This is a genomic window from Hymenobacter elongatus (assembly GCF_004745955.1).
In the GTDB taxonomy this organism is placed as follows: domain Bacteria; phylum Bacteroidota; class Bacteroidia; order Cytophagales; family Hymenobacteraceae; genus Hymenobacter; species Hymenobacter elongatus.
In genome coordinates, this window is record NZ_SRLD01000007.1 from 57,672 (window position 1) to 115,342 (window position 57,671).

The 57,671-nt window shown below is 61.1% G+C and carries 48 protein-coding genes and 1 tRNA gene (1 of these 49 only partly in view); 19 read left to right on the forward strand and 30 right to left on the reverse strand.

The window, feature by feature from the left end:
• From E5J99_RS05285 to E5J99_RS05300, 3 genes are all read left to right on the forward strand, one after another.
• A protein-coding gene (locus E5J99_RS05285; RefSeq protein ID WP_135496681.1) for an AMP nucleosidase crosses the window boundary here: on the forward strand, window positions 1–347 show its 3' portion. Its footprint begins 427 nt before the window's first position; only the last 347 of its 774 coding nucleotides appear in the window; its start codon lies beyond the left edge, outside the window; it ends in the stop codon at window positions 345–347.
• Between the two features lie 143 nt (window positions 348–490).
• Entirely contained in the window at window positions 491–922 is a 432-nt protein-coding gene (locus tag E5J99_RS21775) for a hypothetical protein (RefSeq protein WP_245318718.1), read from the forward strand.
• Window positions 923–964: 42 nt separating this feature from the next.
• Window positions 965–2,611 (forward strand): amidohydrolase, encoded by a 1,647-nt coding sequence (locus E5J99_RS05300; protein ID WP_135496684.1) that lies wholly within the window; start codon window positions 965–967, stop codon window positions 2,609–2,611.
• A 158-nt stretch (window positions 2,612–2,769) separates the two neighbouring features.
• Here E5J99_RS05300 and E5J99_RS05305 read toward each other — a convergent pair whose 3' ends face one another.
• The 7 genes from E5J99_RS05305 to E5J99_RS05335 all read right to left on the reverse strand — a co-directional run bounded on the left by E5J99_RS05305 (window position 2,770) and on the right by E5J99_RS05335 (window position 11,107).
• Window positions 2,770–3,288, reverse strand: a complete 519-nt coding sequence (locus E5J99_RS05305; RefSeq protein ID WP_135496685.1) for a DinB family protein — start codon at window positions 3,286–3,288, stop codon at window positions 2,770–2,772.
• Window positions 3,289–3,396: 108 nt separating this feature from the next.
• Window positions 3,397–4,809 (reverse strand): MFS transporter, encoded by a 1,413-nt coding sequence (locus tag E5J99_RS05310; RefSeq protein WP_135496686.1) that lies wholly within the window; start codon window positions 4,807–4,809, stop codon window positions 3,397–3,399.
• Between the two features lie 200 nt (window positions 4,810–5,009).
• Entirely contained in the window at window positions 5,010–5,642 is a 633-nt protein-coding gene (locus E5J99_RS05315) for a nucleotidyltransferase family protein (protein WP_135496687.1), read from the reverse strand.
• A gap of 19 nt (window positions 5,643–5,661) precedes the next feature.
• Complete coding sequence (locus E5J99_RS05320; protein WP_135496688.1) at window positions 5,662–6,849, reverse strand: XdhC family protein; 1,188 nt, start codon at window positions 6,847–6,849, stop codon at window positions 5,662–5,664.
• A 138-nt stretch (window positions 6,850–6,987) separates the two neighbouring features.
• Window positions 6,988–9,324: a xanthine dehydrogenase family protein molybdopterin-binding subunit gene (locus E5J99_RS05325; protein WP_135496689.1), complete on the reverse strand. Its 2,337-nt coding sequence runs from the start codon at window positions 9,322–9,324 to the stop codon at window positions 6,988–6,990.
• A gap of 46 nt (window positions 9,325–9,370) precedes the next feature.
• Entirely contained in the window at window positions 9,371–10,351 is a 981-nt protein-coding gene (locus E5J99_RS05330) for an FAD binding domain-containing protein (protein WP_135496690.1), read from the reverse strand.
• 120 nt (window positions 10,352–10,471) lie between these two features.
• Complete coding sequence (locus E5J99_RS05335) at window positions 10,472–11,107, reverse strand: (2Fe-2S)-binding protein (protein WP_135496691.1); 636 nt, start codon at window positions 11,105–11,107, stop codon at window positions 10,472–10,474.
• A gap of 550 nt (window positions 11,108–11,657) precedes the next feature.
• Between E5J99_RS05335 and E5J99_RS05340 the strand changes: the two genes are divergently transcribed.
• Window positions 11,658–12,095, forward strand: coding sequence for a hypothetical protein (locus E5J99_RS05340; protein ID WP_135496692.1), 438 nt, complete (start codon window positions 11,658–11,660; stop codon window positions 12,093–12,095).
• 330 nt (window positions 12,096–12,425) lie between these two features.
• A complete protein-coding gene (locus E5J99_RS05345) occupies window positions 12,426–12,665 on the forward strand; it encodes a DUF551 domain-containing protein (protein WP_167852000.1) in 240 nt (79 codons plus the stop codon).
• Between the two features lie 1,043 nt (window positions 12,666–13,708).
• Here the strand turns inward: E5J99_RS05345 and E5J99_RS05350 are convergent.
• The 8 genes from E5J99_RS05350 to E5J99_RS05385 all read right to left on the reverse strand — a co-directional run bounded on the left by E5J99_RS05350 (window position 13,709) and on the right by E5J99_RS05385 (window position 22,168).
• Window positions 13,709–15,250, reverse strand: a complete 1,542-nt coding sequence (locus tag E5J99_RS05350) for an NCS1 family nucleobase:cation symporter-1 (RefSeq protein WP_135496694.1) — start codon at window positions 15,248–15,250, stop codon at window positions 13,709–13,711.
• 387 nt (window positions 15,251–15,637) lie between these two features.
• Window positions 15,638–15,725: transfer RNA gene (locus E5J99_RS05355), tRNA-Ser, on the reverse strand.
• Between the two features lie 65 nt (window positions 15,726–15,790).
• Window positions 15,791–16,882 carry an asparaginase gene (locus E5J99_RS05360; protein WP_245318720.1) on the reverse strand — a complete coding sequence of 364 codons (1,092 nt, stop codon included), beginning with the start codon at window positions 16,880–16,882 and terminating at the stop codon, window positions 15,791–15,793.
• A 40-nt stretch (window positions 16,883–16,922) separates the two neighbouring features.
• A complete protein-coding gene (locus tag E5J99_RS05365) occupies window positions 16,923–17,690 on the reverse strand; it encodes a TatD family hydrolase (protein WP_135496695.1) in 768 nt (255 codons plus the stop codon).
• A 99-nt stretch (window positions 17,691–17,789) separates the two neighbouring features.
• Complete coding sequence (locus tag E5J99_RS05370) at window positions 17,790–18,893, reverse strand: glycosyltransferase (protein ID WP_167852001.1); 1,104 nt, start codon at window positions 18,891–18,893, stop codon at window positions 17,790–17,792.
• A gap of 7 nt (window positions 18,894–18,900) precedes the next feature.
• Window positions 18,901–19,536 (reverse strand): polysaccharide deacetylase family protein, encoded by a 636-nt coding sequence (locus tag E5J99_RS05375; protein WP_135496697.1) that lies wholly within the window; start codon window positions 19,534–19,536, stop codon window positions 18,901–18,903.
• Window positions 19,537–19,572: 36 nt separating this feature from the next.
• On the reverse strand, window positions 19,573–20,715 hold the full coding sequence (locus E5J99_RS05380; protein WP_135496698.1) for a glycosyltransferase family 4 protein: 1,143 nt from the start codon (window positions 20,713–20,715) through the stop codon (window positions 19,573–19,575).
• 67 nt (window positions 20,716–20,782) lie between these two features.
• Window positions 20,783–22,168 carry an oligosaccharide flippase family protein gene (locus E5J99_RS05385; protein WP_167852002.1) on the reverse strand — a complete coding sequence of 462 codons (1,386 nt, stop codon included), beginning with the start codon at window positions 22,166–22,168 and terminating at the stop codon, window positions 20,783–20,785.
• Between the two features lie 284 nt (window positions 22,169–22,452).
• Between E5J99_RS05385 and E5J99_RS05390 the strand changes: the two genes are divergently transcribed.
• The gene (locus E5J99_RS05390) at window positions 22,453–23,541 is read left to right on the forward strand and encodes a GumC domain-containing protein (protein WP_135496700.1); all 1,089 of its coding nucleotides are present in this window, start codon (window positions 22,453–22,455) and stop codon (window positions 23,539–23,541) included.
• Between the two features lie 7 nt (window positions 23,542–23,548).
• Entirely contained in the window at window positions 23,549–25,030 is a 1,482-nt protein-coding gene (locus E5J99_RS05395) for an O-antigen ligase family protein (protein ID WP_135496701.1), read from the forward strand.
• Between the two features lie 211 nt (window positions 25,031–25,241).
• Here the strand turns inward: E5J99_RS05395 and E5J99_RS05400 are convergent, their stop codons facing one another.
• The 5 genes from E5J99_RS05400 to E5J99_RS05420 all read right to left on the reverse strand — a co-directional run bounded on the left by E5J99_RS05400 (window position 25,242) and on the right by E5J99_RS05420 (window position 29,994).
• Window positions 25,242–26,495, reverse strand: coding sequence for a PP2C family protein-serine/threonine phosphatase (locus E5J99_RS05400; protein WP_135496702.1), 1,254 nt, complete (start codon window positions 26,493–26,495; stop codon window positions 25,242–25,244).
• A complete protein-coding gene (locus E5J99_RS05405; RefSeq protein ID WP_135496703.1) occupies window positions 26,488–27,657 on the reverse strand; it encodes an ABC transporter permease in 1,170 nt (389 codons plus the stop codon). The genes E5J99_RS05400 and E5J99_RS05405 overlap by 8 nt, the downstream gene beginning before the upstream one ends.
• A 16-nt stretch (window positions 27,658–27,673) precedes the next feature.
• Window positions 27,674–28,009, reverse strand: coding sequence for a hypothetical protein (locus tag E5J99_RS05410; protein WP_245318721.1), 336 nt, complete (start codon window positions 28,007–28,009; stop codon window positions 27,674–27,676).
• A 120-nt stretch (window positions 28,010–28,129) separates the two neighbouring features.
• Complete coding sequence (locus E5J99_RS05415) at window positions 28,130–28,597, reverse strand: hypothetical protein (RefSeq protein ID WP_135496704.1); 468 nt, start codon at window positions 28,595–28,597, stop codon at window positions 28,130–28,132.
• Window positions 28,591–29,994, reverse strand: a complete 1,404-nt coding sequence (locus tag E5J99_RS05420) for a serine hydrolase domain-containing protein (protein WP_135496705.1) — start codon at window positions 29,992–29,994, stop codon at window positions 28,591–28,593. Before E5J99_RS05420 ends, E5J99_RS05415 begins: the two co-directional genes overlap by 7 nt.
• Window positions 29,995–30,559: 565 nt before the next feature.
• Between E5J99_RS05420 and E5J99_RS05425 the strand changes: the two genes are divergently transcribed.
• The 4 genes from E5J99_RS05425 to E5J99_RS05440 all read left to right on the forward strand — a co-directional run bounded on the left by E5J99_RS05425 (window position 30,560) and on the right by E5J99_RS05440 (window position 34,301).
• Window positions 30,560–30,862 carry a hypothetical protein gene (locus E5J99_RS05425; protein WP_135496706.1) on the forward strand — a complete coding sequence of 101 codons (303 nt, stop codon included), beginning with the start codon at window positions 30,560–30,562 and terminating at the stop codon, window positions 30,860–30,862.
• A 479-nt stretch (window positions 30,863–31,341) separates the two neighbouring features.
• Window positions 31,342–33,441, forward strand: a complete 2,100-nt coding sequence (locus E5J99_RS05430) for a gliding motility-associated C-terminal domain-containing protein (RefSeq protein WP_167852003.1) — start codon at window positions 31,342–31,344, stop codon at window positions 33,439–33,441.
• Window positions 33,442–33,709: 268 nt separating this feature from the next.
• Complete coding sequence (locus tag E5J99_RS05435) at window positions 33,710–33,985, forward strand: AbrB/MazE/SpoVT family DNA-binding domain-containing protein (protein ID WP_135496708.1); 276 nt, start codon at window positions 33,710–33,712, stop codon at window positions 33,983–33,985.
• Window positions 33,986–34,004: 19 nt separating this feature from the next.
• Window positions 34,005–34,301 carry a type II toxin-antitoxin system PemK/MazF family toxin gene (locus E5J99_RS05440; protein ID WP_245318723.1) on the forward strand — a complete coding sequence of 99 codons (297 nt, stop codon included), beginning with the start codon at window positions 34,005–34,007 and terminating at the stop codon, window positions 34,299–34,301.
• Between the two features lie 829 nt (window positions 34,302–35,130).
• Here E5J99_RS05440 and E5J99_RS05445 read toward each other — a convergent pair.
• Entirely contained in the window at window positions 35,131–36,297 is a 1,167-nt protein-coding gene (locus E5J99_RS05445; protein ID WP_135496709.1) for a glycosyltransferase, read from the reverse strand.
• On the reverse strand, window positions 36,294–37,337 hold the full coding sequence (locus E5J99_RS05450; RefSeq protein WP_135496710.1) for a lysylphosphatidylglycerol synthase transmembrane domain-containing protein: 1,044 nt from the start codon (window positions 37,335–37,337) through the stop codon (window positions 36,294–36,296). Before E5J99_RS05450 ends, E5J99_RS05445 begins: the two co-directional genes overlap by 4 nt.
• 90 nt (window positions 37,338–37,427) lie before the next feature.
• Between E5J99_RS05450 and ruvC the strand changes: the two genes are divergently transcribed.
• Window positions 37,428–38,063, forward strand: a complete 636-nt coding sequence (gene ruvC / locus E5J99_RS05455; protein ID WP_135496711.1) for a crossover junction endodeoxyribonuclease RuvC — start codon at window positions 37,428–37,430, stop codon at window positions 38,061–38,063.
• 26 nt (window positions 38,064–38,089) lie between these two features.
• Entirely contained in the window at window positions 38,090–38,305 is a 216-nt protein-coding gene (locus E5J99_RS05460; RefSeq protein ID WP_135496712.1) for a KTSC domain-containing protein, read from the forward strand.
• A gap of 670 nt (window positions 38,306–38,975) precedes the next feature.
• Here E5J99_RS05460 and E5J99_RS05465 read toward each other — a convergent pair.
• The 3 genes from E5J99_RS05465 to E5J99_RS05475 form a co-directional block, all read right to left on the reverse strand.
• Complete coding sequence (locus tag E5J99_RS05465) at window positions 38,976–39,776, reverse strand: PhzF family phenazine biosynthesis protein (RefSeq protein WP_135496713.1); 801 nt, start codon at window positions 39,774–39,776, stop codon at window positions 38,976–38,978.
• Window positions 39,777–40,038: 262 nt separating this feature from the next.
• On the reverse strand, window positions 40,039–41,469 hold the full coding sequence (hutI, locus tag E5J99_RS05470) for an imidazolonepropionase (RefSeq protein ID WP_135496714.1): 1,431 nt from the start codon (window positions 41,467–41,469) through the stop codon (window positions 40,039–40,041).
• The gene (locus E5J99_RS05475; protein WP_245318725.1) at window positions 41,424–42,545 is read right to left on the reverse strand and encodes a spore photoproduct lyase family protein; all 1,122 of its coding nucleotides are present in this window, start codon (window positions 42,543–42,545) and stop codon (window positions 41,424–41,426) included. Before E5J99_RS05475 ends, hutI begins: the two co-directional genes overlap by 46 nt.
• Window positions 42,546–43,494: 949 nt before the next feature.
• Here E5J99_RS05475 and pncA point away from each other — a divergent pair.
• The 5 genes from pncA (at window position 43,495) to E5J99_RS05500 (ending at window position 51,781) form a co-directional block, all read left to right on the forward strand.
• Window positions 43,495–44,112, forward strand: a complete 618-nt coding sequence (pncA, locus tag E5J99_RS05480; protein ID WP_135496715.1) for a bifunctional nicotinamidase/pyrazinamidase — start codon at window positions 43,495–43,497, stop codon at window positions 44,110–44,112.
• 9 nt (window positions 44,113–44,121) lie between these two features.
• Window positions 44,122–44,646: a 2'-5' RNA ligase family protein gene (locus E5J99_RS05485; protein ID WP_210114406.1), complete on the forward strand. Its 525-nt coding sequence runs from the start codon at window positions 44,122–44,124 to the stop codon at window positions 44,644–44,646.
• Window positions 44,647–44,876: 230 nt separating this feature from the next.
• The gene (locus tag E5J99_RS05490; protein ID WP_135496716.1) at window positions 44,877–47,654 is read left to right on the forward strand and encodes a TonB-dependent receptor; all 2,778 of its coding nucleotides are present in this window, start codon (window positions 44,877–44,879) and stop codon (window positions 47,652–47,654) included.
• Between the two features lie 339 nt (window positions 47,655–47,993).
• Window positions 47,994–49,463: a hypothetical protein gene (locus E5J99_RS05495; protein WP_135496717.1), complete on the forward strand. Its 1,470-nt coding sequence runs from the start codon at window positions 47,994–47,996 to the stop codon at window positions 49,461–49,463.
• Window positions 49,464–50,254: 791 nt separating this feature from the next.
• The gene (locus E5J99_RS05500; RefSeq protein ID WP_135496718.1) at window positions 50,255–51,781 is read left to right on the forward strand and encodes a malate:quinone oxidoreductase; all 1,527 of its coding nucleotides are present in this window, start codon (window positions 50,255–50,257) and stop codon (window positions 51,779–51,781) included.
• Between the two features lie 617 nt (window positions 51,782–52,398).
• Here E5J99_RS05500 and E5J99_RS05505 read toward each other — a convergent pair.
• Window positions 52,399–53,202, reverse strand: a complete 804-nt coding sequence (locus E5J99_RS05505) for a class I SAM-dependent methyltransferase (RefSeq protein ID WP_135496719.1) — start codon at window positions 53,200–53,202, stop codon at window positions 52,399–52,401.
• A 118-nt stretch (window positions 53,203–53,320) separates the two neighbouring features.
• Here E5J99_RS05505 and E5J99_RS05510 point away from each other — a divergent pair, with 118 nt between their 5' ends.
• Window positions 53,321–53,722, forward strand: coding sequence for a hypothetical protein (locus tag E5J99_RS05510; RefSeq protein ID WP_135496720.1), 402 nt, complete (start codon window positions 53,321–53,323; stop codon window positions 53,720–53,722).
• A 151-nt stretch (window positions 53,723–53,873) separates the two neighbouring features.
• On the opposite strand, the gene ctlX is transcribed toward E5J99_RS05510, so the two are convergent.
• From ctlX to E5J99_RS05530, 4 genes are all read right to left on the reverse strand, one after another.
• Window positions 53,874–54,821, reverse strand: coding sequence for a citrulline utilization hydrolase CtlX (ctlX, locus tag E5J99_RS05515; protein WP_135496721.1), 948 nt, complete (start codon window positions 54,819–54,821; stop codon window positions 53,874–53,876).
• Between the two features lie 137 nt (window positions 54,822–54,958).
• Window positions 54,959–55,387 carry a BLUF domain-containing protein gene (locus E5J99_RS05520; RefSeq protein ID WP_135496722.1) on the reverse strand — a complete coding sequence of 143 codons (429 nt, stop codon included), beginning with the start codon at window positions 55,385–55,387 and terminating at the stop codon, window positions 54,959–54,961.
• A gap of 122 nt (window positions 55,388–55,509) precedes the next feature.
• Complete coding sequence (locus tag E5J99_RS05525; RefSeq protein WP_135496723.1) at window positions 55,510–56,178, reverse strand: class I SAM-dependent methyltransferase; 669 nt, start codon at window positions 56,176–56,178, stop codon at window positions 55,510–55,512.
• 527 nt (window positions 56,179–56,705) lie between these two features.
• The gene (locus E5J99_RS05530; protein ID WP_135496724.1) at window positions 56,706–57,509 is read right to left on the reverse strand and encodes a hypothetical protein; all 804 of its coding nucleotides are present in this window, start codon (window positions 57,507–57,509) and stop codon (window positions 56,706–56,708) included.
• Between the last annotated feature and the right edge of the window lie 162 nt (window positions 57,510–57,671).

Genomic DNA, 57,671 nt, shown 5'->3' on the forward strand with positions numbered 1-57,671 from the left:
TGATCAAGAAGCACGAGAAAGACTACTGGACCGGCACGGTATACACTACCAACCGCCGCGTGTGGGAGCACGACGAGAACTTCAAGGATTATCTGCGCCAGATTCGGGCTATGGCCGTGGATATGGAAACGGCCACCATTTTCACGGTCGGCTTCGTCAACGAAATTCCCCACGGCGCGCTGCTGCTGGTGAGCGACAACCCGATGACGCCCGAAGGCGTGAAGACCTCGGAGAGCGACAAAAAAGTCACCACCGACTACGTAACCTCGCACCTGCAGATTGGCATCGACTCGCTTATTGAGCTGCAAAACTCGGGCGAATCGGTGAAGCACATGCGCTTTGAGTAGCCTAAGCACCCCGCCCTCACTGGTTTAAAACCTATGATGAGGCAAATTACTCCCCGGCATCAGCTCAGATGTCGGGGAGTTTTTGTAACCTGCAGCAGTAAGTCGCTTTATCGTTATCCAGCCCATCTCACCCTGTTTCGCTGATGCTTTTGCTTACCACCTCCTATCTGGAACTTACACTCGACGGGGCCGAGCAGATCATCGTTGTCAAATGGTTGCGCGGGGTGATGCCGTTTGAGCTCCACCGGGGCTACGCGGCCCTGCTGGAGCAAGCCGTGGAACACGACTGCCGATCCTGGCTGATTGACATTCGCCGCCGCGTCTGCATCGATTCGGCCGATGTACTTTGGACGCTCAACGAGTTTTTGCCCCAGGTGTCAAAAAAGCTCAAGGGCACCACGCATCTGGCCTTTCTGATGGCCTCGCACCACTTGGCCGGCGACCTGTCGGATAAGAATGTACCCAGCGCCGCTTACTACAGAAAACGGCCGTACCGGGTAGAGCGGTTTACGGAAGAAGCACCCGCGCGGGCGTGGCTGCACCATTGCCAGCAGCCGGCCCTGGTGCTGCACTAACCCGACGGGCTAGAAATAAAGTCCTGGTGCTACCTTCGCTCCATGACTTCATTGCTACGCTCCTGCCTGCTGCTGCCGCTGCTGGGCTTTCTGGCCTGCACCTCCCGCCCCGCCGCCGATCTGCTCGTCTACAATGCCACCGTATACACCGTCGATTCGGCCTTTTCCCAGGCCCAGGCTTTTGCCGTCCGCGACGGCAAGTTTGTGGGCGTAGGCACGGCCGACGAGTTGCGGGCCAAGTTTCAACCCAAGCAGGAAGTCGATGCCCAGGGGCAGTTTATTTACCCCGGCTTTTACGATGCGCACTGCCACTTCTACCGCTATGCCTTGGGCCTGCGCGACGCTGCCCTGGTGGGCACCACTTCCTGGGCCGAGGTAGTGCAGAAGCTGCGCGACCAGCGCCGGCAATACCCGCAGGCCGCCTGGCTCACGGGCCGCGGCTGGGACCAGAACGACTGGGCCAACAAGCAGTTTCCGACCAAGGACACGCTGGATAAGCTCTTTCCGGATGTGCCGGTGTTCATTATCCGCGTCGATGGCCACGCGGCCCTCGTAAACCAGAAAGCCTTGGATCTGGCGGGCATCACGGCTCAAACGCCCATTAGCGGCGGCACCATCACCCGCGACGCGCGGGGCCAGCTAACGGGCCTGCTCGTAGACAACGCCGTGGACTTGGTATCGGCCAAAATTCCGGCGCCTACCGCTGCCGAGGCCGAAGCGCTGCTGGTACAGGCGCAGCAGCTGTGCGTGGCCGTGGGCCTCACCAGCCTGGCCGACGCGGGCCTCGACAAACCCAACATCGACCAGCTGGAGGCGCTGCAAAAGCAGGGCAAGCTGAAGCTGCGCCTGTATGTCATGCTCAACCCAACCGCCGCCAACAAGGACTTCTACTTCAAAAACGGACCGATATTTCACGACCGGCTGACGGTAAATTCCTTCAAGGTGTACGCCGATGGCGCGCTGGGCTCGCGCGGCGCCTGCCTGGTGGAGCCCTATGCTGACAAACCACAGGAAACCGGCTTCCTGCTGTCAACCGAAAAGGAATACCGGGCGCTGGCCAAAGAAATTGCGGCCAGCAAGTTTCAGATGAATACGCACGCCATCGGCGACTCGGCCAACCGTATCATTCTCGACATCTACGGCGCAACCCTGCGCGGCCTGAAAGACCGGCGCTGGCGCATCGAGCACGCCCAGGTGATTACCGCCGCCGATATGGGTAAGTTCGGGCAGTTCGGCATTGTGCCTTCGGTGCAGCCCACGCACGCCACTTCCGATATGTACTGGGCCGGTGAGCGGCTGGGCCAGCAGCGCCTGAAAACGGCTTACGCCTACGAGGAGTTGCGCAAGCAGTATGGCCAAGTGGCCATCGGCTCCGACTTTCCGGTGGAAGATATCAATCCGCTTTTTGGCTTCCATTCGGCCGTGGCCCGGCAGGACGCGAAGAACTACCCGGACGGCGGCTTCCAGCCCGCGAATGCGCTGAGCCGCCCCGACGCGCTACGCGGTATGACTACCTGGGCGGCCCACGCCGCCTTCGAGGAAAAGCAAAAAGGCAGCATCGCGCCCGGCATGGCGGCTGATTTCGTGCTTCTGGACAAAGATCTGCTGAAGGCCCCCAACCCGGAGCTACGCGGCGCGCAGGTGCAGCAGACCTGGATTGCGGGCGAACAGGTATACAAGCGAAAGTAAAGCCCTTGCCAGCGCGAGGAACGACACAATCTGTCCTTCGTGAAGTGAAGTGACCAGCAACCCTGTATCACAAAGCCCCGACGTTGTAGTAACGTCGGGGCTTTGTGCATGTAAGAGGAAGTACTATGTCGGTGCGAGGACCGACATGGGCGTGCGTTTTATTGCACCGGAGCTTCGTCGGCGGAACCGCCGTAGACGGCGGGCACGGGAATATCGAGCAGGCGCAGATACACGCTCATCTGGCCGCGGTGGTGAATGAGGTGGTTCAGGACCAGCACGCGGGCCACGGCGGTGCGGGGCAGCTGCATGAATACCTGCTCGCCCCGGCGCATGGTCCACATGCTGTGGAAAGTGTCGTCGTCCACATCGGCCAGCGCCTGGTGAATGTTCTCGGCGTTGATGTCGAAGCGCCGCAATACTTCGTCGGTATCGGTGGGCGACGGCACCGGCGTGACGGTGGCCATGTCGGTTTCGGGTCCTTGCAGCGACATTTGCAGGAAACCCACCAGGTTGGCCATATGCGAAGCCAACGTGCCCATTTTCATCGATTTGGGGTGGGGCTGCCAGGCAAACTGTTCGGTCGGCACCCGCTCCAGCATTCGGCGGGTCAGCATCAGCTCCCGTTTCAGCTCCTGGCTGAGGGCGGTTTGCAGAGAGGGTTGCGTGGCAGTATTCATGCGAAGATGAAGTAGGTGAACGGAAGTGGATCAGGGGTATGCACACGGCGTATTCCAATGAAGAACTAAGCGGCATCAATACCAACAATTCGTGCGCCGGGGGTGCTGCTACTTCGCGGAGGCGGGCATGCCGATGGCAGGCGTAGCGGCCGTGGTGGGCTCATCGCGCAGTTTCTTGCCCCGCAGGCGAAGCAGGAAAATCAGGCCCAGAATAAAGAACACGATGAGCGACAGAATGCTGTTGCGCATCGACCCCGTAACCTGCGCGATGATACCAAACACGGCCGTACCGATAACGATGCTGAGCTTCTCAGTTACGTCGAAGAAGCTGAAAAACGCAGCCGTATTGGGTGTATTTTCGGGAATAATCTTGGAATAGGTGCTGCGCGAAAGACTCTGCACCGCTCCCATCGTGAGGCCAATGACGGCGGCCAGGGCGTAGAAGCTCCAACCGGCCTGCACAAAGTAGCCCCCGACACAAATCAGCATCCAGATGAGCACGGCCCAGCTCAGGGCCCGCGTGTTACCGATGCGCTCCGAGAGCTTGGCAAACAGGTAGGCCCCCAATATGCCCACGATTTGGAGCAGCAAGATGGTAAGAATCAGAGCGGAGCTTTCAAGCTTCAATTCTTCGTCGCCGAAAATGGTGGCGACGTACATCACTGTTTGCACCCCCATGTTGTAGGTGAAGTAAGCCAGCAGAAAGCGTTTCAGGTTGGGGAGCTGCTGCAACTGCGCCCATACTTTGCCCAGCTCCCGAAAGCCATTGAGCAGCCAACCCGAGTCGGCGGCGGCACTGGCGGGCCGGCCGGGGTCGGCGGGCAAAGTCAGAAAAGGAATTTGGGCGAAGCCCGCCCACCAGATGCCCGTGAGCAGAAACGCCAGCCGGGTGGCAAAGCCTTCCTCCAGCCCCAACTTTTCGTGGCCCATAATCAGGCCCAGGCACACCAGCAGCAGCAGCACCGAGCCAATGTAGCCCATCGAAAACCCCCGCGCCGAGAGCGAATCGTACTTCTCCTCCGACGAAATCAGCGGCAGGTAGGAGTTATAGAATACGATGGAGCCCGAGAAGCCGATGGTGGCCGAAATGAACACGAAGGTGCTGGCCGTGAGCGTATCGGGGGTAAAAAAGAACAGTGCCGCGCAGGAAGCCGCCCCCAGGTAGCAGAAGATCTGCATAAAGAGCTTCTTCCGGCCCGAAAAGTCAGCCAGCGACGTCAGAAACGGGCTGATGATGGCAATGAAGAGAAAGGCCGCCGAAATGGCGTAGGTGAGCAGCGAGGAGCCCGGCACCTGAAACCCAAGGAAGTTGATGGGGCTTTTGCCGCTGTCGGTGCCCGTTACCTGCTTCACCATCGCGCCCCAGTAAATCGGGAAAATGGAGCTGGTAATTACCAATGGGTACACCGAGTTGGCCCAGTCGTAGAAGGTCCAGCCGCGGGTGATGCGCTTATCGTCTTTGGGAATATTGTCGAAGGAAGCATCCGGCGCGGCGGCCGTAGCAGTGGAGGCTGGCGTCATGAGGGCAGAGGTTGGCGGTGTGGTGACGGGCAAGATAACGGGAATTCGCCGTTGCCGTTGCCGCCGGGACGTTAGCATTTGACTGCCAGGTGCCTGTTCGGGAGGCCACTTCGCATCGGAACTGGGCGGCAAAGGCGGCAATTTTCTATCCGCAACGCTTCTCCCCCGCATGCATTAGCAACGGCAGTTGGTGACAAGAGCTACCGGTTGGCGGCACTGGTAGCGGAATGACGCGGTGGTTCCTGAGCCAGCAGGGCCTCGTACTGTGCTGGCGTATCCACGTCCGTCGCGCCGCCCGGGAAGGCCACTGTGGCTACCCATGCCGGGTGTTGCTTCAGGAGCTGCGCGGCCCCGGCCGCATGGGGCATGTGCAGCAGCAACGGCACCATGCGGCTAGCGAAGAACACGGGCACGCCCCGTACCCCGCCGTATTCGGAGGCCACAATTGGCTGGCCGGTAGCACTATGCGTTGCCGAAAGCTGACGCAACAGCGCGGGCGTCACCAGCGGCTGGTCGCAGAGCATCACCGTAATGCCCGCTATAGAATCTGAAGTAACATTTTTCTCCAACGCAGCCAGGCCAGACTTCAGCGAAGCGCCCATGCCCTGCTCCCACTCCGGGCAGCGCACCACGGTCAGGGGCAGCCCAGCCAACTCCGGCAGCAGCTCCTCGTGCAAGGCGCCAGTCACGACGATGACCGGACCGCCGGCGGCGGCTATGGCCGTGGTGGCCGCCCGGCGCAACAACGTCTGGCCCTGGTAGTGTAAGAGTTGCTTGGGCTGGCCAAGGCGGGAGGAAGAGCCGGCAGCAAGCAGCAGAATGGCTGTTAGCATAGTCAAAATGCAGCTTTTGCTACAGCTCACACGTGGCCACCGTGCGGCCGTCGGCAGCTAGCGGCCCAGCGGAGCGCAGCGGCGGATGAATCGGGTGGGGCGAATCGCGCAGGAAGCCCGCAGGTCGTCCGGCCAGCACCGCCTGAATCTCCGCTATGATAGACAAGGCAATTTCCTCGGGCGTTTCTGCCCCCAGGTTCAGGCCGATAGGGCTGTAGAGGCGGCCGTGCAGCTGGGCGGCGGCATTGGGCACGTCTTGGCGCAGGTCATCCAACAGCCGCTCATATTTCTTGCGCGGCCCCAGCAGCCCAATATAGCGCGTGGGGGCGGCCAACAAATGGCGCAGCACGGCCAAATCGTAGTAGTAGTTGTGCGTCATCAGCAGCGCGAAGCTCGCGTCTGCCGGCTCGGCAGCTACTCCGGCCAGCGGCAGTACCCGCACGACATCGGCTTCCGGAAACCGGCTGGTCTGGGCCTGGGCCGGACGACCATCCACTACCTGCACGCGCCACCCCAAACCAGCCGCCAGCCGCACCACGGGCTGCACGTCGTTGCCGGCTCCGTACACCGTCAGCCGCACCGGGGGGCGCAATATTTCGAAGCTCACGCGCACCACGCCCGCTCCCAAAGAGTAGTGGCGGGTGGCGGGCTGCCCGGCCGCTAAAGTCGTGCGGGCATCGTGCAAAATGCCAGCATACAGTGCTGAGCTAACCGGCATGTTTCCGTGCACCTCCCCAGGGGCCGTGAGCAGCAGTCGGTGGCCTATTTGCGCGGTGTCGCCTGCGCCGGCTGTGCCAAATACCGTAGCTACCACGGCCGGCACCTCTACGCCCTCGGCCCAGCGACGCAACAACTCCAACGGATTGTCGGAATCCTGAAAATCCAGGGGTTCGAGTAGAATCTGCACGACGCCCTGGCAGCCCAAAGCGGCCCCGAACTGCAGGTCGTCGTCGGGGTCGGTAGAGTCGTAGGTGACGATGGTGGGCCGGCCCTGCTGAATGGTCTGGCGGGCGCGGCGGCGGGCGTCGCCTTCGAGGCAGCCCCCGCTGATAGCACCGGTCAGCTGGCCCTCTTCCGTTACGAGCATGCGGGCCCCGGGACGGCGATACGCCGAACCCGCCACATCGACCACCGATGCCAAGGCACAGGCACGGCCAGCGGTTCGGTGCGTATCATAAGCACTAAGCAGACGCTGTAATTCGGTCATTGTACTTCCTTAATAAGTCCGCGAATAGAATGCTGAACCCGGCAGAAAGCCTGGCGGGCGTGAGTATCCTCCCGCATCCGTAGACCTTATCTGCCGGACCAAGCTTGTTTACGGCTATTCCCCGTCAGGCAGGCTCGCCTATACCGCCAGCGAGTTCATTACTTTATCCGGGGTGATGGGCAAGCTGCGAATGCGCTTTCCCGTGGCATGGAACACGGCATTGGCCACGGCCGCCGCCACCCCTACCATCGATATTTCCCCGATTCCCTTCACGCCCATGGCGTTGATATACGGGTCGTGCTCGTCGATAAATTCGACCGTCATTTCGGGAATATCGGCATTCACCGGAATGTGGTATTCACCCAGACTGGCGTTGGTATAGCGGGCCAGGTTGGGGTCCCGGAATGTTTCTTCCATCAGCGCGCTGCCGATACCAAAGATGCTGCCGCCGATAATCTGGCTGCGGGCAGTTTTAGCATTCAGAATACGACCCGCACCATGGATGCTGACCCAACGGGTAACCCGTACGGTGCCCAGCTCCGCGTCTACTTTCACCTCGCAGAAGTGCGCCCCGAAGGAGTGCATAGAATGCTCTCCGGCCTCGTCCTTCTTGGTTGGGTCGGCATTAGCGGCGGCTTGGGCGGCCTCGTAGCCGCTCCCGTATTTGCCCGCGCCGCTGCCTTCCATATCGGTTATCTCAGCCCGCTTCATGAGGGCAGCAAAATCCTCGCCCTTGGCTTTGTTGGCCTTCAGTACGAGGCGGCCTTTCTCCACGACTACGTCGGTGGCTTTGGCTTTAAACAAGGGTGATTTTTTATCCTGAATGGCCAGCTTGGTCAGCTTCTGCCACACGTCCTGCGCCGCCATGTATATAGACGACGACACGGTGCCTGCCGCTACCGAGCCCCCGGAATTGGGGGCCGTAGGGAGCTTGGTGTCGCCTAGCTCGAAGCGTACTTTATCGGGCGCGATACCCAAGGCATCGGCCGCCACCTGCGTCATTACGGTGTAGGTGCCCGTGCCCAGGTCGGTAGCGCCGGTTTGCACCACGGCGTGGCCATCGGCATAGAGCCGCACGCGGGCCGTGCCCTGCGAGTTGTGTACCGGATACGAAGCGGTAGCCATACCCATGCCCACGAGGTAGCGCCCCTCACGGGTGACGCCCGCCTTGGGGTTGCGCTTGCTCCAGCCAAATAACTCGGCCCCCCGGGCATAGCACTGTTTCAGGCTCTTGCTCGACCACGGCTTGCCGTTGCTGGGGTCTTTCTCGGCGTAGTTCAGCAGCCGGATCTGTAGCGGATCGATGCCCAGCTGATACGCCAGATCATCCATGGAGCACTCGATGGCAAACGAGCCGGGCGCTTCGCCGGGGGCCCGCATGAACGTGGAGGTCATCACATTGGCCCGGCCCAGTTGGTACGACGACTCGAAGTTAGGGCACTCGTAGAGCAGGTTGATGATCTTGCTGTTGGGCTCGGCGTAGTTGTCCCAAGGCGAGGTAGTCGAGGTTTTCTCGTGAATGAGAGCCGTGAGTTTCCCCTCTTTGGTAGCGCCCAGCTTCAGCGTTTGGGTCTGGTCTTCGCGGTGGCCCATGCTGGTAAACATCTGCGGCCGGGTGAGCGAGAGTTTCACCGGTCGGCCCACGGCCTTGGCGGCCTGCACCGTGAGAATAGTGTGGGGCCACGAAGCGCCTTTGCAGCCAAAGCCGCCCCCGAGGTATTTGGTAATCACCCGCACCTGCTCCTGGGGCAAGCCCAGCATCGTCGCCACTGACTTCTGCGTCCGGGTCACGCCCTGGGTCGATTCGTAGACCGTAACCCGGTCGGGCGCTTCCCATACGGCCGTAGTAGCCCCGGGCTCCATCGGGTTGTGGTGGTTGATGGCATGCACGTAAGTAGCCGTGAGCTGTACCGCCGAGGCTGCCAGGGCATCCTGCGGGTTGCCGCGCCGGGTGTGGCCGGGGGTTTTGCCATCCTGCACCTTCTCGGGGTCAAACACCTGGGCTTTGGGGTCGAGAAACGAGCCGATAGGCTTTTCTTCGGCGTACTGCACCCGTACCAGCGAGGCAGCATGCGTGGCCCGCTCAAAGGTATCGGCCACAATCAGGGCTACGGGCTGGCCGGCGTAGTGAATCTGGTCGGAAGTAAGCGGCAGGAACCCCATTGGGGCACCAATGGCCTTTTTACCCTCGGCGTCGTTGGGCGTCTTAGCCAGCTTGGGCATGTTCAGGTGCGTCAGCACGGCCAGCACACCGGGCTCCTTAGCCGCCGCTGCCGTGTCGATGCTCAGGATTTTACCCTTGGCAATGGCACTAGTTTTAAGTACGCCGTAGGTGAGGCCCGGCAGCCGGTATTCGGCCGAATATTTGGCTTGGCCCGTTACTTTGGCAAAGCCGTCGACCCGGTCGAGAGGGAGTCCGACAACGCCGCCCGTACCGGGGCCGTTGGTTTCGAAGAAGGTTGGTTCGGTATCCATGGGTAAAAATCCGTTGACGGAGAATACGGGAAGTAACAGTGCGGCTTTAGGCCATGAGCTCCTGCAAGGCCCGGACGATGGTTTTCTGGACCATTTCCACCTTGAAGCGGTTATGCTCCCGGGGCTGGGCACCGCGCACGGCAGCAGCAGCGGCGGCCCGGAAATTCTCCTCCGTAGCGGCTTTGCCCACCAATAGCTTTTCTGCTTCTTGGGCCCGCCAGGGCTTGGTGCCCACGCCGCCCAGCGCAATGCGCGCCGCCCGAATCTGGCCGCCCTGCACATCGAGCCCCACGGCCGCCGACACCAGCGCGAAAGCATACGAGGCCCGGTCGCGCACCTTCACGTAGTGCGATTTGCGCGCCTGGGCCGTAGCAGGCACCAGCACGGCCACAATTAGCTCGTCGGCTTCAATAATGGTTTCGCGCTGGGGCGTGGTGCCCGGCAGCACATGAAACTCAAGTAGCGGCACGCGGCGCTGCTTGCCCTTGGCATTTTCGAGCAGCACTACCGCGTCCAGAGCAGCCAGGGCCACGGCTAAGTCGCCGGCATTGGTGGCAATACAGGCCTGGCTGCCGCCCAGAATGGCGAGGTTGCGATTGTCGCCCTGTTGGGCGGGGCAGCCCGAGCCGGGGTTGCGCTTGTTGCAGGGAAAAGCAGTGTCGCGGAAGTAGCCGCAGCGCGTACGCTGCATCAGGTTGCCGCCGATGCTGGCCATGTTGCGCAGCTGCGGCGAGGCGCTTAGCAACAAGGCTTCCGATACAGCCGGAAACTGCTGCAGCACCAGCGCGTTTTCGCCCACGTCGCTCATGCGCTCCATGGCCCCGATGCGCAGACTGCCGTCGTTCAGCTCAATACCTCTGAAAGGCAGCATGTTGATATCCACCAGCTGCGGGTGCTGCTCGATATCGGCTTTCATCAGATCGAGCAGCGTGGTGCCGCCGGCAATGAAGGCGGCGTCTTTGGCATCCTTGCGGATATTGGTAGCCTCTTTGGCCGTCGAGGCCTGGGTATAGCTGAAGTTATTCATCTTCTCAATAGTAGAGTGGTGGAAGAGTGCGCCGGTGAGCCTGCGGAAGCAGTAGCGCTACCCTCGTTGCCTGGGCAATTCGGGCAAGGGCACCTACCAAGTCCGGCTCCCCGTTTCACCTCAGCTTTTGCCGGCTACTTCGCGCACGGCAGCCACGATATTGGGGTAAGCCCCGCAGCGGCACAGATTGCCGCTCATCCATTCCCGCGTCTGGTCATCAGTAGTAGCATGGCCTTCCCGAACGCAGGCTACCCCGGACATAATCTGGCCCGGCGTGCAATAGCCGCACTGGAAACCATCGTGCTTCACGAAGGCGGCCTGCATGGGGTGCAGTTCTTCGCCTTTGGCTAAGCCCTCGATGGTCGTTATTTCCTTGCCCTGATTCATCACGGCCAGCGTCAGGCAGCTATTCACACGCCGGCCATCAACTAGTACCGTACAGGCTCCGCACTGGCCATGGTCGCAGCCTTTTTTGGTGCCCGTCAGGTCCAGGTTTTCGCGTAGCGCGTCGAGCAGTGTTACGCGCGGCTCGGCCCGCAGCGCCCGGGCCGTGCCGTTCACCTTTAGGGTCATCTCCGTAACGCCTTCCACCGTTTTGGAAAATGCGGTGAAGCGCTCGGCCTGACCAATAAGCGGCGGGGCCAGGGCCAGCCCCAGAATGCCGCCGGCCTGCTTCATGAAGGAGCGACGCGAGCCATCGGTGGGCGCGGCGCCGGGGGTGGTAGCTGCTGAATCAGCAGAAGGTTCTTGACTCATGACAGTAGCAAATTCAAATGATCTAACCAATGCTTATGGTGCTCCACTGCGTTGTTCCCGCCAGGCGTATACGTACCACTGGGCGAGCAATGCCACTTAGTGGCGGGTAGTACCTAACCACTCATCAGGCGGCAGGTTATGTCCAGGAGCCAAATTCCGCCCTTGTTCCCCGGCTCATTTCAGCAGCTTAGTGCTTACGACAGGACATTGCTCAGGTTGTCGGAGCACAGTGATAAGGATGTGCCAGTCAACTTCAACACTGCTCTAATGGTAAGATGCAGGCACTTCTGGCCGGGTGCGGAGGCGACAGGCCTTTGCCCATCTTTCGGTGGTTCACGCGTAGCCACTGCCATGGTCAACAATGAGGTATCACCGACAGACGGCATAGCCCACAGCTACTAACGGCGGCAATGCGGCCCGTAGCTGCCAGCGCGGGACTAGCCTACATCTTGGCATCCTAGTTGCAAAGTCAGGGAAAGGAAAGCGAACAAGTCCTCTATTAAGAGAAGCTTTATTTCCTCCTTCCCCTTTTCGCCTCACCTCCCCAACTATGAAAAAGATTCTTGTTCTGCTCGCCGCTTTCTCCCTTTCCGCTGGTGTTGCTTCGGCCCAAACGACGACCATACAGAAAGCCAAGGTTAAGACTGAAGCCCACAAACAAAAGCACGCCGCCAAAACCCCGGAGCAGCAAGCCGACCGCTTCGCCCAGCACCTGACCCAGAAGCTTGCCCTTTCCGCCGACCAGACGCAGCGGGTGCGGCAAATCAGGCTGGCGCAGCAGCAACAGGAGCAGGCGCTAAAAGATAAGTACACTGCCAGCCCTAAAACGCCGGCCAAGCGCCAGGAAATGAAAAGCCTGAAAGACCAGTTCGAAGCTCAGCTCCAGCAGGTCCTGACCACCGACCAGGTTGCGAAGTACGTGCAGCTGCGCGACGATAAGATAGCCAAGCATGGCAAAGGCAAGGATAAATTCAAATCCAAAAGCTAAGCTGCCCCTGCCAGCACACACAAAGTCCCCGCCGGTTGGTGGGGGCTTTTTTGATGCCCAATAGCACCGCGTGTTCACTTATCACATCGTCAGCGCTGACAGCCGTCGAGGACCTTCGGGGCAGCGCTTTTTCGCATCTATCTGTCCACGAAGGCGTTTTGACCAATCACTACCTAGTGGTTTTCTGCTTGCGCCACCAACACAGCATACCCAGCACTGCTCCGGTAGCGCTGACTAAACGTGCTAATTAGACCATACGCCAGCACTCCCATGGTCCGCTGGTTCTGCTGGCGCTTGTGTAGATTTGCCCTTTCACCGTTCCGCAAGCGTATGCCTTCTGCCCCCGACACTGCCTGGATTACCCGGGCGCAACAGTTACCCCAGCCCAATCAGCAGGTGTTGGTGTACGTGCCCTCGTCGTGGCTGGAAATAACCGTGGCTACCTACAAGCCCACTAATGCCGCCAAGTCGGCACACATGTTCGTCACCCCCGATCCGCACGGCATTGACCGCTACGTGAAAGGAGTCACCCACTGGATGCCTCTGCCTGCGCCACCTGATGTAGTTTGACAAACAGCCGGATCAACTTTTCGTCAGTACTGAAGCACGTAGTACAATGGCGTCAGCTATTCCTGAACCTCACCCTTTTCACAACTCTTTATTATTCATTTAGTTAACACCCGACACATGTTATTACTCCATGCTGCGTTAGCTACTTCCGCGGGAAGATGTAGGCAACATGCACAGCCACCTTGCTTGGTGAAGCCTACATTTTGGTCAATACAGCATCATAATTGGCAAAAGCAGTCGTGGAATACAGAACTTTCTGCCTCTACCTTAGCATTATAATAACAGGTCAAAAATCAAACAGACATAACGCTGCTACCTGCTTTTTTCAGGATACCGCAGCTGTACGATAAAGGATCGGACTGACGTTGGGTGGGAATTTTCGTCGGTCATGATTCATTGAAAGGGCGTTCCGGGTGGGGCGCCTTTTTTTGTTTTCGGGTTATCCGGGCATCAGAAGGGGCTCTAGCACTACCTATCATTGCGCGGCGCAGCCAGACTTTATCGGGCAGCATACCATATACTTACACCTACATTCTGAGAACCGTGCACTACACGAGTCCTCCCCACTAAAGTCGCCCTCCTGTTCACGCGTACAGCTCTTATCCAAAATCCAAACTTCCCGGAAACAAACCGGCCGAACCGGCATACTACCGGTTCGGCCGACTATAGATTTTGGAATATCAATACGTCAACGTGCCGAGTGGGAAGCCGGTTGATTTCTTGACAGTTATTTCCAGATGGGGTGGGGTTCATCTGGTAAACAGGGCGCGGGAATTTTCAGTACCAGCCAACGGGGGGGATTCGCTGCCTGATGACTGGCACAATATTAAGAAAACGTTTCTATAGACCCACTATACTACAGTAAAAATTTAGTAAGTACTTACTCACCCAACAAACTAGCACCTTGACTAACAACTAATTACTAGCAGTGGCCGGCAACACAGCGCAAACAGCGCTTGGGTTCATGCCACCAGTACGGCTACGGGCTTTCGACTCAGCAGGTAGCCTACTGAAAAAGCGAAACGCAGCATCCGCTCTCTGGTTTAGATTTCTGTTTTCGCAGCAGCATGGATCGAGGACGCTTTTTCAGTAGGGCGCCACTTATGGGGTGCCAAGTTGGTCTGCTCCTGTCTCATGAGCAGCATGTACACGCCACCTGCCACAAAAAAACCAACGAACCAGGCGTAGTCATACACTGCAACCAGCCCAGCCCAGATCAATTGTTTGTCTAAGGCACCGATGGCGGCGAGAAAGCCCGGGACGTTGGGCAGAATTCCGATGATCAATGCGACCAACGCCCGCATATTATAGCCCTTTTGATAGGTATAGGCGCCTTGGTACTGATAAAGCTGGGGCACGTCGAGGTGTTCTTTGCGCAGCAGGTAATAATCGGCCAGCATAATGCCGCCAATGGGCCCAAGCAAGCCCGAATAGCCCACCAGCCAGGTAAAAATGTAACCGGAAGGATCCGCAATAAGCTTCCAGGGGAAGATCAGGAGCCCCAGTACGCCGGTGATGTAGCCCCCGGTCTTGAACGTAATATGGGCGGGCGAAACATTGGCGAAGTCGTTGGCCGGACTCACGATATTGGCGGCAATATTGGTAGCCAGCGTAGAAAGCGCCACGGCCAGCATGGCGACGCTCACCAGCAGCTTGCTGTCGAACTTACCAGCCAGCACCACCGGGTCCCAGATAGTGGTGCCGTAAATCACGAAGGTGGCGGAGGTTACGACCACACCCACGAAGGAAAAAACGGTCATGGAAGCGGGTAGCCCAATGGCCTGCCCCAGCAGTTGGGCCCGCTGACTGGTGGCGTACCGGGTGAAGTCGGGAATATTCAACGAAAGCGTAGCCCAAAAGCCCACCATACCCGTGAGAGCGGGAAAGAAAAACGCCCAGAAAGCGGCGTCAGTGGCGAATTTGGATGGCTGCGCCAGAATCGGGCCCAGGCCATGCCCGGCCGTAATGGCCCACCACAGCAGCGCCAGCGCCGCCACGGGCAGAAAAAAAGCCTTGAAGACCAGCAACTTCCTGATGCTCTCGACCCCCAAGTGCACCACGTACATATTGAGCAGCCAAAACAGAAAAAACGTAATGGCCGGGCCCGTAGCCAGCGCCCAGGAAGCCGGAAAAACCGGCGGCAGCGTAGCCAGGGCCGGCAGCCACAGCACCCCCATCTGATAGAGTGCGTAGCCCCCGATCCAGGTTTGAATACCAAACCAGCCGCAGGCAATCAGCGCCCGGAGCAGCGCCGGAACATTGGCCCCACGCACCCCGAAGCTAGCCCGTGCCAACACCGGAAACGGAATACCGTACCGGGCTCCCGCCCGCCCGTTGAGCAACATCGGAATGAGCACGATACTGTTGCCCAGAAAGATGGTCAGCAGCGCCTGCCACCAGTTCATACCGCCCTGAATCAGGGAACTGGCCAGCATATAGGTCGGGATGCACAGGCTCATGCTGATCCAGAGGGCCGCGTAATTGCCCGTGCCCCAGCTGCGGTGGGCCGGAGCAATGGGGGCCAGATCTTCGCTGCTGAGGCCCGGGGCGGGGGCTAGTATCGCGCTGGGTAGAGGAGCAATCATACCAATGCCGGCCAGAAAAGGTGGAGAAACGAACCGCAGCCACCCTAGCCAGAACGACAGAATCGTTCGAAAGTAGGCCGAGCTAACCCGGGTTACAGTAGCGGCTGTGGCATCTTGCTCCTAAAGCTAGAAGAATTAGGCAGTTGGTGACGAAAACCCATCTGGTAATTCTCGCAAGGCGAACCGCACTGTACTTGCTGGCGCATAAGTTGACCGCAAATGCCCGCTCAGAATTTTTGCATGCGCTCTGCGACTGATGGAGGCTCGGATTTGTGGTGAACTCTTGTGGCTTATTCTGTGAAAATACAATAGCCACGCACACACCAAAAGGAAAACCCCGCACAAACCGTGTTTAAACGACCTGTGCGGGGCTTTTCTAATTTTCTGTAGAGAGGATGGGATTCGAACCCACGATAACCTTTTGGGCTATACACACTTTCCAGGCGTGCTCCTTCGACCACTCGGACACCTCTCTAGGGTAGTAATCGGGTGCAAAGTAACGGCCCTTTTTCCGGAAACACAAGCCGGCGGCTATTCCTGTTAGCCTAAACTGATTTCGCCGCGCAGGTCCTGGGCCAGTAAGCGGGCCGTTTGCTGAGGGCTGCGGCCGAGGCCCAGCACAAACATGAGCTTAGTAATGGCGGCTTCGGCCGTAATATCTTCGCCGCCAATTACGCCCAGATCAGTGAGTTGGGAGCTGGTTTCGTATTGCCCCTGAATCACGCGGCCTTCCTCGCACTGGCTCACGTTAAGCAGCTGCACACCCCGCTCGTGGGCATCGCGCAGACACTGTAAAAACCAGGCGGCCGTGGGCGCGTTGCCTGAGCCGTAGGTTTCGAGCACGCAGCCCCGCAGGCCTTCCACTTCCAGAATAGACCGCACGACCCGCTCGGTGATGCCGGGAAACAGCTTCAGAATCACGACCTGCTCTTCCAGCTGCTGGTGCACGCGCAAGGGCGCAGAGGGCAAGTGGCGGATCTGCTTGTCATTGAACTCAACCTCAATGCCGGCGCGGGCCAGGGGCGGGTAGTTTTCGCTGCGGAAAGCATTGTATTGCCGACTTTCGACCTTCTTGGCGCGGTTGCCCCGAATCAGCAGGTCGTTGAAGAAGACGCACACTTCCGGCACGCGCACCGTGCCAGCCTTGGGGTGGCGCGCCACGGCAATATCGAGGGCGGTAATCAGGTTGCGGCGGGCATCGGTACGGATGCGGCCCACGGGCACCTGGGCCCCGGTAAAAACAACGGTTTTGCCCACGTTTTCCAGCAGGTAGCTCAGTGCTGCCGCCGAGTAGGCCATAGTGTCGGTGCCGTGCAGCACCACGAAACCGTCGTAGTGGGCGTAGTTTTCCTCGATAATAGCGGCCAGCGCCAGCCAGTCGCGGGCCGTTACGTTGGAAGAGTCAATCGGCTGGGACAGGCTCAGCACCGAGAGGTTCATGTTGAGCTGGCGCAGCTCGGGCATTTTCCGCCGAATTTGCTCGAACTTCATGGGTACCAGCTCCCCGCTCTTGCTATACTCCATGCCCACGGTGCCGCCCGTGTAAATGACCAGCACGGAAGTAGCAGGCCGGGCCCCGGGTCCGACGGGCGTAATGGTAATGAGAGGCAGCGTAAGGGGATGAACAGGCACGGGCGGGGCGGGTGGAGAAGGCGGAAGAAAGTAAGGCAAGCTACAGCTTGAACAGGTCTTGGGCCGTACGAGTAGTGGCTTCCGCAATTTCCTCCGGCGTTTTGCCCAGCAGCTCGGCTACACGGTGCGCTATCAGGGGCAGATAGGAAGGCTCGTTGCGCTTGCCCCGGTGCGGCACGGGAGCCAGGTAGGGGCAGTCGGTTTCGAGCAGCAGGTGCGCCAGGTCAACGGCGGGCAGAAACTTGTCGGCCCCGCCGTTTTTGAACGTTGCCACGCCGCCAATGCCCAGCTTGAAGCCCAGCCCTATAGCGCGGTCAGCCTCTTCCTTCGTCCCCGAAAAGCAGTGAAATACCCCGCGCAGCGTGCCATCCTGAGCAGCCTCGATGATGTCGGCGGTTTCGGCGAAGGCGTCGCGGGTGTGCAGCACCACGGGCAGGTCGTACTTCTTGGCCAGAGCTACCTGCACGCGTAGCGCCTCCTGCTGCTGAGCGACGAAGGTTTTATCCCAGTAAAAGTCGAGGCCGCACTCCCCTACTGCAGCAAACGGCCGCTTGCCGAGCCACTCTTCCACCAGATACAGTTCCCGCTCAAAATCCTTGCCCACCGAGCACGGATGCAGGCCCATCATGGCGAAGCACTGCTGCGGAAACCGCGCCTCCGTTTCGAGCATTCTATCGATGCTGGTGTGGTCGATGTTGGGCATCACGATGGTCGTGACGCCGACTTCGTAGGCGCGCCGCAACGCCTCGTCGCGGTCCGTCTTGAATTGTTCGGAGTAAATGTGGGCGTGCGAATCGGTGAGCTGCATGTGGTACGGGGTAGGTAATACGGGGTGAGTGCCACCGCTGACTTTTCAGCGGTAAGCTGCCGTGGCTGGCACAAAGTACGCGGCGGTTTTGGCTATTGGTCAGGTGTAGGAACGGCCTTTCCACTCGAACGACAGAGGCAATAGCCGAAACACGGTTAGGCCGATAGTCAGAGCCACGGTATATACTTCAAATGCCGGCAGCAGGTGCCAGGGCATGCGCAAACCCGCCCGGCGGTAGCAGCCGTAGGCCAGCACGCCCTGGAGCAGCACCTTCGCCGCCAGCACGCTCAGCGCGACCAGCGGGCCAGCCAGCCACGCCAGCAGCAGCAGCAGCGGATAAAACGCCGCGTAGAAAATCAGGCCGCCCTGCAGCCAGCCCGGCAAAGCTTCTACCCCCCGCATCCAGCGCCGGCGCTGGTGCAGCAGCCGCAGGGGCGTGCTCGTGGGCAGCGAGTAGGCCAGCACTTCGGGGCGAAAGACATTCCGAAAGGTGAAACCCTGGGCCAGCACGGCCTTGAACAGTTCAAAGTCCTCGGTGACGGAAAACGGCAGCCGCTCGTAGCCGCCCGTGGCCTCATAGGCGGCGCGCGTCACGAGCATGTTGTTGCCCATGGCTGTTACCGGGCGGCCCCCATCCGACACAACCTGCACCAGCCCCAACGACAGCAGCCAATCGAGGCCCTGCAGCCGGTCGAACAGCCGGGGGCCATGCACGACGGTCAGGCCCGTCACCGTGCCCACTTCGGGCCGGGCGTAGGGCAGCAGCGCTTCGATCCAGCCACCGGGTACGGTAATATCGGCGTCGGTGATGAAGAAAAAATCGGTGGTAGCCTGGCGGGCCAGGTGGGCCAGCACATTGGCCTTACCCCGGGCCGTGCCGAGGTTATCGACAATGCTCAGGCACTGAAACTGGCCAGCATAGCCCTGCATAGCTTGCTCGGCGACGCGCCGGGTCTGGTCGGTGGAGGCATCGTCGCCGACCAGCACTTCCAGCAAGTGCGCCGGGTAGCGTAGCTGCCGAATAGCCGCCAGGCAGCGCCCTAACGCGGCTTCCTCATTGCGGGCGGCAATCAGAATGCTAACCCGGGGCCAGGGCGCGGGCGGCGCGGGCGGGGCTTCGCGCTTGCGCGCCCAGAACAGCAGCGTGGCGGTAGCCAGCACCAAAAACCAGAGTCCGAAATAAGCACTGAGAATGACGAGCATACAAATGTTAAAGCAGCTCGAACCGGAAGCCCTGCCCAGCGAAGTGCGCCAGGTAGCGGGGCAATACGTAGCGCAGGTTGCGGCTGGCCTTGCGGCTGTCATGAAAAACGACTACCGAGCCGGGACGCGTCAGGCGCAGGGCATCGCGCAGGCATTGCTCGCTGGCGTAGGAGTGGTCGTAATCGCAGGTGAGCAAATCCCACATAACGACGCGGTAATCAGGCCGCAGCTGACGGTTGAGCGCGGGCGTAAGCCGGCCGTAGGGCGGCCGGAAAAAGCGCGGGGCCCCAGCAGGCAGCACAGCGTCGAGGGCCGCCTGGCACTGTTGAATGTCCTGGTGGTAGGCAGCTGCCGGCGTCGACCACCCGCTGAGGTGGTGGTAGGTATGGTTGCCGAGCTGGTGGCCGGCGGCCACGGCGGCCCGGGCTATTTCCGGGTGCCGCCGCAGGTTGTCGCCCACGCAAAAAAACAGGGCTTTGGCATTATATTGCGCCAATTGTTCCAGCACCCAGGGCGTCTCCTCCGGAATCGGGCCGTCGTCGAAGGTCAGGTATAGCGTCGGCTGGCCGTGCGCATGCGGGCCGCGCCAGATCGTATCGGGAAGCCAGCGGTGCATTACTTCGGGCAGACGGTGCAGGTGCATGCGCAAGGAAACGTGAAGAAATGAAGGGAGGACGGTTTACCGCTCTGGCCGGCCGGCCGTTGCTTCAACAATACTTTGCCACAACTGCTCGGCACTGCGCACCCACGAAAACCGGTGCACGTTTTCCAGGCCCTGCGCTAGTAGCCGCGCCCGCAGCGGAGCATCGGCGGCCATCTGCTCCAGGCCGTTGGCAATGGAGTCGACCGAAAATGGGTCGACGAGCAAGGCGGCGGGGCCGGCCACCTCGGGCATGGAGCTGCAGTTAGAAGTAATGACAGGCGACGCGCAGGCCTGGGCTTCGATGATAGGAATGCCAAATCCTTCGAAATAAGGCACATACACTGTCGCCAAAGCCGCCGCGTAAAGCTCCACCAGCTCTACATCGGTTACTCGGCCGGTGAGATGCACGGCGCTCCGGTGCTCCATCTGCTGGTAGGCGTCGAACATGGGGCCGGCTTTCCAGGCCGTGCGGCCCACGATGAGCAGCCTGGCCGGCGAGGCGGTGCGCGCTTTGAACTGGTCGAAGGCGCGCAGCAGATGCACCAGGTTTTTGCGCGGCTGCAGGGCTCCCACAAACAGAAAATACGGTTGACCGGCGCTGAATCGTTCCCGCACCGGCAGCTGCTCGGCGGCGGACAACGGCCGGAAATGCGCGTCAGCGGCATTATGCACGACCCGTATTTTGTCGGCGTTGGTGCCATACGTATCCACCAAGTCCTGCTTTGTAGCCTCCGACACGGCCACGATGCGGGCCGAGGCGCGCACGAAGCGCGGAGTGAAATAGTGGTAGTATTTGCGTTGCAGCCAGTCGACGTCCCGCGGAAAATGCTCGAAAGCCAGATCGTGAATGACGGTGACGCGCGGCACTCGGGTACGCAGCGTAGTGAAGCCATCCGGACTCAGAAACACGGCGGGCCGGTGCCGGGCCAGCCAAGTGGCTACCGCGCCCTCAAACCAGGCCACGAACAGCAACGGGTGGCGCGCCGACGGGTAGAGCACGTGAGGCACTACATTGTCGGCAAACAGGTAGCGCGCATCGTAGGCCCGGTCGAAAAGGAAATGGAAGGTATGGTCGGGGTGCTGCCGCACGAGGCGGCTGAGCGTTTCGAAGGTGAAGCGCCCGATACCTTCGAGCTTGTCGCCGGGCAGCAGAAAGCGGACATTTACGGCAATATTCAACGACAGTGCAGGGTTTCGGAGGCGCTAGATGCCCGTTTGTAAAAAGACTTTCCGGTGTATACGGGCCTCAGCGGCGCAGGGCTTTCAGCTCGGCTACCCGCACAAGGCCGGTGGCAAACAGGATAGCGACAAACACCAGCCCCGCGCCCACCGCTTCCAGCAGCCAGTGGTTCAGCAATAGCCGCAGGCCCGCGAAGGTACCGCAGAGCAGCCCAAAGGCCAGCAGCAGCCGCGCCAGCGTGGCCCACGGCACAGCCACGCCCGCCCGCCGACTTACCAGCCACACGTAGCCGCCCGATACCAGCACGGCACACAACAGTGTGTTGAGCGCCGCCGCCACGGCCCCGTAGCGCGGCAGCAGCAGCACATTCAGCAGCACGTTCACGGCTATGCTGCCGGCCACGAGCCAGCTCACCGGTTTTTCGTGATTGGTGCTGGTGAGCAAGGTGCTGTAGAGGGCAAAAAAGGCGTGTACCAGCACATTCACGAACAGAATTTTCAAGCTCAGCGTCATCTGGCCCAGCTCCCGACTGGTACTGTGGGTAAGCTGAAAAAACAGCACTTCGCCCCGAAACAGCACGAAGGCGCACACAAACAGCAGCGGCACCGTAACGATGCGCTGCCCGAACCAGAGCAGCTCCTGCTGCTCCTCGCGCTTGCCGGTGGCAAAGGCAAACTTGGCAAAAAACAGCGGCAACACCGTCCAGAGGTACATCATGATGGCATCGACCCAGCGGTAGGCCGCCGCGTAGTAGCCCGCCTCGGCCGGCGAGGCCAGCCGCTCCAGCATCAGCATATCCACCCGCTCATTGAGGCCATATACTAAGGTGATGAGGGCCAGCGGCAGGCTGGCTTTCAGCAGGCCGCGCGCGTGCTCCCACTTCAGCCGGAAGCGCACCCGCCCGTAGAGCCGCGTCACCAGGGCGTAGAGTACCACGAAGGTAAACAGCACGGCCACGGCGCGGGCACCCACGTAGCGGTCCAGCGTGATGCCCACCGGCAGCAGGGCCAGCACAAAGACCAGCAGCAGCGCCTTTTCGAGCACCGACAGCAGCGCATCGGTGTTGAAGCGCTGGTGGGCCTGCAAGGTGCCGCGCAGAAACTGCGTGTACTGCATCACGAGCAGCGACGCCCCGGTGAGAGCCAGCAGCGTGAGCGTGTGGCCGTGGTAGCCCAGCAGCCAGCCGCTGCCCACCATAATGCCCAGAAACAGCACCGAGAGCCAGCCCTTGAGCGGCAGCAGCGTGGGGAAATACTCGGCCAGAAACTCCGGCGTCGCCGCCACGCGCTTGGTGGTGAGCTGCGTAGTACCCAAATCCGACACGGAGGCCACGATGAGCGTCCAGTTGAACAGGGCCGTGAACGTGCCGAAAGCCGCGTGCCCCAGCCGGTCCTGCACCAGGTTCTCGACCAATATCCAACCCGGCTTCACGAGCAGATTGAGCAGAACCACGAAGCTTATATTGCCGAAGAACTTTTTGATACTAATAAGACATAAGTGCGGGTCAAAATTAGGCAAAAACTGTTGGCACCGCCGCGAAATGCGCGGCCCGGGGCCCCGACCAGTACGCACAGCTTCCATCCACACCGCAGACAGCGGGCAATAGCGGCCGGCCGCTTTCGGTGGCAGAACCGCGCCCCGGCCTATTCAATGCGCGGAATTTGAAGTAGCTTTGCCCCCAATGCAGTCTGCCGAAAACCGGCTGAAACTGCGCCCGTTGTCCTTTTACTTTCTGCATGTCATCCCGTTCCTATTCGCTACTGGGCCTGTGGCCCGTCGTTAACCGGTGGAAAACTTTAGTTGCTACGGCTGTGGGGCTGGCCCTCGTCCTGAGCGTGATAGTGAGCCTGCTGCTGCCTAATATCTATAAGTCGACGGCTGTCTTTTACCCTACCAATCCCAGCAGTACCGACCCCGACCGGATTGTGAGCGACGGCGGCAAGCTGGAGCTGGGTGGCCGGGCCGAAGACCTGGACCGGGTCATCACCATCGGCGAGTCGCAAACGCTGGCCGAGCTTATTATCACCCGCTTCGATCTGCACACCCATTATAAGGTGGGCAAAGCCGGCACCGACGTAGCCGATCAGGCCGCGCTGGAGGAGTTCAACAGCAACTTCACCATCGTGCACAACGACCGGGATGCCATTGAGGTCAACTTCCTGGACGAGGACAAAGTCCTGGCGGCCCGCGTGGCCAATACCATTGTGCTGGCCATCGACTCCATCAACCAGCAGCTTACCTTCGAAAACCGCCGCAAGGTGATTGACCTGTATCAGGGCCGGAAGGAATTTCTGGAGCGCGAGTACAGCGCCGCCCACGACAGCCTGCTGCAGGGCCGCCGCCGCTACGGTATCTACGGCATGGAGAACGAGTCGCGCTACCTGGGCCGCGCCATTATCCAAACCGAAACCCAGCTGCGGCAGGCCGAAGGCGAAGGCAACAGCAGCAAGGCCGCCGGCCTGCGCAAGGCGCTGCGGGGCCTGACCAAAGCCGACGGTGGCAACTTCCTGAACCTGGAAAACTATGTGAAGGGCACCGACCTGATGGCGACCACCTACGCCCGGTTTGCCGATATTCAGGGCCGCCTCATTGGGGCTCGCAATGCCTACGAAACGGCCAAGCTGGCCATCAGCGGCAAGATTTCCTCCATCTACGTCGTGCAGAAGGCTTTTCCGGCTACCAAGAAAACTTCGCCCGTGCGCTGGCTGATCGTCCTTTCGTCAGTAGTCATTACGCTGGTGCTGTCCCTGATTTTCGTCACCCTGCTGGAGCTCTACCGGGGCAACCTGACCGTAGGCCGCCCCGGCCCTGAGCCACAGTCCTGATCCGGTAATGGCCGCTCCTACCCTGCTGGCGCGCCTGCGCCCCCAAGACCCGGCCCAGCGCCTCTACATGGGCTTTATTGCGCTGCTGCTGCTAAGCGGCACCGCCGCGCTGCTGCTGAAAGCCTCGCTGTGGCTGGCAGTGCCGTTTGCGGCCCTGGGAGTCGTGGTGTTGTTCGTCGACTGGCGCTGGGTGTACTACCTGCTGCTGCTGACGCTGGCCTTCTCGCGCGAAATTCCTTTGCCCGGCGGCCTGAGTATGGATGTGCCCTCGGAGCCGCTGATGCTGGTGCTGCTGGTTTGCTTCGGGGTGAGCGTGCTGCTGGGTCGCACCGAAGTGCCGGCCCGCATCTGGCGCCATCCGCTGGTTATCATCATGGCTCTGGCCCTGCTTTGGTCGGCCGTATCGATGATTTTCTCGGTCAACACCGTGAAATCGGTGAAATACCTGCTGGCCAAAACCTGGTATATCGTGCCGTTCGTATTTGTCACGGCGTCCATCGTGCGCCGCCCGGCCGACGTCTGGCGAGTGGTGAGCTTTTACGTGGCCGGGGCTTCGCTGAGTGTGGTGTATACGGCCGCGCGGCACGCCAGCAAAGGCTTCCGCTTCGATTCCATTAACTGGGCCATTCAGCCTTTCTACATCAATCACGTCATCTACGCCACGGTGATGGCGCTGCTGATTCCCTACGCCTTCTACGCCGCCCGCGACACCGAGCAGCCAGCGAAGCGGCGGCTGTGGCGCCTGGCGCTGGGGGTTCTGGTGTTTGGCGTGCTGCTCTCCTACACCCGGGCGTCTATTGTATCGTTGCCGGTGGCGGGCTTGTTTTACCTGGCCATGCGGCTACGCCTCACCCGCGCTATTCTGGCCGTGGCGGCGGTAGCGGCTTTCAGTACGGCGTACTTCTTCATGCATGAGAACAACTACATGCTCTACGCGCCCGACTTCGAGAAAACGGTGTTCAACGGGCATAATTTCGAGAAGCACCTCGAAGCTACCTACAAGCTACAGGATGTGTCGGGCATGGAGCGGGTATACCGCTGGGTGGCGGCGGCCCGCATGATCAGCGAAAAGCCCATTACCGGCAGCGGTCCCAGCACTTTCTACCCCGAGTATAAGCACTACACCGTCAAGAGTTTCCGCACCTACGTCAGCGACAACCCGGAAAAATCGACTACGCACAACTATTTTCTGCTGCAGCTGGCCGAACAGGGATTTCCGGGCTTCCTGCTTTTTGTCATCCTGTTTGGCACGGCCCTGGTGCTAATCGAGAACCTGTATCACCGCAGCCGCTCACCCCAGCACCGCCGCGTCGTGCTGGCGGCCGGCCTCTCGCTGATTGTCATTATTTTCCACCTGCTGCTCAATGAGCTGGTCGAAGTCGATAAGGTCGGCTCCTTCTTCTACATCGGTCTGGCCGTGCTCATGCGCGCTGAAGGCTGGATAGATGAGGAAAAGAATGAGTTGGAGAGTGCTACGCCAGAAAATTGAGCGTACATACCCTCGACACGCTGCGTGCAGCGGAGGATTTTCCTCCGGCCAGCCAATACCCATGTATCCACTGCCAGAACGCCCTTTGCCAACCGATGGCAAAGGGCGTTCTGGCGTTTAGGCAGGCTTGCTGAGCTAGGGGAGGAAAATCCTTAGCGCCATTGCTCCCAGCATAACAAGTAGGGGATGGCAACTCCCGCCTTTCGGTAGCTTATTTAAACCGGCAGCTCAGAATCGTGACGTCGTCGGCAAACTGATTTTTGGTGACGCTGAAGTCTTCAATTTCCTTGAGCATTTCCTTGTGCAAGGCGGGCAGCGGCAGGTAGCGGTTGCGGGCCATCAAAGAGAGCAGGCCCTCTTCCCCATACTCGGTGCCGGCCTCGTCGAATACTTCCGTCAGGCCGTCGGTGTAGCACAGCAGCAGGGAGTGCGGCGGAATGGTCGTTTCGCCCACCGTGAGCATGGGCAGCTTTTCCATGATGCCCAGCATTACGGTGCCGTCCTTGAGGTACTGCACGGGCCCGGAGTCGGGCACCAGAATAGGGTCGTTGTGGCCGGCATTCACGTATTGCAGGTGGCGTGTGGCGCGGTTATAGATGCCAAAGAAGACCGTAATGAACTTCTCGCCGCCCGAGTTGCGAAACAGCAAGTGGTTCAGCTCGTGCACGATGGTGGCCAGCTCCACGTTCTGCCGCAGTAGCGTGCGCAGGCCCGCCTGGAAGTTCGACATGAGCAGCGAAGCCGGTACGCCTTTGCCCGACACGTCGGCCACGCAGAACAGAAACCGGTCCTGGTCGATGGTCACCACGTCGTAATAGTCGCCGCCAATGGCCGTGTGGGGCACGTAGCTGGCATGCACGGCCACCTGGGTATCGTTGGGCAGCTTGCTGGGAAACAGCAGATTCTGTACTTCCTGGGCAATTTCAATCTCCTTGCGCATGGCGGCGGCTGAAATCCGCTGCCGGTTCAGGCGACGGTTTTCGATGGCCCCGATCAGGATGTTGCTCAGCGTTTCCAGAAACTTGCTGCCTTCCTCATTGGCGTAGTCGTCTTGCACGCTGCCAATCAGCACATAGGCCCGCACCGCGTCCTGCTGGCCCACCGGGATGATGGTTTCGAGCTTGTGCCATTCCTTGTCCAGCGGCAGGCTGGCTGTCGGGCACGGGCCGGCCACGCAGGTATCAATAATTTCGTCGGGCAGCTCCAGCTTGCGGAAGTCGGCCAGCTGGTGACCGAAGGATATCACGCACTGCCAGCGGCGCTCCTCCTTGATATAGAGCACGATGCGCCGGATATTGAGCTGACCGAGCAGCGTAAACTGGAAAATCTTGTACAGGGTTTCCTCGGCCGTATCCTGGTTGATGGCCTGGGTAATTTCCAGCAGCGCGCTCAGCTCCTGCTTTTTCAGCAGCAGCTCTTTGCGCAGGCTCAGAACATCCGGGTGGGTATGGGTCGAATCAGGCATTGGATAGCGGAGTTTTAGGGTCGTAGGCGTCACGAAGGCCGTTGCCCAGCAAGTTGAAGCTCAATACCAGCAGGCTGATGGCCAGGCCGGGCAGCAGCGTCAGCCACAGGCCGGCTTCGGTGCCCAGCAGCTGAAATCCTTCGTTCACCATCAGGCCCCAGGAAGGAGACGGCGGCTGCACACCCAGGCCCAGAAAGCTCAGGCCCGCCTCGAGCAAGATAGCCGCCGCGAAGTTACTGGTTGCAATTACAATGAGGGGCCCGGTCATATTGGGCAGCAAATGCCGGGCAATGAGGCGGCTTTGGGGCAAGCCCAGTACGCGGCCGGCCTCCACGAAGGTTTTCTCGCGTAGGCTCAGCATCTGGCCGCGCACCACGCGGGCCACGTCTACCCACATCGTCAGGCCCACGGCCACAAACGACGTCCAGACGCCTTTGCTGTCGAGGGCCAGCGAAATGGCAATGACAAGCATGATGCCCGGAATGCTCCACACCACCGTCATCAGGCCCAGCAGCAGACTATCGACCCAGCCGCCCACGTAGCCGGCCACCGCCCCGATGAGCATGCCCAGCGCCAGCGAAATCAGCACGGCCACCAGGCCGATGCCCAGCGACACGCGCGTGCCCAGCAGCAGGCGGCTCAGCGTGTCGCGCCCGGCTTTGTCGGTACCCAGCCAGTAGGTGCGGGGGCCAATGCGCTCCTGTTCCACCAGGCGGCGCAGCTCCGGCCCCGAGCCGGCCTGGCCCGCCACAGCGGCCAGCGCGTAGCGCCGGGGCAGCTCGGCCAGGGCGCTGTGGTTGCGGTAGGGCAGTATCCGCACCGAATCGCCCACGAGCTGGTAGCCCCCGATGGGCGACTCCTGAAACCGGGGTTCGCGACCCTGCCACCACGTACGCCAGATATTGTCGGGCGCGGGTTCGGCAGCGGGCACCGGCAGGCGCAGGACGGTAGCCGTGAAGCCGGGAGGCTCTTTTTGGAGCTGCACCAGGCCGTTGTTTGCATCGGGCGAGTTGTCGGGCAGCACCCAGTAGCCAGCCAGCGCGACCAGGGTACAGAGTATGATGAAGCCCAGCCCCAGCATGGCCGGGCGGTTTTGCCAGAGCCGCTGCCGCACATAGTAGCCCGGCGGCCGGACCGCCGGCGGAGCCGAACGACCAGACATGGTATGCCCCGCCACCCTACCGGCTATTGTGAGCCAGCAAGCCGGGCTTGGTGGCCAGAAAGTAGCAGTCGCGGGCCAGCGCCCCGAAGGACGTTATTTCGTAGGCCAGCTCCGTATCCGGGTCGGGATAAAAGCATTTGACGTAGTCCTGCTCCAGCAGCACGCGCAGATTGCGCTCCAGCTCGGGAGTCGCCAGCTTGGTTTTCTCGCTGAGGGTACGGAAGGGAGTGACGAAGTAGAGCTCGTCGATGATATCGTATTCGGTGTCGGTCACGGCGGGGCGGTTTGGGCGGGTAAGGTGAAACAAATGTAGCTCCGCGAGACGGGAAAGGGAAATGCCGGGAGTAGACATGCCTCCATAGCACAACGCCCCCGACCAGAGGGGGCCGGGGGCGTTGGTGGTGCGCTAGATAAGGATAAGGTAGCAAGGGGCCGGGCCGACCAGGCGGGCAGCGTGGCCGAGCAGGTGAGGTTATAGCGCCCATACCCGGAGGCTCATCCACCCATACATAGCCACCACGGTAGCCAGCCAGCTCAGCGCCCCGTAGGTGAGCAGCAGGTACCAGGCCACGGCGCGGCGCTGGAAATGCCCGAAGTACCATACCGTGAGCAGGAGCCCGCCCACCGTGCAGGCTACGAACATCAGCGGGCCCAGCGACACCAGTACGGTGGTGAGGTTGACCTGGCCCGCCATCCAGAAGTGCTCGGTAAGGTTGAAGAGGGCACCCGCCGTAACTACCAGCGCGCTCGTAGCCAGCAGCGGCAGCAGCCGGGGCAGCAGCTGAACCCGTGGAATTCTGCGGCGCAGCACCCGAGCCAGCCCCACCAGCGCCGCCAGACTGCTGCTGAGCACCAGCAGCCCGCTCAGGACCAGCAGCGCCGGGGGCAGCCACCACCAGAACCCCGCCGACAGTGCGTAGCCCGAGCGGGTAATCAGCACCCGCTACCCGCCTTTGTCTTGGGTGAGCACAACGGTGGCCTGCCGGTCGGCGGGCAGGCGAAAGGTGAGCGGGCCGGTGGGCAGCAAGGTATCGGCCTTGCCGATAAGCGGTTCGCTAAGCAAAAATCACCTTGTTGGCGCAGGTTGACGCCCCCCAGCAGGTAGTCCGCAAAACCAAACAGTTCGTTGCGGGCGGCGTTGCGGTAGTGGCCCAGATACGGGGCCACGGCGGCGGCATCGAGCGGCACGCGGGGCGCGGGCACCAGCGCCGGGAGCCGCTGCAGCAGAAAGGCCTGCACCAGCTGCTCCAGCTTCGGGGCGCGCCCCCCGCCGTTGTTCGAAAACGCATAGCCCACGCCCAGCTCACGGTGGTAGCCAAAGGCGGTGATGAACCCGTCGATGCCGCCGCTGTGGCCCCGGAACAGGGCCTTGCCCTTCTGCCCAAGCGAGTAATTGGCCGGGCCGTAGCCGGCGGGCAGGCCGGCGCGGGCGGAGAGGGGTGAGTGGGCCGTTTCCAGCTCGCGCAGGCTGGCGGGCTGCAGCAGCGCGGTGCCGTTGGGCGTGCGGCCGTCGTGCAGAAAAAACTGCACCCACTGCGTCATATCGGCCGCCGAGGCGCTCATCGAGCCGGCCGGACCGACGTAGATGGGCAGCAGCGGCACGGCCTGGTAGTGCCCGTTCGTGTATTTGTAGCCCCGCGACACGCCGACGCCGGGGCTGATGCGCAGCGCCGGGGTGGCATCGGGCATGGCCAAGGGGCGCAGCAGGTGCGCGGTGAGGTAGTGCTCGTAAGGCTGGCCGCTGAACTTTTCGAGCAGGTAGCCCGCCGCCAGGTAGCCGGGGTTGGAGTAGCTCATCCGCTCGCCGGGCCGCCAGCGGCAGCGCAGCTCGCCCCGGAATACGGCCAGCCCCGCCGCGCCGCACGGGTCGGTGGGCGTGGCGTTGTAGATATGGTTGAGGCGCATGTCGTCGAAGCCGGCGGTATGCTCCAGCAGGTGCACCACGCGCACGGGGTCGGTGGCCTCCCAGGGGTTATCGATGGGGATTTCGGGAGCGATTTTGCGCACTTCGTCGTTCAGGCGCAGCTTGCCTTGCTCGATGAGCTGCATCAGGCCGGCCGCCACAAAGGTCTTCGTGACCGAGCCGATGCGGAAGCAGGTGTGCGCCGTCACGGGCCGCTGGGCTGCCAGGTCGGCCAGCCCCAGTCCGCCTTCAAACAGCACCGAATCGTGGCGCACCAGCGTGAGCATCATCCCCGGAATATGCTCGCGGGCCATCACGTGCCGCAGTGAATCCTGGAGCTGTGCCAGCGAGCGGATGGCGGGAACGCCCGGCTGCGCCCTGGCTGGAACCGCCAGTACAAGAAGTAGTAAGGCCGCGAGTAGCACGTTTTTCATCAACCCAGAAAAAGGGTGAGTAAGCAAGTAGCACCAGTCGGCACCCGGAAACCTGTCGCTGTTGAGTTGGTAGGTATTCCAAGAATCAGGTGGAGCATCCTGCTACAGCAACGGACAAACTACCGCGCTCAAGAAGAAGGCAACAAGTAGCGGGTAGATGCGGAGAAGGCAAAAAGCGTTGTTTGGCTGGGGGAGGAAAGGGTGGCTCAGGGGTTGCCAGCGGGAGGTAACTGGTAGCCTGCTATCTGGTTAAGCACTAAAATTTACTACTTTACTGCGTAAGACCAACTTCACCATTTTTCTGAGGTTGGGTTTATTACCAAAATTATATTATTCAACTATTCCCAGACTAAGACGGTGATTCTTGCACTTCCCCACTGTCCCGAAAATCCTGTTTGCCCGTGCCCGTGAAAGCACTTGTTCCGAGTTTACGAAACTCATCCCCTCAGCACGTTTCGTAAACTTTGAATCGTAGACGGGTTTCGTAAACTCCCCCGCCCCGGCAGCGGCCATCTGGCCACTTGGTATGGACTAATTCCCGCTGTTAACTGAAAGGAGCGTTATTTTGACAACGACTATTGGATTTGCGCCCGCCGTTGCCATGAAGAAAGCCTTGCCCTTGTTGCAGCAGTACATGGGATGCTCGCTGGTGTCGGTGACGGCCGGCGGGGTGCCCCAGCCGTGGCCATTGACGGAAGCACTGGCGTGTGAGCGCCTCGAACTGGTCTTTGACCACGGCCCTGTACTAACCCTTGCCGCGGCCGGAGAAGACCACTTTTATGGAGAGGCCGACTTGCTCGTGGCCGCGTCGGGCGCTGCGGCCCCCATCGTGCCCCCAACCCGGCCCGGAAGGGACCCGCGCGAGTAAGGGAAGTACTGGCAGTACGAACCCCAAGGGGTAAACCTGTGGCCAACAAAGTACCTGATGCACGTAGAGTTTCGGTGGGAGACGGGCTCCTTCTCCGCCGGTTACTTGGTGGCGCGTCCCGGCCAGCCCCTGACCATTGACCTAAATGCAGTTCACCTCACAGCAGCCTGGTTGGACGGTACCGCAACAGGATTAGAGCACGGGGTGGTTTAAGCAAACGGTCCGAATAGGAGAACGAGGGTATTTTCGGGCCACCCGTTAGTTTGCTCAGTCGGCAGGGATTAACCGCTTCGTGACAGTCATGCACAAGCGGAGCCTGCTAGAGCACGTAACGTGCCCTCAGGTCGCTTCCTGGCCGGAGCGCGGGTTTCATCACCAATGCTTGGCTGCTGCATTTTCAAATTCTTGAATACCTGATGCAACGACTATGTTTGCGGTGTATTCTTCTGTGTCATATTATCAAACGTTTACTGTCCGCAATGCCCCCTCTATCACAGTCCAGTTTCAGCATTCGTTTGCACCCACGGGAACGCCTGGAAACACAAATTTCCAGCTGGGCGGCCTGGCGGCGTTTGTGCGGTCACGGCGTGCCGCAATGGGGCCGTTTCCTGCTGCTGCTGGTTGGGTTGCTGGGGGCCGGCCCACGCATCGGATACGCGCAGCGCCAATACGATGCGTGGTACTTTGGCACCGCCAGCGCGCTCCAGTTCCTGCCCGGTCGCTACTGGCCCCAAGTGGTACCCAACAGCGTCATGAATTCGTTTGAGTCCTGCACCAGCTTGGCCGACTCCACCACGGGGGCGCTGCTGCTCTATTCCAACGGCGAGCGAATGTGGGACCGCACGCACCAACCCATGCCCAATGGCTTTCCGCTCGGGGGCCACATGTCGGCCAGCGAGGGAGCCCTGACCCTGTTTGCGCCGGGCCAGCCGAACCTGGTGTACCTGTTCACGACGGACGCCAAGGAAAGTTCCGTGGAGAACAGCCTGCGCTATTCCGTAGTAGACCTGCGCCTGCGCAACGGCCTCGGCGATGTGCGCCAGCGCAACCAACCACTTCCCCTGCCGGGCAACACGCAGGCCACCGAGCATTTGGCCGCCATTCGCCAGCCCAACGGCCGCGACTACTGGATTCTGGTCCACGGCCTCAACAACAACAGTTTCTACGCCTACGCTCTTACGCCAGCGGGCCTGGCCGCCCAACCCGTGGTAAGCGCCGTAGGACCGGTGTTCAGCACCCGCCAGACGGCCGAAACGGGCACGTTTCGATTTTCCCCGTCGGGGCGCCAGCTGGCTACCACGCGCTTGTTTAGTGCACTCGACTTGTTTGATTTTAACCCGCTGACCGGACAAGTGAGCAATCCAATTAGCTTATTCTCCGATTTAAGCCTGCCTGCCCTTAGCTTTGAAAGGCGGGTGTACGGGGTAGAGTTCTCAGGCGATGGTAGCTTGCTTTATGCCGACCAAGGCGGAGCGGTAATGCAGTACGACCTGCTGGCTTGCGACTCCTTGGCCATTATCCGGTCGAAACGCCAAGTTGTGAGTGCCGCCGCCCTGGTGGGCAGCGTCAAGGTCGGCTGCTCCACGGGCAGCACCGGCTCTTTCCGGCGCGGGCCCAATGGCCGACTCTACATTGCAGTGCTGTTTGCACCCGCGCTAGCCGTTATCGACTCCATCAACAGCATCCGTGGCACCTTTCTTCGCCCCGGCGGGCAGCAACTAGCCGGCACCGCCGTGCCCGGCAACCCCCTTCCCGACCTTCCTGGGTCGGAGTATGGCTTGCCCAATTGCCCCGGCCAAGCCAGCCGCCTCGGTCCTGCCAATTGCACCGGCGGTAGCGGTAGCGTTGAAGAGGGATTTAGGGTGCTGATAACCCCGGGCTGCGCGGGCCGCCCCACCGTGTTTGAGGCGCAGCCGCGCGACCCCTCCCGGCAAGGTCTGCAGCAGGTCCAATGGACCATTGGCACCACCACTCCTTTGGCGCTTTCCGGCGTACGGGTAGCCCCAGTGTTTGGCCAGGCCGGGCCGCAAACGGGTTTGGTGGTCGTCACTTTTGCCGACGGCACGCGTCAAGCACAGCGCCTGCAATTAACCGTTCCGCCGGCGGCCACGGTGCGGCTCCAGGCCAGCGTCACGCAGCTGGAGTGCGGCGAGCCGCAGGCGGAGCTCACCGCTACTGCCAACGGCCCCGGCCGCTACCGGTGGGCCGATGATACCACCACGCAAAGCCGACGCGTGGTTACCCAAGGCGGTACCTACCGGGTGCGCTTCCAGTCGAGCGCCGGATGCGTGGTTTCCGACTCAGTTACCATTCAGTCGCTCGACCCTTCCCGCTGCCTCATTCCCAACATCATCACGCCCAACGGCGACCCACTGAACCAGCGGTTTGTGCTAGCAGGATATCGGCTTGGGCATTGGAGCCTTACCATTTACAACCGCTGGGGGCGGACCGTCTACACAAACCCGCTTTATGCCAACGAGTGGGACGCCGAGGGCCAGCCCGCCGGCGTGTACTACTACCTGCTTCAACACCCGCAAACCGGCACCAAGCTTCGTGGGTGGGTAGAAGTAATGCGTTGATACGCGACGACCAGTGCCGTTGGCTCTTTTTCGGCTGTTAGCGGCCATGGCAGAACAAGGGCAGGTGATTACTACAAGGCCTTCTTAGCGAACCCAGCAGCTATAAAGGGCCTCTCACGACCCATCATGTAGATGCAGTTCACAAAAACGGTGCTTTAAACAGCCGCCATCTTTCGGATAGGGTCCGATAAGGGCCCGTTATCGGTTCTAAAGGTGCTGCTTTCCAGCGAATGAACCCAGCAGCGCCAAGCAGATGCACTTCCCTTATATGGCGTTTGCTTCTGTGAAGGCGCATCTGATTTGGATAGGCAATTCCCAGGAAATTGTGCTGCCCAAGATGTTACTGCAGCAATATCACCTCACCGGCGAGGTCGACCTGCAGCCCACGCCCGAGGGCTTGCTCATCAAGCCGGTGGTGAAGCCCCGCCGTCAGACCTGGGATGCGCGCTTTCAGCAGGCTATTGCCCAGGGCCAGGCCCCGGAGGGCGAGTTGTTGGAGGGATTCTCGGACGAGGCCTTTGAGGAAACCGAATGGCAGCGGTAGCCGTGCAGCGCTTTGCGGTGTGGCTCGTGAACCTCGAACCCAGGGCAGCGAAATCAGCAAGGCCCGCCCCTGCGTGGTGCTCTCGCCCGACGAGATGAACCGCTACCTGCGCACCGTCACCATTGCGGCCCTGGCCAGCACCCGGCGCGACTACCCCTCCCGGGTGAATTGCGCCTTCCAGGGCAAGGAGGGACAGGTTACGCTCGACCACATCCGCTCGGTGGATAAAACCCACCTGGTGCGCCGCTTGGGCGTGCTGCCCAAAGCCACGGCACAGGAGGTCTGCGCCCGGCTGCAGAAGCTATTTCACTACTGATGCTTACAGAACCGGCCCGCTATGCCAGCGGGTCGACTCTGTTTCGGATTGGTCCTGTCTTCGGAGTTTGGGGGGCCTGTACGACGAGACCTTTCAGCGTAGCTGTGTGTCCGGCATCTTGTAAGACATATTCTGTCAAGAGGCTTCTTCCGGAGGTAAGCCGGAATCAACGCCCTCCGCTGTTACTTCGGCTATGCTATTTCATCTGGTTACTCGAATCTGCTTAACGCGCTACAGTTTCCATAGTAGCACAAAAGCAGCTGCTAACTGCCTACCCGAATTGACCGTCATGCTGAGTTTGTCGAAGCATCTCTACCGCTTCGTTGAACGGCGCTAACGGCGTGGCAGAGATGCTTCGACAAGCTCAGCATGACGGTCCGGTTCTGTTGACTTCCTCAACAGCTTGAAAAATAAAATCTCTTGCTACCCTCGAAGGCTTGCTCTCCCAAGCTGTGGCGACCGTGCGGCAATCCGACGAAAATGAGGTTGTTCTATTGAGCCAAGCGAGATGTCTCCCGTTGGTCGACATGACGTTCGAGAAAGGCAGCATTGCCTCAGTGAACTGCTGTCCATAGACGCTTAGCGCATGTTTGGTATTCTTCAAAAACGTCGATTCCATCTGGCCTGGTATGGCGCTCGCGCAGCTCAAGCACCTCTATTACAATGACAATCAGATTACTGTGGCGGTAGAGGCACCTCGACTGCGCGGACGCCAGATCAGGCCGGACCCGAAAATCAACTTCCCAAACGCACGCCAAGCAGCGCACTCCTCGTGCGTAGCTGCCGCCACAGGCGACGAGCTTCTGGCTTGCGCACTAGGCCCGGCACACTACCCCGGCCCTTGCCCCAGCACGCGCCCCTTCCAGGTGTAGCGCCCACGCAACCCCAATACCCCGGTAACCAACGCGTAGGGGGCGTAGAGCAGCTGCAGCAGCGGCACCCACCGCCGCCACCGCCGCCGGCCCAGAAACCGCAGCACCGGCCCCAGAAACCAGGCATCGGCCCCTAGCTTGCTGGCCCAGGCCGCCAGGGCCCAGGGCCAGAGCGCGGGCCACGCCAACGGCGCTAGCAGCCCCAGAAACAGCGCCACATTGGCCCCCAGTACCAGCAGGGCCAACTTTTGTGAGGCTCCGTGCTGGTAGTGCCGCCACTTGCTGGCCCAGCGTACTCGCTGGGTGAGCAGGGCCCCCAAAGTTGCCGGGGCCGCCGTAGACACCAAAGCCGCCGGGGATTTTAGAAACCGGATGCTACCGGGAAAGGCGGCGTGCAGCTTGTGGAGCAGGAATTCATCGTCGCCGCTGGCCAGGTGCTCGTTACCGGCAAAACCGCGCACGGCGGCAAAGGCGTCGCGGCGGTAGGCCAGGTTGGCCCCGTTGCACATGGTGGGAGCATTGAGGCCAATGGTAGCGGCCCCCACTCCTATCAGGCCCGCGAATTCCAGGCCCATGAGCGTTTGCAGCACGGTAGTGGGGCCCGTCAGCAGCACCGGGCCACTAATGAAGCGGGCCCCGGCATCGGTGGTGACGACGGCGGCGTAGGTGCTGAGCCAGTCGGGGCCGAAGCGGCAGTCGGCATCCGTGCAAACTACCCACGGAGCCCGGGCGTGCAGCAAGGCAGCCTGCAAAGCGGCTTTCTTGCCGGTGCCTCCCCCTGGCTGCTGACCGAGCTGCACCAACCGGAGCGCCAACGGGCTGCCAGCTACCGCGGCCGCCACGAGTTGGGGGGTGGCATCCGTAGAATGGTCATCCACGATAATGACCTCGAAGCGGCTGGTGTCGAGGGTTTGGTGGGCCACATCGGCAAGCAGATTCGGCAGGGTCAGGGCTTCGTTGCGGGCCGCGATGAGCACGGAGAATAACGGGCCATCGGTAGCGGTCGGGCTGGGCGGGAGCGGTGGCGTGGGCAGCCGCAGCCAGGCCCGCCGGAAGCGGATCATGACGACGGCATAGAGAGCGGGCAGCAGCAGCAACCCCATTCCGGCCCAGGTGCTGCTCATGGTTGCGGAGCCCGCGCGGCCCTGTCTTTTTTGCGAAACACCTTCAGGCGCAGCACAAACAGCAGCCCGGCCGCGCTGGGCAGGGCAATATTGAGCACCCACAAGCTCAGACTAGCGCTGAGCACGGGGAGCACGGGCTCCCGAAGCAGGCCAAACAAATGCGTAGCCGACAGCTCCCGCACACCCACATCGGCCAGCGCATTGAGCGAGGGCACCAGCGACTTGAGCAGAAACGTACCAGCAATAGCGGCCAGCCCCGGCCCAATGGGCGGCGAGGCCCCGTAGGCCCACAGCAACAGCCCAAACTGCGCGCAGAAAATGCCATAGCGCAGCATCGACAAGGCCAGGATGACATGCAGGGCGTGGGCCGGGTAGGTGGGCATCACGGCCAGAAACCGCCGAAAGCGCCGCAGGGGCTTCACCACCGTAAGGGCCGAGAGCAGCAGGCGCGAGCGGTAGAGCGGTAGTATTACCCCGGCGTTTAGCAGGATAGTAGCCACCACCAGCCCCACGTTGGTGGCCGGATAGCCGCGCAGGTAAAAGGTGAGCAGAAAATAGAGCAACCCCACCGTGCCCGCCACCACCGTGGCCACGAGCTGGCAGTAGCGCCCCAGAAATACCGCGCCCAGCGCATCGAGGCGGCGGCTTTTCAGCTCCATGATGCGGCCCGCGTAGTCGCCCACGCGGTTGGGCGTCACGAAACCCAGGGTGAGGCCGACCAGCACCGCCCGAAAGCAGCGCCGGAACGATACGGGCTCCAGATGCCGGGCCAGCCGCCACCACTTCCAGGCTTCCAGGCCCCAGTTGACGGGTACCAGGGCCAGGGCCAGCAGCACCGGGCCCCGCCCCGAGCCACTGAGCGTGGAGGCCAGCAGCTGCCGCCAGGCCGCCGCCGTGGCCGCGTCGGCAAACACTGACCGGTAGAGCAGCCCCAGCGTGAGTGCGGTGACGAGCAGCTTGCCGCCAATGACGAGCAGCCGACGGCGCGACGCGGGTTCTTCCGGGTTTTGGACGTAGTTTTGTAGGTGGTGCGGGGGCAAGACGGCGGCGTATTGAGTAGATTCGGCAAGTTACCGACGAAAATCACCGGAAGTCCTATTTCCTTACCGACCCTGCGCGCTTCCCAGCCTATGCTTTTGTCTCCTGCTTCATCCGCCGACCTGTTGCCCAAGGTTATTATGGGCGTCGACCCCGGCACCCAGGTGATGGGCTACGCCGTAATTGAGGTGCGGGGCTCCCGCGTAGAGGTGATTTGCTACGATGTAATTGACATGAAAAAGCTGGGCACCAACCATGCCCTCAAGCTCAAGAAAATATTTGAGCGCATGCTGGAGCTCATCGACGAGTATTTGCCCGATGAGCTGGCCATCGAAGCCCCGTTTTTTGGCGTGAACGTGCAGAGCATGCTCAAGCTGGGCCGGGCGCAGGGCGTGGCCATTGCCGCCTGCCTCTCGCGCCAGATTCCGTACGTGGAATACGCTCCCACCAAAGTGAAACAGGCCGTAACGGGCTCGGGCTCGGCCAGCAAAGAGCAGGTGGCCCGCATGCTGCGCCAGACCCTGAAGCTGCCGCCCATCGAGGAAGCGCCCAAGTTCATGGATGCCACCGACGCGCTGGCCGTGGCGCTGTGCCACCATTACCAGAAGGGCAACAACGTGAAAGCCGGCACCAAGAGCTGGGACAAATTCCTGACCGACAACCCCGAGCGGATGTCCAGCGGCACGGGCACCAAGAAAACCCCAGCCAAGACCAAAGTCAGCAAGTAGGTTTTACATAGGCTATTCTTCTCCGTATGCAACGCCGCCCGATCCGCTCTACTTCATTGAAAGCCGTGGGCTACGAGCCGTCTTCCCTGACGCTGGAAATCGAATACCGCAACGGCCGTGCGGTGCGCTACACCGGCGTGAGCGAGGCCGTGTACCAGGGCTTGCTGGCCGTGCCGGGCAAGGCGCAGTTTGTGGAGCAGGTACTGGAAAAAAGTGGCTACGGGCGCGAGCAGCTGCGGTAAACAGCTTAAACACTCGCCTGTCATCCTTGAGCGGCGCGAAGCAAAGCGAAGGACCTTCCTTGCCTGAGTGACGAACGCCATTCAATGTGACAAAGCCCTTTACCACCGCAGCAGTAAAGGGCTTTGGTATAGTGAAGCTGTGTAGAAAGTCGTCGAACGGTCATGCTCTATCTGGCGTCCGCTTGTCGAAGCATCCCTCCCGCACTGGTAATTAGAGCGTGTTTAGGAATTGTCATGCTGAGCGCAGCGCAGCGGAGTCGAAGCATCTCTACCGCACTGGTAATCAGAATTACTACTGCGGTAGAGATGCTTCGAGTTTGCCCAGCATGACGTTCAGGCGTGGTGTGAACGACTTCCTAAAGCGGTTTCGGGGGCAATGGCTAGTAGCGCGAACTGTGTAGTTCGCGCTACTGCGCCGTTCGCAGTCATACTATCGGCGCGGGGGCGCGAACTACACAGTTCGCGCTACTATCTGCCCCGTACACTGAATCCGAAACCACTCTAAAACAGCCTTATTGGTAAGACCCGTAGTGGGGTATGTGAGGAAGGTCCTTCGCTTTGCTTCGCGCCGCTCAAGGATGACAGCTGTGAGGGGCACCGCTGTGGAAGATGACAAAAGCAAAAACAGGCAGCCGTAAGGCTGACGGAAAGCGGGAGATGCAACCGTAGGCTACACCTCTCCCACCTCAATTTCGCCCTTCAGATACGTCACGGCATAGCCGCTCATCAGGGCCCGGTCGCCGCGCAGCTCGCACCACAGGTCGCCGCCCCGGGCCGATACCTGGCGGGCCCGCAGCTCAGTCTTGCCCAGCCGCTGCGCCCAGAACGGAATCAGCGAAGCGTGGGACGAGCCGGTAACCGGGTCTTCGGGGACGCCCACGCGGGGCGCGAAAAAGCGCGATACGAAGTCGATACCATTGGAGCCGGGCGCGGTGGCAATAACACCGACGTACTCCAGCGCCGCTATTTTGTTGAAATCGGGATGCAGCGCCAGCACTTCGGCTTCGGAGGCGAAGAGGGTGACTAAGTCGCGGGAGGCCAGCACTTCCAGGGGCGTAGCGCGCAGCGCGTCGAGCAGGCCGGTGGGCGGCACAGCGAGATGCTGGGGCGGGCGCGAGGGAAAATCGAGGGTGAAGCGGCCGTCGGCGGCGTGGCGCACGCGCAAGGGGCCGCTTTTAGAATGGAAGGTCAGCTCTTCCCCTTTGAAGTTCAGGTGGCGGAACAGCACGTGCGCCGAGGCCAGCGTGGCGTGGCCGCACAGGTCGATTTCGGCCGTGGGCGTAAACCAGCGGATATCGTAGTCGTTGCCGTCGCGGGCCACGAAAAAAGCCGTTTCGGCCAGGTTATTTTCGGCGGCAATGGCCTGCATGGTTTCGGCGGGCAGCCACGCGGTGAGCGGGCACACGGCGGCCGGGTTGCCGGCAAATATCCGGTCGGTGAAAGCATCGATTTGGTAGAGCGGAAGCAGCATAGCAGCGGGCGGAAGGTTGATAGAGGGCTAAAGGTAAGCAACGCGCCAAACAGGGCAGCGGTGGGCGTGAGCTGACGGCGAAGCATGCTGGCAGCAAATCTCCGATAGTCGCTAAGAAGCTGTTTGAGTTGTTAAAAACGGTCATGCTGAGCTTGTCGAAGCATCTCTACCGCTTCGTTGGACTGCCCAAACGAAGCGGTAGAGATGCTTCGACAAGCTCAGCATGACCGTTTCAGATTTTTTTTGCTCCCTCAAACAGCTTCTATACAACCTGTACCTGCCCGGCCACCACCACATGCCGCACCGGGTTTTCGCCTAGCCAGTAGGGTATTTCCTGGTAGTCGGGCACGTTGAGCACGAGTATATCGGCCTGCTTGCCCACTTCCAAGCTCCCAATTTCAGCCGCCAGATTCAGGGCCCAGGCCGCATTGAGCGTACCGGCCGCAATGGCTTCTTTGGGGGTGAAGCCCATCTTGAGGCAGGCCATCGAGAGGGCTAGCCACAGGTTTTTGCTGGGGCAGGAGCCGGGGTTGAAGTCGGTGCTGACGGCCACGGGCACGCCCTGCGCGATAAGCTCCCGGCCGGGGGCGTATTGTTCCTGGCGCAGAAACAAGGGAACCAGCGGCAGCAGCACGGCTACCGTTTGCCCGGTGGCGGCCACCCGAGCCGCGTCTGCTGGGTTGAGGTAGTCGCAATGGTCCACGCTGGCGGCGCCCAGCTCGGCGGCCATGGCGCAGCCGCCCAGGTCGTGCAGCTGCTCAGCATGAATCTTCAGGCCGAAGCCCAGCTCCTGGGCCCGTTGCAGGTAGCGGCGCGCGTCGGGGACCGAAAAAGCGCCTTGCTCGCAGAAAATATCCACGAATTCGGCTTCTCCCTGCAGCGCGGGCAGCACCTGCTCCACCAGAAAATCGAGGTAGGCAGCGGGGCGGCCCTGGTACTCGGGCGCTACGACGTGCGCCCCCAGAAACGTGGGCACCACGCGCATAGCTTCCTGCTGGCCCGCCTGCCGGGCCACGCGCACCAGGCGCAGCTCCGTGTCCTTATCGAGACCATAGCCACTTTTGGCTTCCACCGTCGTGACGCCGTAGCGACGAAACCCTTGCAGGTGGTGCCGGGCGTTGGCCAGCAGCTCGGCCTCGGCAGCGGCCCGCGTGGCGCGCACCGTGCTCAGTATGCCACCGCCCGAGGCCAGAATATCGAGGTAAGATTCACCCTGCAGCTTGCGCTGAAACTCGGGGGCCCGGTTGCCGGCAAATACCAGATGGGTATGGCACTCCACCAACCCCGGCATCACGACTTGGCCCTGGGCGTCCAGCACCCGGGTGGCGGCGGTAACGAGGCTTTCGTTTAGCTCGTGCATGGGGCCCAGCGCCACTATGCGGCTGTTTTCGCAGGCTACAAAAGCGTTTTCCAGGACCAGCCAGTTGGCCAGGTCAGCGCCGGCCAGGGGCCGCCCGGCAGGGCCACCGGCGAGGGTAAGCAGTTGGCCGCAGTTGCGAATCAGCAGGGAGTAAGCCACGAGCATAAACGGGCAGCCCGGGGTTCCAACGGGCGGCGGCGCTAAGCTAAGCACATTAAAAAAGGATACGCCCGCTGCCGGCGTATCCTTTTCGGTGGTCGTATGACCCAGATTTATCCATCCCAGGCTTAGGTCCAGTACTGAATCGGGGCCCGGGGAAAGCGCCGCTGCCATTCGGCGAAGAAAAACTGCTTGAGCGTGCGCATATCCTCGGGCTGGTACACATATTTGGTGCCCCCAAATTTATTGCGCTTCACGGCGCGGCCGGCTTCTTCCAGGTCCAGGCTCGTGTTGGGGTACCATTGCAGCAGCACGTCTTTGGAGCCCGGCGTGAAGCGGTGACTGATCATCTCCACGGTCAGGTCGCAGTCGAAATCCAGCGTAGCCGCCAATCGGTCGAGCAGCGCCGTGTAGTGCGCACGCCACTCCGGAATGGGCATGATGGGCGCCAGCACTACGCCCACAGGATAGCCGCCCCCACCCTGCTGCCGGGGCAGTGCCAGCTGCCGCAAGGCCCGCAAGCGCGCCTCCACCGAGGCCGTGCCACCTTCCAGGCGCCGGGCAATGGGCTCTGCATTAAGACTAAACCGGGCGCGGGTGTGCCCATGGTGCGGCAAGTCGAGCAGAGAGCCTACCGCGTCATACTTACTCACAAACCGCAGGCGGGCACCCTCCCGCTCCCCGTAGTACCGGATGCATTCGGCCAGGCTACCCGTGAGGTGCTCTATGCCCAGCACATCGGTATAGCAGCTCACTTCGAAGCTGGTGCTGCGGCCGGCCTGCTCATAAGCGGCCGTGCCAGCCAGCAGCTTGGGCAAGTTGGCGTAGGCCCGCACCACCGGCGGCCCTTGCAGACTGCCGGCCAGGTAGCAGTACTGGCAGTGGGCCGGACAGCCTTCAGCCAGGTTCATCTGCCAGTCGGCGGAGGGTGGCGTGGGCTGCAGCTTCAGGGCGCCGGGCGGGGCACACACCACGGCCAGCGTATTTTTGGCGTTGCGGTAGGTTTCGCGCACATCCGCGCCGCGCAAGCCGGTGAGGCGGTTGCTTTTCAGCACTTCAATTTCCAGATCGTGGGCCCGCACCCGCTCGTACATCTGCTGGCCAAACGGCTCGTCGAGCGCATCGGGGGTGAACAGCACCCGCTTGGGCAGCCACAGGCGGGCCGAGTGCGTCAGCGGTTGCGGGGCCGGAGCGGGCTGGGCGGAAAGCAGGGTTTCGGAGAGTTGGACAAAGGAGCCGGTTTCAAGCATCAGAACATATAGCTGGTGGTAGGCTTAGAACACCCGCCGGCTTGTTTAAAGTCCTTTTTGGGCCCGCCAAATCAAGAATTTGAAGCTATTTAGGAAGTCTGCCGAACGTCATGTCTCCCGTTGGTCGACATGACATTCTATTGGATTTTAGCGACTAGACTTGTTCCTGAATTAGGAACCGATGCTAAAATTCGGCTGTCATGCTGAGCTTGTCGAAGCATCTCTACCGCTTCGTTCCCCGAAATCGTTCGGGAGAGATACTTCGACAAGCTCAGCAGGACGTTCTTTTTTCGTTTCGCTTTATTCAGGAACAAGTCTACTTCCTAAACAGCCTCTTTACTTGCTATTCAAATACTCCTGTATGGAAACTAATGTATTTGAACCATCTCGTTGGGTAGCCACCTGAACCTGGGTGGTAAATCCCCAGATTCGTGAGCCTTGGGCTTGCCTCGCCACGGCATTCCACAGCGATTCTCTGGTTGGAGTATAGTGGCCGGAAAATCACTCTAAGAAAGGGTTTAGTATTTTTCAAAAACGCCGGTTCCGGTCCTGCCAGATCAGGCAGGACACGAAAATCAAAATTCCAAACACGGTCCAACGGCCGTCCTTTTCGCGTCGCTATGAAACCACTTTCTATCGGCTGCGGCGTCCGGCCGGGTAGCCCAATCGGGCGAGCTGAAGTACCCGTATGGCACTTACCTGGCCGCCCACACGCCGACCGACCACGGCGGCTACCTGCACGTGTGGCAACTGGAAGGCCACGGGTGGCGTTTAGTGGCGGAAGTTCTCACTCCTCCCAGCAACCCACCCAAACCGTAACCCGGTTTCTTATTTTGTAGAAACACGACGCCCGTCACCCGTCGGCGCAGCCCGAACCGTGGCTGCCAGAACGTAGTATTGCGCCGTTTTCCATTACAGCTTGCCCACCAGCCCACCAACTTATTTTCGCATGAACGCTCTGTTGCTGATTGATATTCAACCCGATTTTTTGCCCGGCGGAGCACTGCCGGTACCGGACGGGGATGCTATTCTGCCCATTGTGAATGCCTTGCAGCCTCATTTCGACTTGGTAGTGGCCACCCAGGACTGGCACCCGCCGCAGCACGAAAGCTTTGCCGTCCACCACCCCGGCACACAACCGCTCGACGAAATCGACCTGCACGGCCTGCGCCAGACGCTGTGGCCGGTGCACTGCGTGCAGGGCTCGGCCGGTGCCGAGCTGGCAGCGGCGCTCGATACCAGCCGCATTGCCCGGGTTTTCCGCAAAGGCACCACGCCGGAAATCGACAGCTACAGCGGCTTCCACGACAACGGCCACCGCCACTCGACGGGCCTGGCGGAGTACTTGCGGAGCCAGAACGTGACGGCAGTATATGTAGCGGGCCTGGCGGCCGACTACTGCGTGTATTTTACGGCCAAAGACGCCCTGCTGGAAGGCTTCGACACGTATTTGCTGGAAGATGCCACCCGCCCTATTTCCCCGGAGGGCTTCGCGCGCGCCAAGGCCGACCTGGTACAGGCCGGCGGTCATCTTATGCAAAGCACGGACGTGCCGCTCCGCGCTTAACGGCCCACCATGATGCTGCCGACCACCGGAGCTGCCCCGCTGATTCTGACCTTGGGACTGGATGAGGCCAGCACCCACTTCTTCAACGAGCTGCGCCAGCGGCATTTCCCGCCCGAGCGCAACTTTCTGGCCGCTCACCTCACCTTATTTCATCACTTGCCGGGTAGCCAGCAGGCTCCCATCGAGCAGGTGCTGGCAGCTTCTGGCAAGGTGCAGCCGCCGCTGGCGCTGCACGTGGCGGGCGTGCAGTTTCTGGGGCAGGGCGTGGCCTACGGGCTCAAGAGTGAGGCGCTGGAAACCCTGCACCAAGACTTGCAGCGCCAGTGGTGGCCCCAGCTCACGCCCCAGGATCAGCAGCGGCGGCGGCCCCACGTAACGGTGCAGAACAAGGTGCGGCCCGAGGTGGCCCGGGCCCTGCACGAGGAGCTGACGGCTTCGTTTGTGCCGTTTGAAGCCATGGGCACGGCGTTCCACCTGTGGGCCTACCGCAATGGCCCCTGGGAATGGCTGCGCACTTTTCCTTTCGTTGGGTAAAACATTCCTGTAGCAATAATCAATATATTGATTTTATACTATTAACATGTTTTCTATTCAGAGCTGCACTAGCATAAAGGCCGCTAATCGTTTGCCCGGCCCATCTATCTGTTCGCCTGAACCACTTCACCGAATAACACCGCAACCAAACAGCGAAAAGTGTAGCTTTGATAGCCTCCGAATCTTGACTTGCGTGAGAGGCGCCCGCTCCGAACTACCACACCCTGTGCATGCAACACGTTTATTGTCTTTTTACCGCCGCCCTGCTGGCTGGGGCGGCACCGGTTCTGGCTGCGCCGCCCAATTCGCAGCATTCCATTGCTTCTTCAAATAGTTTTATTAGTATCCACGCCGAAGATCCGGTGGGTGGCACCGTGCTCAGCACCACCGGCGAGCCGCTGCCCGGCGCTACCATATTCGTAAAAGGCTCTTTTGTGGGCACCAGCACCAATCAGCTGGGCCAGTTCCACATGACCACGAATCTGAGCCAGGGCCCCATCACGCTGGTCATCTCCTTTCTGGGCTACGAGTCTCAGGAAATTACGCTCCCTGCCCCCGACCACGACCTGGTTATCAGTCTGGTGCCAAGTGCCACGGCCGGCAATGCCACGGTAGTAGCGGCTTCGCGGGTCGAGGAGAATATCCTGCGCACATCCGTCACTATCGACAAGGTGACTGCCGCCCAAATTGAGCGCATCAGCACACCCGAAGTGCTGGGCGGCCTGGGCCAGCTGCCGGGCATCGATGTCAACTCCGCTTCGATGCTGTTCACCAGCATCAGCACCCGGGGCTTCAATACGGCCAAGTCGGAACGCGTGATTCAGCTCGTAGACTACATGGATACGGCATTGCCGAGCCTGGGCCTGAGCCCGGGCAACCTGGTCGGCATTCCGGAGCTGGACATGGAAAGCATCGAAATCATCCATGGGCCGGCCTCGGCGCTGTATGGTGCCAATGCGCTGAGTGGCGTGGTCTTGTTCAACAGCAAAGACCCGTTCGTGTACGAGGGCTTGAGCGTGCGCCTGCGCGGCGGGCAGCGCAGCCTGCTCGATGGCCAAGTACGCTACGCCCAGAAGCTGGGCAAAAAGCTGGCGGTGAAAATCAACGTCAGCGGCTTTCAGGCCACCGACTGGCTGGCCGAAAACTACGATGCTACCTCGGGCTCGCTCAATCCGGCTGGCTCGCCGCTGGGCTACGATGCCGTGAATCGGTCCGGGGAAATCAGCTTTCAGTTCAGCAACGACCCGCGCCTGCAGCTGCCCGGCGGCACGCATCCCGACCTCTACGGCAAAACGGCCTACCTGCCCGGCTTCACGGAGCGCGAGCTGGTGGCCGACGACCAAAAAACCCGCTCCTACCGCCTGCAGGGTGCCGTGTCGTATCTACTGAAAGCCAACCTCCAATTGACCGTGGAGGCCAAGCATGCCACCGGCACGTCTATTTATCAGAATATTAGCCGGTTCCGGGTCAAAGGCCTGGGCACGACGCAGTATCGGGCCGAGCTGAAAGGGGCCAAAGGCTTTGTGCGCGTCTACTCGACCGAAGATTTCACGGGCAGCAGCTACGAGCTGGCCCAGCTGAGCGCCCTGCTACTGAGCTCTACGGCGCAGGAAACCACGCCGTATGGCCCGCTGAGCTACGCCCAGGTGTATTTCAGTACCTACAACACGGCCTATTCCCAGGCTATTCAGCAGCCGGGCACCACCCAGCAGCAGGCGCTGGGGCTGGCCCAGCAGGCCGCCAACGCCACGCAGCTCAAGGCCTCGGAGGCGCGCTTTGCGGAGCGGCGCCGCACTATTATTGCCGACGACGTGCCCGGCAGCGGTGCTCAGCAGCGCTTCAACTCCTTTCTGAACGACATCAGCGCCCAGCGCAGCTTCCGGGTTTCCGATTTCGGCACCGACCTGATTCTGGGGGGCGCGTACCGCGAATACCGGCTGGGCTCCGATGGCAAGCTATTCGATGACTTCAACCGGCCGCGCCTGCGCAACTACGAGTTCGGGGCCTATTCCCAGCTCACCCAACCCCTGCTGCACGACCACCTGAAGCTGGCGCTGGCGGGCCGCGTCGACTACTTCAAGAACTTTTCCCCGGCGCTGTCGCCCCGGGCCTCGGCCGTGTACTCCTTCGGCCCCGATAAGCGGCACAATGTGCGGGCCAGCTACAGCGGAGCCTACCGCAGCCCCTCCCAGCTGGAGCAGTACGCCCACTCCGACGTCACCTCCTTTATCGTCTTGGGCAACATCGGCAATGGCTTTCAGGGCATCGGCTTCACCGACGGCGCGGGCCATCCGTACGGCACGCCGGGCATCCCGCTCGCGGCCTTCCACATCATGCTGCCCAAGCTCACGCTGGAGCGCGTGCGCACGCTGGAAGTGGGCTACAAAGGCATGGTGCTGCCCAAGCTCTACGCCGACGCCAGCTATTTCCGCAGCCTGTATACCGACTTCATCGGCGGGCGGGCATTTGTGGGCAATCTGGATGGCAGCCGCCCTACCCAGCAGCAGCTCGACGAAGGCTTGCCCGCGCTGGCCGACCGCTCGAAGCCCACCCGCTTCATCTTCAGCTGGTATAACAATGCGCAGGCAGTGCGCACCCAGGGCGCCACACTGGGCCTGGCCTACCAGCTCAGCAAAGCGCTGCACTTCACCGGCAACTACACCCTCAACGTGCTGGACCGCCGCACGCTGCCCACCGATTTTCAGACGTTTTTCAATACGCCCAGGCATAAGTATAATCTCGGTATTAGTGGCTCTGCTACGGAGCAGCTCACCTACTCCCTCAACTACCGCTGGGCGCAGGGGCACTACCAGGAAATGCCTTTCGCCACCGGCACCATTGCGGCCTACCGCTCCACCGACGTGTACCTGGGCTATGCGCTGCCCAAGCTGGGAACGACCCTGCAGGCGGGCGCCTCAAACCTGTTCAACACCCGGAACATCCAGATCATCGGGGGGCCGCAGATTGGTCGTCTGGCATACCTGGGACTACTGCTACAGGTGAAGTAGCCGGCAGAAGCCCACCGCCTGAGCCGGGCAGTCTGGTGTGGGCTGCGCGCACAGTGGAGCGTGTTTGAGAGTTGATACAGAAGCTATTTGAGAAGTCTGGCGAACGTCCTGAATCTAGAGCGTCATGCTGAGCGCAGCGGAGCGAAGTCGAAGCATCTCTACCGCAGTAGTAATTGGATTTAGCATTGCGGTAGAGATGCTTCGACTGCGCGGACGCCAGATGAGCATGACATGCTGGTTGCGGTTGGCGACTTTCTAAACAGCTTCATTATGATGCACGGGTATTTCTTAACAGCTTTGCACCCCGTTTCCTATCATTTTACCGACTATCCTTTCTGTATGCGCATAGCAGCACTCACTGCCTTTCTGCTCGGCACAGTCACCTTCAGCCAGGCCCAGACCTTCGAGCCGGGCCTGGTAGTAGTCACCAGCGGCGACACGCTTCGGGGCGAGATAGAAAACAGCTACTGGGTCGAAACGCCCACCACGGTTCGCTTCCGGACCGTGCCCACGGCGGAGGCCACGACCTACGATGCCACGCAGCTGCGCCTGTTCCGGCTGGGCAGCGGGCGGTATTTCCGGAGCGAGTCGCTGCCGGTCGACCGCACGGCCGGCATCCGGAACAACTACCAGACCGAGTACCTGACCGGGCAGAAAGTCGCGGCCCCAAAGCCGGAAACGGTATTTGCCGAAGTACTGATCGAAGGCCCCGCCCCGCTGCTGCGCCTGAATCTGGCCCGCGGCACCCACTACTTCGTGCGGCGCGAAAACAAGGACTACATCGATCTGGCCGACCGGCAGTTTGTGCGCGTCGATCAGGCGGGTCAGCGCAACATCATCACCGGCAACGACTACCGGGGCCAGCTGGGTGTGCTCTTCGGCGACTGCGCCGCCGCCACGCAGGCCATAGCTTCGGCCGCCTTTACACCGGCGGGCCTGGCAACGGTGGTGCAGGCCTACAACCAGCGCTGCTCCGGCGCGGCTCAGCCTGGCACCAGCTTCCTGAAGCCCGCCCGCCCCAAGCGGGTTGTTGTCGTGAATGCCGGGGTGTTGGGGGGCATTCAGCTCAACCGGCTGGTCTTCACCCGCGCAGAGTCCGATTACGGGGCCGGTGACGCCAACCAGGAAGGCAGCCCGTTGGATGGGGTGAATTTTGCCAGCCGCCCCCACCCCATTGGCGGTCTGTACGCGGATGTGCTGCTGGCCGGCCGCGCATTTGCCCTGCACGCCGACCTCACGCTGACCCGCTTGGGCCAGACAGGCAAGCTGCCCGCGCAGGGAGCGTTGCCGGCGGGCGAATACCGCTGGAAAGGCCTGCTCTACACGGCCCGCACGGGCATGCGCTACTTTTTGCCGACAAGCCAGGTGCGCCGCCAGTTCTTTGTGGGCACCGGCCTGGCCCTCGATTATGTCAACATCAGCGAAACCAGCCTGCGCTACGGCAATGGTCAGCCCCGCACCGGGGCGGGCGGCATAGTGGTAGCCGGCAGCGGCTCCTTCCTGGCGGCTGCCACGCGCACCAACAATACCCGGGGCCTTACCGATTCCAACAGAGGGTTTCCTTACGCTATTCGGTCGTTTCCGTACCTGGAGCTGGGCCTGCGCCAGGGCCGGTTTACTGCCACCCTCGACGCCCGCGCCCATTTGAGTGGCAGCTACCGAGACGAGCTGGTCATTGACCAGGTGCTGCGGACCCCGGATAATGTGGTGTATGCCTACAGCAACCCCAGGTATTCTACCCGGCTCTGGCTGTTCAATGCCCTGCTGGGCTACCAGCTCAGCAAGGGCGACAACAAGGCCAGCCGCTAGGCGGAGCAAGTAGACTCGTTCCTGATATAAAGCGACACGAAAAAAGAACGTCCTGCTGAGCAAAGTCGAAGCATCTCTACCGCAGTGGTACTTAGAGCAAATTTCAGGTCGGTGTACGGCATGTATAGACGCGACCCTTCGCGTCTCGGCGTTGAACGATGCGGGAACACCAAACGGCGCGAACAGCAGACGCGAAGGGTCGCGTCGCTACACCCCTACACCAACCCAAGAACCGATCTAGCAGTGCGGTAGAGATGCTTCGATTGCGCGGACGCCAGATGAGCATGACAGCCAAATGGTAGCATCGGTTCCTGATTCAGGAACAAGTCTAGTCGCTAAACAGACCGGTGCATTGGAGCGTGTGAGCAGCAGCGCTTGTGGGGTATGCAGCCTTCGCCGACCGTCATGTCGAGCCGTAGCGAGACATCTCGCGTGCTCCTGTTGCCAGAGTAATCAGATTACTAAGGCACGCGAGATGTCTCGCGTTGCTCGACATGACGTTCTCATTACTCGCTGTCCACACAGCCTGGGACATGAGTACCATGGCACGCGAGGTGGCTCACGCTGTTCGACATGACGGTCTGTTCCTACGCTTTGCCAACATCGTCATCTTTCGGGTGCGAGATACTCTGGCTGTGCGGCCACCAGATCATGTTGCGCACACCACCACAGCCGAGCAGCGCCAAAGCACTGAAAGCCCAGCTACATAATGCCGGTTGTGGGGTGCTGCCGACCTTTTCCGGCCGTTTTCACGTAGAAACCACCTTCGCGCACCCTTCGCCCTGGTTTCTATGAATACTTCCGCTACCCCTGCTGCCGAGCAAAACCCCGACGTTGTCCTGATTGGGGCGGGCATTATGAGCGCTACGCTGGGCATGATGCTCAAAGAGCTGCAGCCCGATCTGACCATCGCCATTGTGGAGCGCCTCGACGTGGCCGCCGCCGAAAGCTCCGACGCCTGGAACAACGCCGGCACCGGCCACTCGGCCTTTTGTGAGCTCAACTACACCCCGCAGCGCCCCGATGGCTCCGTCGACATCAGCAAGGCCATCGGCATCGCCGAGTCGTTCGAGGTATCGAAGCAGTTCTGGACGTTTCTGGCCGAGAAATACGCCGTAACGGAGCTGCAGCGCTTCATCAACCACATTCCGCACATGAGCTTCGTGTGGGGGGCCGACAACGTGGAGTTTCTGCGCCAGCGCCACGCGGCCCTCACCGGGTCGCCGCTGTTTCGGGGCATGCAGTTTTCCGATACGCCCGCCCAGATTCAGCAGTGGATGCCGCTGGTGATGGAAGGCCGCGACCCGGCGCAGCCCGTGGCCGCCACCTCCATGGCGCTGGGCACCGATGTCAACTTTGGCTCCCTCACGCGGGGCATGTTCACGCTGCTGCAGCAAAAGCCCGGCGTCACGTTCTATTTCAACCACGAGGTAGACAAGCTGCGCCGCGACGAGGATACGCGTTGGCGCGTGAAAGCCACCAACCGCCACAGCGACGAACCCCTGGAGCTGCACGCCGCCTTCGTGTTTATCGGGGCCGGCGGCGGCTCGCTGCCGCTGCTCGAAAAGTCCGATATTCCGGAGGGCCACGGCTTCGGCGGCTTTCCCGTGAGCGGGCAGTGGCTGAAATGCGTGAATCCGGCCGTCATTGCGCGCCACGAGGCGAAGGTGTACGGCAAAGCGGCCGTCGGCTCGCCGCCCATGTCGGTGCCCCACCTCGACACGCGCATGATCAACGGCAAGCGGGAGCTGCTGTTTGGGCCCTACGCGGGCTTCACCACCAAATTTCTCAAGAAGGGCTCCTTTTTCGATTTGCCGGCTTCCATCCGCGCGGGCAACCTGCGCCCCATGCTCATGGCCGGCATCAAAAATATTCCGCTCACCCGCTACCTCATCAATCAGGTGCGGCAGTCACCGGACGACCGGTTGGCGGCCTTGAAAGAATACATGCCCCATGCCCGGCCCGAAGACTGGCAGCTGGAAATAGCCGGCCAGCGGGTGCAGGTCATTAAAAAAGATGCCAAGGAAGGCGGCATCCTCGAATTCGGCACCGAAGTCGTCAGCGCCGCCGACGGCTCCATTGCCGCGCTGCTGGGCGCGTCGCCGGGGGCCTCCACGGCTGTTTCCATCATGGTCACGCTGATTCAGCGCTGCTTCCCGGCCCAGGGCGCGTCGCCGGAGTGGCAGGCCCGGTTTCGGGAGATGATTCCGTCGTTCGGCCACCAGCTCAACGACCAGCCGCAGCTGCTGGAGCAAATCCGGACCCACACCAGCGCCGTGCTAGGCCTCACCGCTACCCCCCCGCTGGATGGCCGATAAGAGCGTGTCTGGAATTGTTCAAAAACGCCGATTCCGTGTCATGCTTAATCTGACGTCCGCTTGTCGAAGCATCTCGCGTGCCGTGGTAATTTGAGTACTACTGCACGCGAGATGCTTCGACAAGCGGACGTCAGATTAAGCATGACACGAAAAGAAGCTGTTTAGAAAGTCGCCAGAACGCATAGTTGCGTCTCGTCGTTGGGTGATACCCGCAGTTTCCGTTCAACGACGAGACGCAACTATGCGTCTCTACATCGGCGAACCGACTTTCTAAACAGCTTCAAGTGAAATCCCAAACACGTCCCGGAGCAAGCAGGAGCATTTTAAAAGTAGTGAAGCTATTCAGGAAGTCTGTCGAACGTCATGCTTCCTCTGGCGTCCGCTTGTCGAAGCATGACGCTCTGTTGGGTTTTAGCGGCTTCCTAAACAGCTTCACCCACAACAGGACTACAGGTAGGCACCCTTGGTAAAAGTTCGTGGGGTGCCTACCTACGCAGGTAGGCACGCCTGGTAAAAGTTCGTAGGGTGCCTACCTCCTCCTGACAGCGGCCCCTACCACCACAACACGTTGCGAAGGCGCGACTACCCACACAAATCCCTTGTCAGACAGCGGCGCACTATGGCTTGGTGGCTACCACCGAATACACCAGCGGAGTCTGCTGGCCAAGTGGGCCAATGTGGTAGCCGCCCTCGGGCAGCGCAATGGTGTGGGCAAAGCAATTGTAGGGCGAATAGTCGTATTCGGCGAAGCTGGTGAGCTGCAGGCCCTGGTGCAGCAGGCTCCCGATTACCTCGCTCAGACTATGATTCCAGGTGATTGACTGGTGGGTGATGGCAGCCGTGGGGTCGGCGTAGGTGCCGGTTTCCGTTTCCTCGATGGGGCCGGTGTTGAAATAGCTGTATTCCAGGCGCGTGAAATCGTTGTTGAACATCCATACCAGCGGGTGAAACTCCACGAGCACCAGCCGGCCGCCGGGGCGCAGGTAGCGGCTTACCAGAGTCGCCCACCGGGTCAGATCGGGAAGCCAGCCAAGCACGCCGTAGCTCGTGAATACGACGTCGAACCGGGCCTCGGGCAGGTGGTCGGGCAGGTCGTAGAGGTCGCAGCAAATGAACTCGGCGGGTATGCCCAGCGCTGTGCTCAGCTGCCGGGCCGCAGCGATGGCCGCGTCCGACAGATCGACGCCGGTGACCTGAGCCCCCAGCCGGGCCAACGACAGCGTATCCTGCCCAAAATGACACTGCAGATGCAGCAGGCGCTGGCCGGCCACCTCGCCCAGCAGGCCCAGTTCGATGCTATTCAGCGACGACTGGCCGGCTTTGAAGGCCTCCACGGCGTAGAAATCGGATGCCAGGTGCGGGCCGGTTCGAGCGTTCCAGAGGGCACGGTTGAGGGCGAGGTACTCGGGTGATGTGGGCATTAGTAGAGCGCGTTGGACGTTGACCAAAAGAAGAGCAGCAAGTAATTATAAAAGCGCCGCTTGTCAATCGAAGCTCAACGCTAGCCGTATACCGATTTTGCGCTCCTTTACCGCCCTCATGAACCACCCCTTACCAGCCCGCGAGTTTCTGAGTTTGAGCTACCGGGCCGACGTTTGCTTCATCGTCAACCGCATTCTACGGCCCCTGACCGTCATCGAAATTCAAGAAGCCTATACGCTGATGCTGGATGCGGCCAGCCACTACGGCTGCCAGCACTGGCTCGTCGATCTGCGCCGCTATACTACCTACCGCCCGCAGCTGATGAGCAGTTTTTTTCCGCAGCCCGGCGACCAGCCTGGTTCCCTGACCTATCTGGCCTATCTGGTGGCCCCGGCCCTGCTGCATGAAATGGAGGGAAACGGCGATGTTCCTTCCCCCGACTCCTACGAGGGCCGGGCCTACCGGGCTCACATTTTTGTGGATGAGCTGGCCGCCTACGACTGGCTGAGCCACACCTGATTTCAACGCTTATTTTCTGGCGAACCAACCCGTAAGCAGCGCCGATTCCGTCAGTCTGCCTCTGGCGTCTGCGCAGTCGAAACATCTTGCGCGCAGAAGCCATCAGACTACCATACCACGCGAGATGCGGTGCGCCGCACGACAGGCATAGTTACACCAACGCCGCTCCCTCCTTTTTCGGGGGCAGCAGCACCTCGGCCAGCATGCAGCGGGCACTGCCGCCCCCGATGGTTTCGATGGTGGGAATGGGCAGCGGCACCAGCTCGCAGTAGCGCTCCAGCACCTGGCGCTGCCCCAACGTGAGGGCCTCCCACGCCCGCTGCGACAGTACCAGCAATTCGGCACCCGTGGCAGCGCGCAACGCGAGCATATTGCCGGCAAATTGCGCGACCTGCCCCAGCGAAATGGCCACGATTTCGTACCCCGTAGTCGTTAGCGCCGCCACCACGGCGGCCCGCTCGGTGCCAGCAGTAATGCTCTCCAGACACACCACCGCAAACCGCTCGCCCAGGCCCATCATCACGTTGGTGTGGTAAATTTCCTGGTGCTGCTGGTCGTAGGAGTGAAAAACGACCGGCCGGTAGCCCAGCGTTTCGGCCACTTTCGCCACCAGCGCGGCATCGGTGCGCACCGAGATGCTGGCATAGGCCAGGCGGTGCGCATGGTCGAAGATGAGGCTGCCCGTGCCTTCCAGAAACCGCCCCTGCTGCTCGTAGGGCGACCAGTCCAGGACTTCGGCGAGCATAAACTGCTGCTCCAGGCTGGCCAGGATATCAGCCCGCCGCTCAGGGCGGCGGTTGGGAGCACACATGGGGTAGAGCAGCACCCGGCCATCGGGGTGCATCGTAAGCCAGTTGTTGGGGAAAACGGCATCGGGCTTGGCGGGCTCCGGCGTATCGTCGAACACCAGCACCCGCAGGCCTTTGGCCCGTAGCGTGGCGGCCACGTTGTCGAACTCGGCAAAGGCCTGGGCTTGTATCTGGGCTTCGGTCAGCCCCGCCAGTGTTTGCTGAAAATGGTTGGAGGCCGCCGTTTCAGCATTGAAAGCAAAACGAGCGGGCCGCACGAGGAAAACGGTACTGGCAGACGGCAACGACATACACGGGCGAACAAGTAAGGCCGCAAGTAGGGCAAAGCGAGGCTGCCAAACAATGTGCCTCCCACCCTACGCGGCGCGCCGGCAGCGCCGAGCTCGAAACCTATGCCGGAGGCTGCCCCCAGGGCCGGCAGCACGCGCTACAGCCGGGCGCCGTCGGTTACTACAAATGACTTGAGCAGATACATCATTTCCTCATCGATAGACGGCAAATGAGCATTCAGGAAGTGGGAGCGGTAGGGGTCGATATAGCCCGTGAGGCGTATAAAATCCTCCCCTGACAACGCCTGAAAACCCATCGACCAATCCATGAAGATTCGGTTCTGTACGGGGCCATCGGATAGCACACACACGCGGGTATGCCGGTGGTCGGCCTGAATTCTGGCGTACATAGTCTGTACCACGTCGGCCTCTCCTTCCAGCACCTGCAAAAAATTACCGTTGCCATAGAGCAGCAGCCCCGTGATGCCCAGGCGGCTATTGTTGGCCCGCGCCTGCTGGAGTATGAATCGCAGGGCCGCATTGGTTGGCAGCCCTATTGCACAGCTCTGATAGACGATATGGTGCATGTTAGCAGGATCAAGCGTAGAATCCGGACACGCGTAGTCGCCTACCTGGGGCGCAGCGTTGATACTACTGTGGCTATCAAAACCAATATAGCGAATCGCCCCTCGGCAAACAAGCTGCACCGTCAGTGCCCGGCAGGAGCTTTGTGCACGCGCCCGACTACGGCAAAGAGCGGATCGGAGCGGCCAGGCCGGGGGCTGCGGTCGAGCAGCTCGATGCGGTGCCAGCCGCCCGCCGCCTGCAGATACTGCCGTACCAGCGCCAAGTGGCCCGCGTCGTCGAGCGCATGCCAGGCGGCTACGGCTTTGCTGGGGAAGCAGCGGTTGGAAAAGGTGATGACCAGCGGCGCAGCGGAGCGCAGCACGCGGGCCAGCTCGCGCAGCACGGCCACGGGCTGGGTCAGGTAGTCGATGGAAACGCAGATAGCCGCCCCGTCGAAGGTGTCATCGTCGAAAGGCAGGCTGGGCTGCTGGTTCAGGTCCTGCACCACGCAGGCGGCCAGCCGGGGGTTGGCGCGCAGCTCGGCTTCGTTCATGCCCAGACCCACCACCCGCTCGTAGGGCACCTCCGGCGGCAGGTGGCTCACCCAGCTGCTCATCAGGTCGAGCAGCGTGCCGTGGGCCGGAAAATACTCGCGGTAGAGCTGGGTAACGGCGGCAATAGCCGCGTCGTCGATGTGGGTAACGAAGCGGGGCTGCTGGTAGAACTCCGCGTCGGGACTTTCGTCCTGCCGCCGAAAAATATGCGCCGGTAAAAGCGGCGTAGAAGCAGAGTCAGATGTGTCGGGAGTCATACAGAAGCAGCTACTGGTTCACATGCGGCCAGTCGGGCGACTGGCCATCTGCTTTGCAACCCCGCTGGGGCGCCAGAGTTCTGATTTTGTTCTTTGCCATTGGCAGAAGGTCGAATTACCATTTTAGAACAAATTTCAGGTCGGTGTACGGCATGTAGCGACGCGACCCTTCGCGTCTCGGCGTTGAACGATGCGGGAACATTAAACGGCGCGAACAGCAGACGCGAAGGGTCGCGTCTCTACACCCCTACAGCAACCCAAGAACCGCTCTAGAACCTCGCGGCCAACTTTGAATACCGAAAAGCACCGGAAAGCCTTGTTAAGCAAGCTATTCAGGAAGTCTAACGTCATGCTTGATCTGGCGTCCGCTTATCGAAGCATGACGCAAACGGGGGTTTCGCCAATTCCCAAACACACCCTACACAACATAAAAGCGCTGTAGCCACGCGAAGAGGTGGTCCCATCCGGTAGTAGGTCAGGCGGGCGCCTCATCAAAACCAGGCTAACCAGGTTTCACGCTGCCCGCGCTACCGGCCGGAGCGCAGGGCATCTTGGCGCATCCAGCCGGTGGTCGTTACGTTTTCCCAGTTGGTAAACGTGACGTACACGGCATCTCCGCTGGCTTCGCCCACCCGCACTTTGTCGCCCCGCACGCAATGCGCTCTGCGCGGTTGGGTTAGGTCGGCAGAAGAATAGAAATAGGATTTGGCAACCTGCACCACGGCTAGTCCGGAGCCTCTGGCACCCGGAGCGGCCTTGCTGGCGGGCAACTCGGAAGCAGGCTCGGCTGCCGGGCGGTAGTCGGCTTCCGGAGCTACCGGCCCGCTGGGCGGGCGCACGGCCGGGCTGGGGCGGCGGCTACCAGCTACGGCACCGGCCGTTTTGCTCAACTCACCGGCCCTGAGCCACCCCACCACCGTCTGGCCGGCGGGGTTCACGAACCGGGTTTTCACGAAGCCACTGCGTTCCTCCTCGCCGTGGAGTACGTCGCCGCGCAGCAGGTAGCGGCCGTTGGGTTTCGCAGCCTGGGGCGCGTCAAAGAAATAAGCGGTTTCGACCACCACCCGGTAGCGGCTCCCCGCGCCGGCCGCGCCGCTGGCAACTTCGGGCGCAGCAACGCCGGCTGTTTCATCGGCGGCGGGGGCTGAGGCTTCGGAAGCAGCGGGCTGCCGCACCCGCAGCTCCGAATTCTGGCGCGACTTCTCGTCGGAGCAGGCGCTGAGCCAGAGTACAGCGGTGCCCAGCAGCACTAGATGCGGCAGGGTGCGCCGCCTGGCTCCCGCGCTTACGGGCAGGAACAGGCTTACTTTCGGGGGAAGTTGATTGCTCATCGGCGTATCAGTTGTGGGGCCACGCGCAGTGCCGGCCTATACTGCGTACGTAAGCAAAGACAGCTCCGGCGATAGTGACGTAGCACATAGCTGCTCCATGCGGCACCCATCAGACGCGCTTTTTTGTTGAGTGGCCATAACTTTCCTCGAAGCTGCATGGTA

What these genes read in the sequence shown, in the direction of transcription:
- E5J99_RS05525 (WP_135496723.1), bottom strand. Translation starts at nt 56,178, where the DNA reads ATGACTCCCGACACATCTGACTCTGCTTCTACGCCGCTTTTACCGGCG.
- E5J99_RS05520 (WP_135496722.1), bottom strand. Translation starts at nt 55,387, where the DNA reads ATGCACCATATCGTCTATCAGAGCTGTGCAATAGGGCTGCCAACCAAT.
- E5J99_RS05430 (WP_167852003.1), top strand. Translation starts at nt 31,342, where the DNA reads ATGCCCCCTCTATCACAGTCCAGTTTCAGCATTCGTTTGCACCCACGG.
- E5J99_RS05375 (WP_135496697.1), bottom strand. Translation starts at nt 19,536, where the DNA reads ATGCACCTGCACCGTCTGCCCGAAGTAATGCACCGCTGGCTTCCCGAT.
- E5J99_RS05465 (WP_135496713.1), bottom strand. Translation starts at nt 39,776, where the DNA reads ATGCTGCTTCCGCTCTACCAAATCGATGCTTTCACCGACCGGATATTT.
- E5J99_RS05405 (WP_135496703.1), bottom strand. Translation starts at nt 27,657, where the DNA reads ATGTCTGGTCGTTCGGCTCCGCCGGCGGTCCGGCCGCCGGGCTACTAT.
- E5J99_RS05350 (WP_135496694.1), bottom strand. Translation starts at nt 15,250, where the DNA reads ATGATTGCTCCTCTACCCAGCGCGATACTAGCCCCCGCCCCGGGCCTC.
- E5J99_RS05310 (WP_135496686.1), bottom strand. Translation starts at nt 4,809, where the DNA reads ATGACGCCAGCCTCCACTGCTACGGCCGCCGCGCCGGATGCTTCCTTC.
- E5J99_RS05315 (WP_135496687.1), bottom strand. Translation starts at nt 5,642, where the DNA reads ATGCTAACAGCCATTCTGCTGCTTGCTGCCGGCTCTTCCTCCCGCCTT.
- E5J99_RS05370 (WP_167852001.1), bottom strand. Translation starts at nt 18,893, where the DNA reads ATGCTCGTCATTCTCAGTGCTTATTTCGGACTCTGGTTTTTGGTGCTG.
- E5J99_RS05410 (WP_245318721.1), bottom strand. Translation starts at nt 28,009, where the DNA reads ATGTCTACTCCCGGCATTTCCCTTTCCCGTCTCGCGGAGCTACATTTG.
- E5J99_RS05420 (WP_135496705.1), bottom strand. Translation starts at nt 29,994, where the DNA reads ATGAAAAACGTGCTACTCGCGGCCTTACTACTTCTTGTACTGGCGGTT.
- E5J99_RS05485 (WP_210114406.1), top strand. Translation starts at nt 44,122, where the DNA reads ATGATGCTGCCGACCACCGGAGCTGCCCCGCTGATTCTGACCTTGGGA.
- E5J99_RS05305 (WP_135496685.1), bottom strand. Translation starts at nt 3,288, where the DNA reads ATGAATACTGCCACGCAACCCTCTCTGCAAACCGCCCTCAGCCAGGAG.
- E5J99_RS05320 (WP_135496688.1), bottom strand. Translation starts at nt 6,849, where the DNA reads ATGACCGAATTACAGCGTCTGCTTAGTGCTTATGATACGCACCGAACC.
- E5J99_RS05400 (WP_135496702.1), bottom strand. Translation starts at nt 26,495, where the DNA reads ATGCCTGATTCGACCCATACCCACCCGGATGTTCTGAGCCTGCGCAAA.
- E5J99_RS05435 (WP_135496708.1), top strand. Translation starts at nt 33,710, where the DNA reads ATGGCGTTTGCTTCTGTGAAGGCGCATCTGATTTGGATAGGCAATTCC.
- E5J99_RS05340 (WP_135496692.1), top strand. Translation starts at nt 11,658, where the DNA reads ATGAAAAAGATTCTTGTTCTGCTCGCCGCTTTCTCCCTTTCCGCTGGT.
- pncA (WP_135496715.1), top strand. Translation starts at nt 43,495, where the DNA reads ATGAACGCTCTGTTGCTGATTGATATTCAACCCGATTTTTTGCCCGGC.
- E5J99_RS21775 (WP_245318718.1), top strand. Translation starts at nt 491, where the DNA reads ATGCTTTTGCTTACCACCTCCTATCTGGAACTTACACTCGACGGGGCC.
- E5J99_RS05510 (WP_135496720.1), top strand. Translation starts at nt 53,321, where the DNA reads ATGAACCACCCCTTACCAGCCCGCGAGTTTCTGAGTTTGAGCTACCGG.
- E5J99_RS05460 (WP_135496712.1), top strand. Translation starts at nt 38,090, where the DNA reads ATGCAACGCCGCCCGATCCGCTCTACTTCATTGAAAGCCGTGGGCTAC.
- E5J99_RS05395 (WP_135496701.1), top strand. Translation starts at nt 23,549, where the DNA reads ATGGCCGCTCCTACCCTGCTGGCGCGCCTGCGCCCCCAAGACCCGGCC.
- ruvC (WP_135496711.1), top strand. Translation starts at nt 37,428, where the DNA reads ATGCTTTTGTCTCCTGCTTCATCCGCCGACCTGTTGCCCAAGGTTATT.
- E5J99_RS05365 (WP_135496695.1), bottom strand. Translation starts at nt 17,690, where the DNA reads ATGCAGCTCACCGATTCGCACGCCCACATTTACTCCGAACAATTCAAG.
- ctlX (WP_135496721.1), bottom strand. Translation starts at nt 54,821, where the DNA reads ATGTCGTTGCCGTCTGCCAGTACCGTTTTCCTCGTGCGGCCCGCTCGT.
- E5J99_RS05475 (WP_245318725.1), bottom strand. Translation starts at nt 42,545, where the DNA reads ATGCTTGAAACCGGCTCCTTTGTCCAACTCTCCGAAACCCTGCTTTCC.
- E5J99_RS05500 (WP_135496718.1), top strand. Translation starts at nt 50,255, where the DNA reads ATGAATACTTCCGCTACCCCTGCTGCCGAGCAAAACCCCGACGTTGTC.
- E5J99_RS05330 (WP_135496690.1), bottom strand. Translation starts at nt 10,351, where the DNA reads ATGAATAACTTCAGCTATACCCAGGCCTCGACGGCCAAAGAGGCTACC.
- E5J99_RS05490 (WP_135496716.1), top strand. Translation starts at nt 44,877, where the DNA reads ATGCAACACGTTTATTGTCTTTTTACCGCCGCCCTGCTGGCTGGGGCG.
- E5J99_RS05325 (WP_135496689.1), bottom strand. Translation starts at nt 9,324, where the DNA reads ATGGATACCGAACCAACCTTCTTCGAAACCAACGGCCCCGGTACGGGC.
- E5J99_RS05505 (WP_135496719.1), bottom strand. Translation starts at nt 53,202, where the DNA reads ATGCCCACATCACCCGAGTACCTCGCCCTCAACCGTGCCCTCTGGAAC.
- E5J99_RS05390 (WP_135496700.1), top strand. Translation starts at nt 22,453, where the DNA reads ATGTCATCCCGTTCCTATTCGCTACTGGGCCTGTGGCCCGTCGTTAAC.
- E5J99_RS05345 (WP_167852000.1), top strand. Translation starts at nt 12,426, where the DNA reads ATGCCTTCTGCCCCCGACACTGCCTGGATTACCCGGGCGCAACAGTTA.
- E5J99_RS05530 (WP_135496724.1), bottom strand. Translation starts at nt 57,509, where the DNA reads ATGAGCAATCAACTTCCCCCGAAAGTAAGCCTGTTCCTGCCCGTAAGC.
- E5J99_RS05335 (WP_135496691.1), bottom strand. Translation starts at nt 11,107, where the DNA reads ATGAGTCAAGAACCTTCTGCTGATTCAGCAGCTACCACCCCCGGCGCC.
- E5J99_RS05495 (WP_135496717.1), top strand. Translation starts at nt 47,994, where the DNA reads ATGCGCATAGCAGCACTCACTGCCTTTCTGCTCGGCACAGTCACCTTC.
- E5J99_RS05300 (WP_135496684.1), top strand. Translation starts at nt 965, where the DNA reads ATGACTTCATTGCTACGCTCCTGCCTGCTGCTGCCGCTGCTGGGCTTT.
- hutI (WP_135496714.1), bottom strand. Translation starts at nt 41,469, where the DNA reads ATGGCAGCGGCGCTTTCCCCGGGCCCCGATTCAGTACTGGACCTAAGC.
- E5J99_RS05445 (WP_135496709.1), bottom strand. Translation starts at nt 36,297, where the DNA reads ATGAGCAGCACCTGGGCCGGAATGGGGTTGCTGCTGCTGCCCGCTCTC.